Below are 57671 nucleotides of genomic sequence, written 5' to 3'. Positions count from 1 at the left end.
AAGTTATGCCACTACGTGCTGAAGGGGTTGGTCAGGCGATTGCGCTACGTCTGCACAAAGATTTTTTTTCATGTCCTGCAGCAAAAGAGACACCGCTTTTGATGTGGTTTAATAATGGCCAGTCTGTCCCTTTTGCAATTGAAAAATGCGGTAAAAATTTTCATAAGTTCGGCACAAATCCGACAGAAAGTATTAAACTTTCTGGTACGCTGGCAGTAGGCGCTCTGCCGGTTTTGATTTCAGAGGGAAAACGGGCCGTTCGTTTATATTTTGATTCTAATCATAAGTCAGAAGAAATACTTTTATGGTATCAGAAGGTTTCTTCCGCTAAAACAGATCCGGCGCTGCTTGCAAATATTCAGGGATGGTACATTCAGGCCACAGCCTTAAATCAAGATAGTCTTGATAATGTTGAGTGGGGAAAAGCGCCTGTTGAGGTGACCAATTTTTTTCCTTTTGCGTAACGGATAGAAAGGAAGAGAATGTTTATAAAACAAACCATATTTTGCTTTCTGATATTGTTTTTATGGATGCAACAGGCGCATGCCCAAATGGTACTGTCGTCTCCTTGGGATTTTGGAAAGCGTCAGGTTCAGGGACTTTCTATTCCTTTTTTGAGCTGGCGTGGACAAGACAACACGATAAAAGCAAGTGTTCAGATTTATAGAGCGCCGCCTTCTGTTATTAAAGAAGGGGATGGGATGGTTATCGCTCTGACACAAGGGACATTTCAATGTGATGGTGTGCCTTTAACTGTTGCTATGATGGATGGAAAATTATTTGAATTTCCAACAGATACCGCCTGTAAACAGGGAGTTATAGAGCTGCACTCTACGCAGGAGCAAGCAAAAGAAATTTGGCAGGAAATCCAAAAAGGGTCATTGCCTTCCGGTATTCGGCAAAATAGCCATTATCTTGTTTTGCAATCAACAGAGACACAGGGACTGTCTGCTTTCCAGAATGAAAATAAGCTAAATATTGCTGAAACAGAAAATCCAAATCAGGAAAAGATTTTTTCTTCAAAATGGGTATTTCGTGCAACAAAAGTGAAAAGCGGTAGCTTCCCGACATTGGCCTATGAGGCGATTACAGAAACAAGTCGTGTCGTTGTTCAAATTTTCAGAATGCCGCAATCCTTATCCCAAAATCCCGGCGATATTATGATTGTGATGGTACCTGAAAGTGAATCTTTCAAATGTAGTGGGGAAACTTTGAGAGTTACGATGTCAGATCATAGTTTTTTTGATCTAAAGACAACAGGGAAATGTGTGCAGGGAATGGTAGAGGCGCACTCCACAGAGGCGCAGGAACCGGAACTTTGGAAAAAAATTCAATCGGGTATTTTGCCGCAAAATATAGGGACTGGGGAAAAAGCTTATTTCAAGCTTTTAGCAAAGGAGGATGGAAGTTTATGGCATTTTCAACAGAGCAATCAGCAGGAAAATGCGGTCAGTAGATGAGTTTTAAAAAATATTCATTTGCATTAATTCCCAGTATTCTTCTCGTTTTTCCTTTTGTTTCAATGGCAGAGAGTTGTCCAAATTTTTTCTTAGGTGGCTTGAAGCCTAAAACACCACAAGAGGCTATTTTGCTGTGTAATGAGGAATTTGCAGTTGGCTATAATCTTGACTTTCATGATCCGCTTTGGAGTGCGGAACACTTAACCAGATCAGAAATTGAAAAAGCACGTGCCTTGCATGGGCGTGCCAATTTTCATGAGGATCACCGCATCCCTACCTATGAAGAGGCGCATCTTAATGATTATCGTAAGTCAGGCTGGGTGAGGGGACATCTTACGCCAAGTGGTGATATGCCCGACTGGAAAAGTCGTTATGAGACCTATGCTTTGACAAATGTCATGCCGCAAAATGGGAAAATGAATTCAGGTCCGTGGGAGCATATTGAACAGGAAACACGCTCTGATGCTGTTAAAGATGGTGAGGTTTATGTCGTGACAGGCTCCGCCTTTTTACATTCAATGGGTGAGATCGGTGCTGGAAAGGTTAAAATTGCTTCGGCAATGTGGAAGGCTATTTATTTACCTGAAGAGAAAGAGGCTTGGGTTCTGATGTGTGAAAATGGTGAAAAATCTTTTTGCCGCAGGATGAATTTGTCACAGATGATAAAATTAACGGGTATTGAGCCGTTTCCAGCACTTTTTATTGAAAAATTAAAGATGAAAAAGGCAGAAAAGCCAAACTTCTAAATATCTGTGATTTTTCTTTTTATAAAATTAAGTTATTAGATGTTTCATGTGGGGGAGAGGATATTCTTAATGCAAGCAACGGGACACCAGAATGAGTTCAGATAAAGTTAAATACTTAACGATCAGTTGGGATGAATTTCATAGAGATGCACGAACACTTTCTGAAAGACTTATGAAAGCGTATCCAAATAAATTCAAAGGTCTCATTGCAATTACCCGGGGTGGCTTGATTCCAGCAGCTATTTTAGCAAGAGAATTGGGATGTCGTGTCGTTGATACGATTTCTGTTGCCACCTATACCCATGAGGCAGGAACACGTGGTGAGCCAAAAGTTTTAAAAGCACCTGTCGATTGTGGTGACGGAGAAGGCTGGCTTTTGGTGGATGATCTCGTTGATTCAGGGGTTACTGCAAAATTTGTACGCGATATGCTTCCGAAGGCTGCTTTTGCATGTCTGTATGCAAAACCGGATGGCAAAGATTTAACCGATTATTTTATTCGTGAAGTGCCTCAGGATACATGGATTTTATTTCCTTGGGACACAGCGCCGTCTTTTGCGCCACCGCTTTCAAGAGATGAATAAAAAACATTAAAAGCCGAAAAAATAACTTGCGAGTATGTCGAAGAAAGACTAAAAGGGAGAGGAATTCGGGGCGTAGCGCAGCCTGGTAGCGCATCTGCTTTGGGAGCAGAGGGCCGGAGGTTCGAATCCTCTCGCCCCGACCATTCTTTAAAAGAAGATTCCTTTTTAGGAATCTTTTTGTTTTTCTAGCGCAGGATTTTTATCTTGGCTTTTGAGCGCCCTTAGCTCAGCAGGATAGAGCAACAGCCTTCTAAGCTGTGGGTCGGTGGTTCGAATCCACCAGGGCGCACCATTCCATCTTTCTAAAAATTTAAAATCTCTTTTCCTCTTTAGAAGAAATTCTTTTTTGTAGAATTTTTTATTTTTTAAAAGAAAAACGCTTGCGAGTATGTCGAAGAAAGACTAAAAGGGAGAGGAATTCGGGGCGTAGCGCAGCCTGGTAGCGCATCTGCTTTGGGAGCAGAGGGCCGGAGGTTCGAATCCTCTCGCCCCGACCATTCTTTAAAAGAAGATTCCTTTTTAGGAATCTTTTTGTTTTTCTAGCGCAGGATTTTTGTCTTGGCTTTTGAGCGCCCTTAGCTCAGCAGGATAGAGCAACAGCCTTCTAAGCTGTGGGTCGGTGGTTCGAATCCACCAGGGCGCACCATTCCATCTTTCTAAAAATTTAAAATATCTATCTCCTTTAGCTTATTTTTCCGGCACTACATGCCAAATAGGTTTTAGGGGAGCCAAACGTTCCTTTAACGATCGTATTAGGAAACATTGCGATTTTTGCCTGTGTGGTTGTTTCGTTATGCTTGGAATCATTGCTCTCGCTATCATTTTCCCTTGCATGGCCGAAAATATCCCAAATAGAGGATTTGCTATAGGCTTTATTATAAAGATAGTCTTTTGGTGATATTGTATAAAAAAGAGAAAGTGCTGGCGGTGTAATGTTATAACGTGCAATTTCTGAAATTGGAGGCTGTTTTAGATTGGAAAAAAAGCAGCTATATGGCACCCAAGTCTGTATTTTGCCGTTAGGGGAATGTGCTTTGCGCACGTCTATTTCAGCATAATATCCTTTCCATGGTTTTCCTGCTGTAATGAAAGATTTTTCTGCAAGCGTTTGAATATTAAAAGAGAGGTTTCCGCTGTCTGGTAGAGAGGTTCCAATCAAGTGAGGTGTGGCCTCTTGCCATTCGGCTCCAGGAGGAAGATTTTTTGTTTCTGGCATCAATGTGCTGCAGGATGAGGCAAAAAAAGCTGAAACAAGACTGATGGAAAAAACTTTACAGAATAATTTCATGAAATATCCGTCAAAAAGGGCTGAAAAGGGAAAATATTTGCCTCTCTATCGTAAAGGAAACAATAAAAATTAGTAAGTTTCCTTTTGATTATTCATTTTTTTGAACTTTTTAACAAAGAACGTCTTTTCCCTTTGAGGCTAAAAGGGCACTGTATGAAGAAATCAAAAAACTCGGTTATTTTGACCGTCATGGATAGTGGAGAATTTTAGAATGTATTGCCGGAAGACAAAACAGGGGAAATTTTTTCATTTTTCTTTCTTATTTTCCTCTTTGTCAGCGGGTTTTTTACTGCTTTCTTGTACCGTTTTTCCTGCGTCTGCCTCCCAAAATCATCTAAAGGAATCAGAAAAATCCGGTATTTTTCCACATCACCAATCAAATCTTTCGCCTTTTGGCATTGAAGAAAATAAGTCTGGTCTTTTAACTGTTCGCAAGAATAAAGTTGTTATTTGTGTTCAGGCGGTAAATGCGAATGTTTTTCGTGTTCGTATTGGACGAAACGGTCAACTGCCACCAGATGAATCATGGGCTGTTCCTGCTGATATACGTAAAAATCTCTTTGCGGCGCAAACAGATAAAACAAAGCTCAGTTTAAAGATTCCAGGTGGTATTCTATCGATAAATTCAAAAACAGGGGCGGTTGATATCCGCCCAGTAAAAGATGCGCCAGCTATTCTCGATCAAGGCAAGCCGTTTGAAAATGAGAAGGATGGTTTTCGACTGGTAAAAAATCTGGATAAAGATGCGCATATTTTTGGTTTAGGGGATAAAAATGCCCCCTTGGATCAACGTGGTTATGTGCATCAAAACTGGAATACTGATCCTTATTTCTTTCAAGAACGCCAAGAACCGCTTTACAAAGATATTCCCTTTTTTATGATTTTTGAGCATGGAAAAGCTTCAGGAATCTTTATGGATAATACTTTTCGCAGTGTGTTTGATTTTGGTGTTAGCAATCTTAATGAGATGCGCTTTGGTGCTGATGGCGGGTTTATTGATTATTATGTGATGATGGGGCCAACGCCTGCGGATGTTATTCGGCAATATAGTGACTTAACAGGTAAAGCCGCATTACCTCCAAAATGGGCTTTTGGCTATCATCAATCCCGTTACTCTTATGGGGATGAAAATAAAGTAAAATCAATCGTTCGAAGATTTCAAAAGGATCATATTCCAGCGGACGCTATTTGGCTTGATATTGATTTTCAGGATCAAAAACGTCCTTTTACCGTGAACCGTAAGGCCTTTCCTGATTTCGAGAAAATGGTTTCTGATCTCAAAAAAGAAGGCATTCAAACGGTTGCCATTACAGATTTGCATGTCGCAAAACTTTCTAGTGCGCATTATATGCCTTATGACAAAGGACATATGTTAGATGTTTTTGCCCATAATCCAGATGGGAGTGAATATGTCGGAAAAGTTTGGCCGGGAGATTCTGTTTTCCCAGATTTTACAGATGCAAAAGCCCGTAAGTATTGGGGGGATTTATATACAGAATCTCATTTGAAAGAGGTTGCAGGCTTTTGGAATGATATGAATGAGCCATCTGTTTTCAATGGGCCAGGTGGCACAATGCCTCTGGATATTGTGCACCAGATTTCAAGTGATGATATGACCCCTCGTAAGGCCTCCCATGCAGAAATTCATAATGTTTTCGGTATGGAAAATGCGCGGGCGACGCATGATGGCGTTTTGAGATTACACCCGACAGAGCGCCCTTTTGTGATGACACGGGCAAGTTATGCTGGTGGGCAGCGTTATAGCGTAACGTGGACAGGCGATAATTCCTCCACATGGAATAGTTTACGTCTCAGTACACCTGTTCAGATTAGTTTAGGTCTTTCGGGCTTTCCTTTTGTTGGTGCAAATATTGGCGGCTTTACAGGTTCCCCAAGTCCGGAACTGTTAACAGAATGGATCGAGCTCGGCATGTTTACCCCAATTGCGGATAATCATTCAGATAGCCCAACACGTGATCAGGAGCCTTGGGTTGATGGAAAAAAACAGGAAAATATCCGAAAACGTTATATTCAGGAACGTTATCGCCTGATGCCATATATTTATACGTTAGCGGAAAATGCTTCCCAAACAGGGGAGCCGATGATGCGAGCATTATTTTATCAATATCCCGACGCTTCCGCAGATGGTTACCCGCTAGATCGTTTAGCCCCAGGTGAATTTATGTTTGGACCTGATCTGCTTGTTGCAAAAAGACCTTTTGTCGAACAGGTTGATAATTGGAATGTGATTTTGCCACCTGGAGAATGGTTTGATTATTGGACAAATAAAAAAGTAACCAATACGCAGGAAGCTTCAGGATTTGCTAATAGTGGTATTTCGATTGCACTTAAGGGAAATAATATTCCTCATAAGTTGAAAGAAATTCCTAAATTAGATCATTTGCCTGTTTATGTTCGTGCTGGTTCTGTTATTCCGCATCAGCCACTCGTGATGAATACAGCGCAGAAACCTTCAGGGCCGTTGGAACTTTCAGTTTATGCCGCTCCTAGATTATCCGGTTCGGTTTATGATGATGACGGACATACATTTGCTTTTGAACAGGGAGAATATTTTAAACAGAATTTCTCTGGTAATATCTCTGGCTCAAATGGAAAGGGGACGTTGACTTTAGAAGCGCCAACAGGTCATCGTGCACCATGGTGGCAAGAAATGGCCATTACCATTTATGGGATTTCAAAACCAAAGATGGTAACCCTAAATGATGCGAAAGTTAAATTTAGCTACCAGCCAGCTCAGAAAAGTTTGACGCTGAAAATAAAACGAACAGAGAAAGAAGCGGTTTTACGCTGGACACCTAACAATAAATAAGAAATTTTTATTTATTTCATTTTGTTGAGAATAATGAGCTGAAAATAGCTTATTATTCTCAATATTTATTTTTGAGATTAAGGAATTTAAGAATGACAGACCCTATTTGCCCAAAATGTGCTTGTGAACACGCTTATCCTGATGGATCTGGATTATGGATTTGTCCTGAATGTTCTCATGAGTGGAATCCGGAGATGTCTGCTTCTGAGGAGGATGATAATCTTATTAAAGATTCCGTTGGAAATGTTTTAAATGATGGTGATACCGTAACGGTTATCAAAGATCTTAAAATTAAAGGCTCTTCACAGGTTATTAAAGGCGGCACAAAAGTAAAAAATATTCGTTTAGCGGATGGCGGAAATGGCCATGATATTGCTTGTAAAATTCCGGGTATTGGCAATATGGATCTTAAGTCTGAATTTGTTCGTAAGGCATAAAAGGCTTTTAAAAGATGATCGCAAAATTTATCCTTCTTCCAGCAATTCTCCTCTCTCATATCGCTGGGGGAGAATTTACCGCTATTTATGATATTCCCGGCCCGCATTGGTTTAACAGTTCTCAAAGCTGTCAGTCTGTGGCGGAGGCCGGAAATCAAAATTTGCGTTCAGGGAAAGGGGTTGCACTCCATATTACGAGCGTTCAAAGCTATTTCTCTTGTAAACAGGTTAATCTGGATAAAAGCGATCAAAATATAGTCCAATAAAATAAGAAATAGAGATTAATCTCTATTTCTTATGTGTTATTGATTTAAGGGAAAGTGTTTAAAAAGAGACTTTCCCTTTTTTATGCGTCTATCTCTGCAAGTAAAGTTTTTGCTGCAAGCTGTCCAAGGGCATTGGAAGCTAAAGGACTATCACCTGTTAAAAGGTTACGGTCACGATGCACTTTTCCAGTAATATCCTTATTGAGAATTTTGAGGCCAAGTGCTTCTAGTTTCTCAGCGGCAAGCCATGGTGTTGGGGAAGGAAGATAGCCAATTTCAGGTAAAGTTTCTGCATCATATGAATCAGGAAAAACGCAGATTTCATATCCTTTAAATGGAAATTCATTTTCAGATTGTGTAGAAGATGCCGCTAACAAAGCAGCAGGTCCATGACAGAGTGAAATGATAAAATGCTGTTCTTTTTGAGCCCAATGCAGAATTTTAGAAACATCTTTATTGGTAGGAATATCGTTTAAAACGCCATGTCCACCAGGAATAAAGATGGCAATATAGGGAGAATTCTCTTGAAGAGAATTTTGGGCAACATCTCGTAAATCAAGTGGATTTTCGAGTTTAGAGCGATATTTTTCAAAAGTCTCCGCAATGGCTTTGTCTTCTTGTGGGAAGGCCCATCTTTCAAGCTTTACGAGATCACCAGAAGGCGTTGCAATGTCAAATTCAAATCCTGCAAGATTAAGATGATGCATGGGTAAAAGCATCTCAACAGGATGATTGCCTGTTGAGAAATATTTACCATCTTTCATTTTAAGATAACGTTCTTGCGTTGCGATCATCAAAATTTTCTTTTTTCCACGATAGATATGAGGATGATCTATTGCACTAAAATCTGTTTTAGAAGCGGTAAATTGCGACAACGAAAAAGGAGAGGGAAAGAAAGCATTATGTTCGGCTTTGTCCGGTATTGGTGATTTACTTGGAGCATTTTTTTGCGAAGACATTTTAAAACTTCCTTTTCACATTGAAGATATTTGAGGTTTTTCTTCTTTCTTTTAGGTCGGTTCTTTTTAAAGAAATGCAAGGAGTGTTTGAAATTATCAAAAAAAATCCTCTGCCAAGGCAGAGGATTTTTGTGCAAATAAATCTAAAAATTTAGATTATTTTGCCATGAAGCCTTTAACAGCTTCCCAATGCAGAGGATTCTCGAAAGAAATTGGTGCATCTTTGGAAGCCACGCATTCTAGGAAATGACCACCTTTAACTTCGACTTTAGAGCCGAGAGAGAAAGGAAATGGGCTACCATAATAGCAACCATGTGGGTTCATTGGAAAGCCATGTGCAAAAGCGTGATGAAAGAAAGCATGCTTTTCTTGCTCGTGATGGCAACCGACTTTTGGCGCAACTTCATGGTCGCCGTCATTGAGGGCTCTATCACTGGAAGAAGCATTTGCAATGCCAGCAAAGGCGAGAGGAGCTGCAAGAAGGAAAGCACCTGCAACAGAAAGAATTTTGAATGATTTAGACAAAGGAAACCTCTTTATAAAAACAAAAACCTCAATAGAGAGATTTTCTAAAGTAGTTGATCTTAAAGGGAATCATATGCCTGATTTCTCCTTTATTCAAGAGAGGAAGATTGCCTCTTTTTTGAGTTATAAAAAAGAGAAATTTTCTGTTAAAACGAATGTTATTTTTAATATCGGAAAGATAGATGTTTCAAAATTTAGAAAAAATAATGCATTCTCGTCGTTCCGTTCGTGATTTTGATACGACCTTTCAGCTAGAGACAGAGGCGTTGAATCAGTTGCTTAATTTAGCACGCTACGCACCGACAGCTTTTAACTTGCAAAATGAACGTTTTTTAATCGTAAAAGATCCAGAGAAACGCAAAAAAATTAGAGAAGCAGCTTGTGATCAAAAACAAGTCACAGAATCTTCTGCGCTAATTGTTGTCTGTGCAGATCTTCAATTTTGGCAAAAGCCAGATGCTGTTTTTCAAAATGCGCCTAAAGATTTTCAAGATCTTTATATTAAGAAGCTTATCCCTGATTCTTATCAAGACAAGCCGCAAATGCAACGGGATGAAGGGTTTCGCTCGGCCTCAATGGCCGCTTATGGCGTGATGCTGGCAGCAACGGCTTCTGGGCTTGCAACATGTCCAATGACGGGATTTGATTTTGAGAAGGTTGGAAAAATTATCAATCTCCCGGAGAAATATGCAATCATTATGATGATTGCAATTGGCAAACCGGCATCATCTCCGCAATTACGCTTAACACAGTTACCTTTGCAGGAAATGGTTAAAATAGATCATTTTTAAAACATTATTCTAAGAAAATTATGAAAATGGGGAATGATTTTCCCCATTTCTTTATTCTGCATCGTCTTCTGGAATAGAACTCCGTGTGACCAAGAGCTGGCTAATACGGAAACCATCCACGGCAACGACCTCGAATCGGAAGCCAGCGGCTTCGATGCGGTCTGTTTTTCGGGCGGTACGACGTAATTTATGCGTGACAAATCCACCAATTGTTTCAAAAAGCTCTGTTGCCTCTGGCAAATTAATACCGAGAACCTTTGAGACATCGCCTGTTGGAGCACCGCCTTCAACAAGCCAAGAATTTTCATTTCTTTGGATGATAACTTGTTCTTCAAAAGGATTCGCTAAGCCTTGTGTTAGAGCACCAAGGATATCCTTATAGGTAATGATACCGACAACAAGTCCATATTCATTAATAATCAGGGCGAAACCTGTATTATTTTTTTCAAACTGGGCTAAAGCCTCCCACAGATTTAAAGTGTCAGGCAGTGAAAGAACATCTCTCCGAATGGCTTCAAGACCATATCTTCCCTTTTCTTGTTTTGCTGCCGTTTCATCTACAACAGCAGCTAAGACATCTTCGGAGCGAATAGAGCCAATAACTTTATCAACCCCTCCGGAACAAAGCGGATAACGGGAATAGGGATGGTTCTGAACCAGAGGACGCTGGCTTTCCAAACTTTTTTGAACATCTAAGTAAATGATTTCATCACGTGGTGTCATCGCTGAAGGGACGGAGCGATATTGCAGTGCTAGAACATTTTGAATCATTTGATGTTCATCTGTTGAAAGGGCACCGGCATTAACGCCTTCGATAAGAATAGCTTTGAGATCTTCTGGTGTAACTTGATGGGTTGCCGTTGCTGGAATTTTAAAAACACGCAAGAGCCAATCGGAAAGATATGAGAAGACAATGACAAACGGATATAATGCAATCAAAGCCCAGGCAGGAAACCATCCGACAGAGAGCGCAACTTTGTCAGGAATATTCATTGCAATACGTTTGGGGAGAAGGTCCGCAAAGAGAACAAATAGAGCCGTAACAAAAATAAAGGCAGTAACACCCCCAATTTGATTACTTAAAACAGGCTTAAGACCAAGACTCATCAATCCCTCAGCAAGAGAAGGACCGATCATGGCATCCCCAATAATACCACCTAAAACACCGACTGCATTTAAGCAAATTTGCAGAACAGTGAGCACTTTACCGCTGTTTTGGCGAAGTTTTAAGAAATTGATTGCTTTAATATTCCCGGCTTGCGCTAAGGATTTTAAATGGACGGTATTTGCCGCAGCAAAAGAAATTTCAGACAAGGCAATAAGAATTGAAAGTCCAATGAGGGCAATCATTGCAAATAAACCTGTAAGACCCAGAGCAAGAGGATTACTTAAAAAAGCGTTCATAGGAGTTTTCTTCCATATTCCTAAAGAGACTCATGAATGAGTCTTTGTTTCTAGAAGCGTCAAATCTTCTGTTTTCAAAAAAATTAGCCATTCCTCTTCAGATAGAAGTTTAATGCCAAGTTTGCGGGCTTTTGTTTCTTTTGATCCCGCTTTTTCTCCTAAAATAACGAGACTAGTTTTAGATGTCACGCTATCGGAAACACGAGCGCCTAAACGCTGTGCTGTATTTTTCGCTTCACTTCGTGTCATTGTTTGAAGAGAACCCGTGAAAACAATTGATTTACCAGATAAAGCACCAAGATCAGATTGCGCCTCTTCACTTGTAATTTCAATGGCATTTTCAAGCCCCTGAAGAACAGAGTGATTATGCGCTTCTGAAAAGAATTCAATCAGGGCCTCTGCATTAAGCGGGCCAATACCTAGAATAGATTGAAGTTCCTGATGCTCTGGTGCTGTACTATCGACAGCTTTCAGCATCGATTTTTTCCAATTTTCATAGGTCTCATAATGTCCCGCTAAGATAGCGGCATTATGTTGACCGATTTGACGAATACCAAGCGCATAAATAAAGCGTTTCAAAGGGATCTTACGTCGATCATTTATGGCTATGAGTAATTTTTCAACAGATTGTTTTCCCCAGCCTTCAAGCGCAGAGATTTCGTCTTTTTTGGCCTCTAAATGGAAAATATCGTCTGGCTTTGCAAGATAGCCAAGTTTAAAAAATAACTTAATGGATTGTTCGCCAAGTCCATCAATATTAAAGGCATCACGTGAAACAAAATGAACCAGTCGGCCTTCTGCCTGTGCTTGGCAGGTGAGGCCGCCCATGCAGCGCCAAACGGATTCTCCTTCTTCTCGCTGGGTATGAGCCTGACAAATAGGACAAGTTCTTGGAAATTCAAAGGGATTGGAACGTATTTCAGGTTTTGCTGTTTTGTTTTCAATCCGAGAAAGAATTTGTGGAATGACATCACCGGCACGCTGAATTAAAACAAGATCTCCATCACGGACATCAAGGCGTTTAATTTCATCTTCATTATGGAGTGTTGCCCGGCTGACGATAACACCGCCGACATTAACAGGTTCTAAATTCGCAACAGGTGTCAGGGCGCCCGTTCGTCCCACTTGGATCTCAATATTTTTTATTCTCGTGACGGATTGTTCAGCCGGGAATTTCCAAGCGGTTGCCCAGCGCGGCACTCTACCTGAAAAGCCTAATCTTTTTTGAAGTTGAAGGTCATTGATCTTAAAAACAATACCGTCAATATCGTAATCTAAATCAGGGCGCATGTCCGAGAGATCTTTAACATAATCCTCGGCTTCTTTAGGATTTGTTAAGATTTTAGAAAGGGGATTTGTTAAAAAACCCCAAGCTTGCAATTTTGTAAGCAGTTCTGCCTGTGTTGAAATATTGGCTTTTTCTTGTCCTTCTCCGAGAGCATAGGCGAAAAGAGAAAGAGGGCGAGAAGCTGTTATTGCAGGATCAAGCTGGCGCAAAGAGCCTGCGGCAGCATTTCTCGTATTGGCAAAAATATTTTTCTTGAGATCTTTTTGTCGGTCATTTAAGTGAAGAAAATCAGATTTCTTCATATAAATTTCCCCCCTTATTTCTAAAAAGTCAGGAGCTGGCGCAAGAAGTTTTTCAGGCGCAACTTTTGATACACGGATATTGGCTGTGACATCCTCTCCCGTTGTTCCGTCTCCACGTGTTGCCGCACGGGTAAGAAGACCTTTTTCATAAGTGATACTGATCGACAGACCATCCATTTTTGGCTCAGCTACAAGGCTTAAATTAGCTATATCATCAGAGCTTAAATCAAGAAAACGCTGTGCACGTTCTGTAAATTCTAAAAATTCTCCTGCATTAAAGACATTTCCGAGGGAAAGCATTTGCACTTTATGGATATGTTTTGGAAATCTGCTTTGCGGTGCAGCACCAATGTGATCGGTAACAGCATCTTTTGTTTTTAATGCAGGGTATTTTTCTTCTAAAGCAACAAGCTCCCTGCGTTTTTTGTCATATTCTGCATCAGAAACTTCCGGTGCATCTTCCTGATAGTATTTTTGATTCCAACGATGAATTTTTTCTTCAAGGTTTTGATATTGCTGTACAATGAAGGGATCAGGTTTTTTATAGGTCATGATGATTGAGATCCGCTTAGGAGACTTTTTGCCGCTTCACGGGCAGAGGTGGTAATTGTTGCCCCCGCTAGCATGCGGGCAATTTCTTCTAGCCTTTCTTCTGAGGAAAGAGGGGAAATTTCTGTTATGGTTGAACCATATTTTGGTGTTTTGGTGATGCGATAGTGAAAATCCCCGCAAGCGGCAACTTGTGGACTATGCGTTACAGCCAATGTTTGTCTTTTTTGACCGATACGATACAAACGGCTCCCAATGGCTGCTGCTGTTGGACCGCCAGCACCAGAATCAACCTCATCAAAAATGAGACATCCTGTTGATTCCTTTTCGGCAAGGGTTACATGTAACGCCAATAATAATCTTGAAAGCTCACCGCCAGAAGCCCCTTTTCCAAGTGGTGCTGCGGGAAGACCAGGGTTAGGAGCGACCGTAAAAACAATAGAATCTTTGCCGTGAGAACCCCATTTTTTTGGTTGTAATGCAGAGAGTTTAACCTCAAAAAAGGCGCTTTCAAGTTTGAGCGCAGGCAGTTCTTTATTAACGGTTTTCGTTAGGGAAATTGCACTTTTGAGGCGTGATTCTGTAAGTCTATCTGCTGATTGATGATATTTCTTTTCACAGAGGAGAAGTTCTTCTTCTAAATTTTTCTGATAAGTTTGCGCATTTTCAATCGCAGAGAGTTTTTGCTGCAGTTCCTCAAGAAAATTAGCTAAATTTTCAACATTGATATTATGTTTTCGCGCCTCTGCCCTCAAGGCAAATAATCTTTCTTCCGTTTCTTCGAGAAGATGGGTATCTGTTGTTAAATCATTCCCAAGAAAATTTAAAAGATTTTCGGCCTCGGCAAGTGCATTGTCAGCCTCTTCCAAAGCTGTCAAAATTTCAGAAGATTTGACTTCCCAAGTATTTTCTGAAAGTTCCGGTGCCGCTTCGGCCTCTTTTATATCTGCGACAGGGCTTAAACGTTCTAAAATGCGCATAGCATTTCTTACTGCCGCGGAGGCACCTTGAGATTTTCCGCTGCCACGTAACTCACGCTCTGCTTGTGAAACCGCCTCAGCACGTTTGTTTTGATTTTGAAGGGAGAGGCGAAGTGCTGTGAGTTCCTTTTCCTCTTCTGGTTGAGGAGAAAGACGTTCAAGGCTTTCAATTGTATGCTCTAACCATTCTTTTTCACGTGTGATTTTCTCAATTTCATTAAGATGATTGTTGCGTTTTTCTAAAATAGTTTGCCACGCATCCCATGTCATTCGGACATTTTTTTTAAGTTTTTCATGATCGCTATAGAGATCAAGAAGTTCAAGATGAACAGAGGGATCCATTAAACGGATTTGGGCATGTTGTGCTTGAATTTCCATTAAAGAAGAGGTTATCTCTTTTAAAAGCGTAAGGCTGACAGGCTGGTCTGCAATAAAAGAACGAGAGCGTCCATCTCTTTCGAGAATACGGCGTATCGTGAGAAAGCAATCTTCATCTGAATCTATTGAAATTCCATGCTCTTCTAATTTCTGCCAAACAGGATGCTGTTTGGGGATTTCAAAAGCGCCGGAAATTGTGCCTTGGTCCGCTTTAGGACGAATAAGAGAGGCACTGCCACGCGCGCCGAGTAAAAGCGAAAGCGTCTCTAACAGAATAGATTTTCCAGCACCCGTTTCACCTGTCAGGACGGTTAAACCTTTCTTAAAAGAAAGATCCAAGGATTCAATAAGTAAAATATTACGGACAGAAAGAGAGGAAAGCATTCTTTAGATTTTAACTGTTCTTAGAGGGGAATGACTAGCTTTTAATTTGATTTTTTTTGTTTCTTTGATTCATTGGATTTTAAAAGATTTTCATGTGCTGTTTTTTCATCTGGAGAAATCATTTGATCCCATGAATTTGCAGCGGCAGAAGAAGTCATTGGTTCTGTTGGTATTTCTGAAGAAGATGGCTCTTCTGGTGGTGAGGGTAGATTTTCATATTGTTGCTTTTGCCCAGTGGCGGGAGGCGGTGCAGGGGGCGGTGGCAAATTTTCGTATTGTGGATTTTCATTTGTCGGCGCAGGTGGAAGATTTTCTAAAGATTGCGTCTGAACATTTGGTGTCGCCGTAATGGGTTCCATTGGCATGAAAGGAACAGGCGTTTGATTAAGAGAATTTTTTGGCTGTGTGCTTGATTTTACAGGTTCCTCTTGTTTTTTAGGTGTTCCCTCTGTGTGTGTATTTTCTGTCATTGGGGAGGTTTGTTTGGGTTTGATCTCCTGTGCTGCTGTTGGCACAAGTTTATTTTCAGGGTGCGGCGCAAGACGTTTTCCGGCGTTTTTCTTTGTTCGTTCTTTGGGTTTTGGTTTATGCGCAGCGTCCCAAGCAATATTATGCGCTTCCTCAGGAGATCCTGGTGGTGGCGGTGCAAGATCGAAGAACCAGTCAAGACCATCAGAAAGTCCACCGCCAAGGATGGTAAATAAGCCACCGGAAGGTGAGAAGCTTTCAGAGACGGATTGTGTTCCCGGAAGATTGAGCGGTGGGCGTTGCCCTGTCATCTTATTCCCGCTACTGGCAAGCGGAGAGAGGCTAGTGGCAGCAATACTTTCAGAAACCTGCAGTCCTGATCCTTGTCCTGTATTCACATGTCGTGAAGAATCTGTCGGTGGGAGAAGATCTTTCCGATGTTTTAAGTGGTCATAAGCGTCTTTATACCAGACACTTCCCGGGTAATTATAACCAAGAACAGCCCCAGCCATTTGTGCTTCTCCGAGGAGACCTAAATTAAGATTAATTTCAACCAAACGTTCGAGGGCTTCTGGCACATGGTTTGTTGTTTGGAAGTCTTGTACAACCCTTTGATAACGCCCAAGAGCCGCCTGATATTGTTTTTGATGCTGATAATAACGTCCGACCATGAGCTCTTTTCCGGCTAAATGGTCTCGGCAGAGGTCAATTTTTAACTGTGCGTCTCGTGCATAAGAGGTTTCTGGGAAACGGGTGACAACTTCTTGAAGGGCCTCCATCGCTTCTGCTGTTCCAAGCTGATCTCGACTGACAGGCGCAATTTGCTCATAATAGCAAAGAGCACGTAAATAAAACGCATAAGCGGCATCAGGGCTAGTCGGGTGAAGCTGTAGGTAACGTTCTAGCTGTTGAACCGATTGTGGGTAGTCTCCATGCAAATAATAGGCATAACCTTCCATAAGTTCTGCATTCGCAACATATCCAGAATAAGGATATTCTTTTTGAAGTTGTTCAAATTGCGTACTGGCGAGTTTATATCGTCCGCCCCGGAGCGCATCAATCCCGTAATTGTAGAGCGCTTCTGCATCTAAATGATGGGTTGCAAATCTCTCTCGCGCTTCATCTTTTTCCTCTCCAGCACAGCCCACTAAACCCATACTGAAAGTTGTTAAAAGAAAAAGAGCGCAAGGAAAGTGTTTTTTTTGAAAGAAAAAAACATTATCCTTGAGAGCATTTTTTTTCATCACAACAGGATTAGTCTCTTAAATATTGTTGGAAGAGATAAAAGAGGGATCTTCTATAATTTCATAATTTAAGGTATCAGCAAAGGTTTTTTGAAGAAGCATACGGTTAAGATTATGGCCGCTTTTATGCCCTTTGAAAGCTCCTAAAAGGGGGAGACCTGCGCAATAAAGGTCTCCGATAGCATCAAGAAGTTTGTGACGTGCAAATTCATTTTCATAGCGCTTTCCTTCAGGGTTAATGATTTTGTCATTATCAACCACTAAGGCATTGGCAAGGTTTCCACCCTTAATGAGCCCCATTTTTCGAAGTTGTTCCAACTGGTCGGCAGTAACAAAGGTTCTCGCTGGAGCAATTTCTTTTTCAAAAAAATCAGGATTTAAAAAACATGACATTTCTTGCTTACCAATAGCCGGGGCAGGAAAATCAATTGAAATATGAAATGACGGTGTATCGGAAGGAAAAAGAGAAGCTGTTGCATCGTTATGAGATACTTCAACTTTCTTTAGGATTTTAATCCATTTTCTTTTTGCCATTTGTTTTTTGCGGCCGATCTTTTGGAGAAGATGTATAAAAAAATCAGCACATCCATCCTGAATAGGAATTTCACCCCCGCAAACATGAATATCGATATTGTCGATTTCAAAAGCACATAAAGCAGACAAAAAATGCTCTGTTGTGGAAATACGTGCTTCTGGATAAGCGGGTGGTGCAATAATTGTCGCTAAATTACCGGGCAATAAACATTCTGGATTCAGGGAGAAAAATCCAGCCTGAGGAAAATCCTCATTATAGAAGCGTATACCGCCATTTTCTCTCCCGGGAAAAAGAGAAACCTTGCACTCTTTTCCAGAATGCAGGGAGACCCCCTCAAAGAAGAAATCCTCTTCAATGGTGGCTTGAAGAGGGGAGGGAGGGACAAAAGAGCTGGCTAAACGCATATATTCAGATAATTTTCTAAGGAACAGTTTAAAATATTGGCAACAACAAAAAAAGAAAAGTTACTTCAGGTAATCAGGTGTTTTTGGCCCCGCTCCATCTGGGGTTTTGACATCATCAATGTCCCGACGTGGACGTTGAGGTAATGCCGTATTATCAGTTTTTACCGGATGGGGAGCTACAGATACTTGCTGTCTGGGTTTTTTAAAGAAGTTACCAAATCCGCCAAAAAGTCCGCCGGAACTCTTCGATTCAACTTTTGGAGGTTGTGGAATAGGCATCGGTGGTGCAGCGGGTTTGGGCTGTGGAGAGGGATGATTCGGGTATGTCGTTCCCTTTGGCGGTTGTGGTGGATAAGGCGGTCCGCTTGGGCGCAATGGTGGGTACGATGGGGGAGGATTTGTCGTTACTTCCGGTTTTACAGGTGCAGGAAGTTCAGCAGCATCTAATCCTGTCGCAATAATTGAAATTTCAACGCAACCTTCTTCGACATCATCAGTTTCAAAAATACCATTAATAAAACTTCCTTGGAGCTCACCCTTGAGAGCCTCCTGGATATGTTGCATGGCTTTGGTATTTTCTTTCATACGCAAATCCCCTTTGCGGGATCTGATATGGATAAGTAATTTTTGTGCGCCTTGAATATTGCTGCGTTCAAGGAGCGGATTGTTAATCGCACGGTTTGCCGCCAGAATGGCACGCTCTTCTGTTGGATCGTCTGGCGTGCTTCGACCAGTTCCGATAAGTCCCATACCGCCTTGTTCTAAGGTGGTCTGTAAGTCTCTAAAGTCAACATTGATTCGTCCAACAGATTGGCGAATTTCCGTAACATTGCGGACGCCATCTAAAAGAACCCGATTAGACATTTCAAAGCCTTCTTCCATTGTCAGGTCACGGTCAGGCTCAATGCTTTCTAAATTCTCATTTGGAACAACAATTAAGGTATCAATATTTTCACGAAGGCGTTTAATACCTGCATCTGCCATTTTTGCTTTTTGAGGGCCTTCCCAAGCAAAAGGCTTTGTCACAATGGCAACGGTTAGAATATTAAGTTTTCGTGCAATCTCGGCAATGACAGGTGTTGCGCCTGTTCCTGTACCGCCCCCCATACCAGCAGTTAAGAAAAGAAGGTCAACCCCTTTAAGGCGTTGTGCAATTTCATCTTCAACTTCACGTGAGGCAAGTTCTCCGACCTCAGGCTTTCCACCGGCACCGAGGCCGCGTGTTTCATGCGGCCCAAGCTGAATATGATCTCGCACGGTTGATTTGAGAAGAACCTGCATATCCGTATTGGCGAGAATAAATTCTGCGCCTTGCACACCTTGCTCCATCATGAAGTTGACGGAGTTTCCACCACCACCGCCAACGCCCATAACCATAATACGCGCAGCATCCGGCTGGATTTTGCTATTTGGATTATTACTGTCGTTGTCAGCACCGATGGGAGGAGATATAAGCTCAAGACACATGGTTGAAACTCTTGGTCAAAAAAACTGAAAAAAATACAGATTTACTCTGCTTAAAACATATTGGCCTATTCTGCATTTTGAATAAAGCGAAGAATTCGTTCCATTGGCCCATCATCACGCTGTATCCCCTGCAATCCGATATGGCCAAAATTACGATCTGCGCCTACTCTCCATGTTAATAAGCCGACAGCACAAGCAAAAGAAGGCGCAAATCCAAGCATTTTAGCTGGGATGCCTTTCGCATTGTCAGGCCGTCCAAGGCGGCAAGGTGCATTAAAAATAGCACTTACCTCATTGTCGATTCCTTCGAGTAAGGACCCCCCCCCTGTTAGCACTATTCGCTTCCAAGGGGGAGGGGCATTTTTTTTAATAATGCCCGGAAGAGCAGAAATATCTTGAAAAACCAAAGAAAGAATTTTGCGTATATGCGTCGAAATGAGCGAAGAAATCTCAGAACGCTGAACACGGTTATTATTTTTATTAGAACCTTCTGGGAGAGAAATTTCTGTTTCATCCTCCAATCCAAATCGTGGACAGCCATAGCGTGTCTTTAATTTCTCAGCCGTTTCGACTTTAATACCGAATTCAATCATTAGAAGACGTGTAATATAATTGCCACCCCATTTAACTTGGCCGATACCATGTGGCTTATTCCGTAAGAAAAAAGCCCACGATGTTGTTCCTGCGCCGAGGTCAATGACAAGGGTACCGTAATCACGTTCTTGCGGTTGTAAAACGGCAAGACCGGAAGCAAAGGCCGCTGGCAAGTAAGGGGAGGGGTAAATATTACTTTGCTCAAGATTTTTATTAAGCGTACGGAAGGGCTGATCTGAGGAGAGAACTGCCAAAAATTTTGAATCAAGAGAATAGCATGGCTGGCCAATGGGTGTCTCAATTTCTGTATGGCCATCAATGACATAGGAAATAGGAAATAGGCGCACTAAGCGATCTTTATGTTGATTGCATTTTCTTTTTGCCGCCTCAAGGAGCTGCTTAATTTCTCGGCTGGAAGCCTCCTCACCACCCAGCGTGACAGAAGAAGAGACATAATGCGAATAAGGATCACCGCAAGAGAGATTGATAGCAATCTCTTTTCTTTTTGGTGTTAAGCCAGCTTGGTTTACGGCCTCTTGGTAGGCAGATAGAATGGCTTTGCGTGCAACGGGGACATTGACAATGTCCCCGGAGGCAATACCCTCTGACTTTACCCACCCACAGCCAAGAATTTCAATTGTATCTTTTTCTTTCTCATTATGAGAGGCACGTCCTATGAGACAGGTAATTTTATTCGAGCCAATATCAATAGCGGCCTGAAACTTTCTTTTTTTCAGCAAAGCCCACTTACCTGCATTTTCAGCAGGTTTTATTTTGGACTTGGATAAAAAAGGGGAGAGAGAATCATTCATAGTTAGGCGTTATTTACTCTTTCATTCCCAGAAAAGATCCCAAAAGAAAGTAATAAGAAAGTGAATACTAATTTATCATTTTATTGATAAGTAATTATTTATTCAAGACTAAGAGATTCTTTTACAAGCTTCTGTTGCTCTGTCTTATTCGGTATGCGCAATACTAGTCGGTCAGGTAGCCGAAGATCAATAACAGAAATAGGACGTTCTGTAAGTTTTAGTTTTTTATTTGCAAAAGAGAAGCGTTGCAAGGCGGCGCTTTCTTTTGTTTCAGGAAGTTTTACGGTTTGCCCTGTTTTTAAAATCACATCCCAGCGTCGTTTACCAATACGGATGAGAGCTGTTGTTTTGTCTTTGAGATCTGGGCAGGCATTAAAGAGAGGAATAAAGTTTGTTGCGGCTAAATTAGCATCATCTCCGACAATTAATGGCATTTTCTGTAAAATACGATCAACCCGGGAATCTTGCCGTGGTGGAAGGGTTGTTCCATCTATATCGACAAGTAAAAGCTGTTTTTTGGTTTGCCATACTGCAATAGGAGAATGTTCGGAAAGCGTTACCGTAACGGTTTTGCTAAAAGGTGCCCGTTGCACAATAGCATTTTCAACAAAGGGGAGTTTTAAGAGCTTTTCACGAACAGCGGCAGCAGAAAAATTACGAATTTCACTGTCTGAATTGCTTGAAAGAGCCTCAAAAATATCGCTTTGATCTGTAAGATGGCGTCCTTGAATTCCAACCGTATCAATTTTAGGATTGATAACATCGGTTGTGCTGTGAAAATTTTCTCTTAACTGATGTAAAAGTTGGATTCCCATATTTTCAAAAGCAGGGTCTTCTAACCAGCAAATGGAAAATCCCATAGCAACGAGAAAAATAATTGCAAGCTTGCTACGCCATTGCTTCATTTATGAGAGCTCCTTGCAAGAACGATGTTCGGCATGAGAGATTTAAATCGTTTGATACGCCTTAAATATCCTGCACCTTGGGAAAATGCTCAGGGAGAGATTTTGACCGGTTTAAACAATCAGCAATCATCCATTTACATAATTCAGAGAAACTAATACCAGCAAATTTTGCTTGTTCAGGCAAGAGAGAGGTATCTGTCAGGCCCGGCTGTGTATTAATTTCAAGGATAGCAAGTGTACCTGTCTTGGGATCAAAGCGAAAATCTGTTCTTGTTGCGCCTGCGCAATTTAAGACTTGATGGGCTTTTAAGGCAAATTTAAAGGTTTTTTGACGGATATTTTCAGGAATTTGTGCAGGTAAAATATGCTGAGAGCCTCCAGGGCTATATTTGGCATCGAAGCTATAAAAGTCGCCTTCTTTCTGTGGACGAATTTCTGTGACCTCTAAGGCTTTATTGTCAAGAACGCCAACGGTTAATTCCAGTCCTGGGATGAAGGATTCCGCAAGAATGGCAGAATTATAATGCCATTCGGAGGCAATTTTTTCACGTTTTTTAGGATCGTCTTTTTGAAAAATTGAAACGCCAAAAGAAGAGCCTTCTGCAACAGGTTTAATGACATAGCCTCCCTCAAAAGGCGCTTTTTCTTTAAGTTCCTCTTGGGAAAGAAGACGACCAGGGGGAACAGGAAGGCCATTGGCAATGAGAATATCTCTACAGATTTTCTTATCAAAGCATGCCGCAGAGGCTAATACACCAGAATGTGTATAAGAAATTTTTGAAAGTTCTAGTAAACCTTGGATAACACCATTTTCGCCATCTCCACCATGAAGCGCATTGAAGATAGCAGTAGGAGCTAGTTTTTCAAGCTGATGGACAAGCGCATAAGGCGAAATATTTGCATCAATTTCCGTGATGGTGAAACCCTCTTTTGAGAGGGCACGTGAAACGGCTTTGCCACTTGAAAAGCTAATTTCTCTTTCATTGCTAGCGCCGCCCATAAGGACAACAATATGGATTGGTGGATTGAATGTCATCATTGACCTATTCTCTTAATTTCCCATTGAAGCGTAATACCTGATTTTTTCTGGACAAGATCTATGACTTCATCCCCTAAAAATTCAAGGTCTTTAGAGGTCGCTTCTCCGAGATTAATGAGAAAATTACAATGTTTTTCACTTATCATGGCATCGCCACGACGTTTGCCACGGCATCCTGACTCGTCAATGAGTTTCCAAGCGCTATGGCCTTCAGGGTTTTTAAAGGTTGAGCCGCCTGTTTTTACCTTGCTTGGTTGAGCTGTTGTACGGTGCAGCTTAATCGCTTTCATTTTTTCAGAAATGTCAGCATGATTGCCTTGAGGGGCGTGTAAACGCATTCGTGTCACAATAGCCCCTTGTGGCAATTCGGAGTGCCGGTAAGAAAGATGGATTTCATGTGGATAGAGAATAGCACATTTACCGCTAGGTAGAAGAACCTCTACCCAGTCAAGAATATGAGACATTTCACTTCCCGATGCCCCTGCATTCATAGCAATGGCACCACCAAGACTTCCGGGAATTCCAGACAGAAATTCTAATCCGGATCTATTTTCTGCCGCTGCCGCACTTGCAAGCGTCATATCAAGACAGGCTGCACCGACAATAACCCCGTCTTTGTCAAACGAGTAATTTCGAAAATCGCCTCCTAAACGGATAACGGTTTCCTTAACCCCTGAATCCCGGACGAGGGTATTGGAAAGCGCCCCGACAATTAAAGTATTTTCAGGAGAATTCTTAAGAAAATTTTGAAGGTCTTCAAGTGTATCTGGGATAAAAACTTTTTCAGCATGTCCGCCAGTACCAAACCAGCTCCGTTTTCCTAAAGGAAAATTTTCATAGATTTTACCGCTCATCAGAATGGTTTCCTATTTAGAAGAAAAGTTTTTTAGTTGTTCCGGGAGGTCATGCGCCCATTTTGTGATTGTCCCAGCCCCTAAGCACATGACATAATCACCTTCTTTTGCGGTTTTATAGATAAGGGAAGGTAATTCTTCTTCCGAGGAGAAGGGGATCGCATGGCGGTGTCCTTGAATTTTAAGCGCCTCAATAAGATCATCTTTTTCAGCGCCTTTAATCGGTTTTTCCCCTGCGGCATAAACATCGCTAATCATCACGATATCAGATTTCATGAGGCATGCGCAGAAATCATTAAATAATTCTTTGATACGGGAATAACGATGTGGTTGCATAACGGTAATAATGCGTCTAGCCCCTGCCTGTCGTGCAGCTTCGAGAACAGCTTGGATTTCAATTGGATGATGGGCATAGTCATCAATAATTTCGGCACCGTTCCAGTTGCCGACACGTGTAAAGCGACGCTGAACCCCTTTAAACTTTTCAAAAGATTTTTGAAGGACTGTCGGTGGGATATCCATTTCCATCGCAACGGAAACCGCAGCCAATGCATTAAGCACATTATGACGGCCAAACATATTGAGATGGAAGGGGCCGATTTGCTGTGGCTTTGACCCATCACGGCGTTTGACAACAACATCAAAAATACTGCCATGCGTATCTGCTTTGACATTGATGCCCTGAATATCGGCATTCGGGCTAAAGCCATAGGTGAGAATACGATGGTTTGAAAGGCGTGGAATCATCTTTAAAACATTTGGATGATCAATGCAGAGCACAGCGAAACCGTAAAAAGGCAGGTTGGAGACAAACTGATCATAACCAGCTTCCATCGCCTCGGCAGTTCCCCAATGATCCAAATGTTCCGGGTCCATATTGGTCACGACGGCGACAACGGCGGGTAAACGTAGAAAAGAGCCATCGCTCTCATCGGCTTCAGCAACCATCCAGTCGCCTTTTCCCATTCTTGTATTGGTGCCGTAAGCCTCGATGATTCCGCCATTAATAACGGTTGGATCTAGTTTTCCTTCTTCCAGTACAGCAGCAATAAGACTGGTTGTTGTCGTTTTTCCATGCGTTCCACCGATGGCAATCGACCAGCGAAGGCGCATTAATTCAGCAAGCATTTCTGCACGTTTTACGATAGGGAGCAGACGCTGACGGGCCTCTTTTATTTCTGGATTTTCAGCAGGGATAGCTGTTGAGACAATAACGACATCCGCTTTTGTCACATGTTCTTTTTGATGTCCTATAAAGACCGGGACGCCTAATTTTTTAAGACGTTCTGTATTGGCATTTTCTTTTTGATCGCTTCCTTGAACCTGGTATCCAAGCAAATGAAAGGCCTCTGCAATACCAGACATGCCGATCCCGCCAATCCCCACAAAATGTAGAATTCCAACAGAAAAGGGAAGGGAGGGACGCCCAAATGGCTGTGGTGAGATTGCGTTTTTAGAAGAAGAAAAAATAGAAGTCATGTAAGCTCGGATGTGGTTGATGGCTCAGAAATTTTTGAAAGGATGAAATCAGCAAATCTTTGTGTGGCTTGCGGTTGTGATAGATGATGCAAGGCGTGAGAGGTTTGTGTGAGAATCTCTGTGCTTTCTAAAATATCTTGTAGTAATTGTGTGAGCTTTTCAGGATTTTCCGTCAATTTTTTTTGAGAAATAATCCATCCAGCCTCTCTACAAGATAAAAATTCGGCATTGCGTGTTTGTTCATCTGCCGCAGCTGCTGGTAGGGGAATAAAAATTGCAGGGCGTTCTGCTGCAATGATTTCGGCGACAGTTGCTCCACCTGCACGTCCAATTATTAAATGCGCCTCTTTGACTTGATCAATCATATCATCAAAAAAAGGAGAGATTTTTTTTACCGTAATCCCTAAAGAAGTATAAAGTTGCGTCAGCTCTAAAAGATATTCATCACCAGCTTGCTGGCTGATAGATATCCTTTTTCTGAGAGTTTCCGGTAAAAGAGAAAGCGCCTGTGGAATGAGGGTGGAAAAGGCCGCGGCTCCTAAAGATCCACCGACAATAAGAAGATGAATTTTCTCGTTTAAGCTTGGCGCATGATAGGGAGCTGTATAAGGAATTTCCTCAATTTCATGGCGGATAGGCATTCCAACAAATTGCGTGTGCCTTTCTTCTGGGAAACCTTTTGTTTGCGGAAAAGAAAGGCAAATTGTTGCGCCTAAGCGTGATAGGAGACGATTTGCCGTTCCTGCAATGGCATTCCCCTCATGAATAATCCGTAATGTTTTCCTAAGAAAAGGCAATTTTGTTGCCAGTAATGGCGGCAGGGAAGGATATCCTCCAAAGCCAATGACGACTTTAGGTTTTAAGCGCCAAAGGATAAAAGCAGCTTGTATTAAACCTAAAAATAGTCGGAAAGCCCCTTGCAAACGTGTCCAAAGATTTTTACCAACAATGCCACCGGATTTAATGACGTAGAAAGTCCAGCCTGATTTATTTGTCTCTTCGAATTTTTGTCTGGCACGCTCATCTATCATAAAGACAGGGTTAAAACCTTTTTCCTCAAGCGCTTTCCCTAAACTCATTGCCGGGAAAAGATGTCCGCCAGTGCCACCAGCAGCGAGGATAATATTTGGAGCAGATTTGTTCACGGTAACTTACTCTCAGATGAATGTCCTGAAAAAGCGTCAACGGCAATGGTTCTTCTGGCAAGAGAAAGTAGCATGCCTAGGGTTAGTCCTACCGAAAGAATGGAGCTTCCGCCATAGGAAATAAAGGGCAATGTCATCCCTTTTGTTGGAATAAGATTAACGGTGGATGCCATGTTGACACAAGCTTGAAACCCAAATCCAGAGACAAGTCCCGCAGAGGCAAGGATTTCCCACTTGCAGTTCTTTTTAATGAGAGAGAGTAAAGTTCGGATAACTAAAATTGCGAAAAGAGCGATAATAATGAGGCAGAGAATCAGTCCAAACTCTTCACCAGCAACAGCAAAAATAAAATCAGCATGGGCATCTGGAAGTAGATTTTTGACTTCGCCTTCACCAGGTCCCATTCCCCAAATGCCGCCATTTCGAATAGCCCGTAAGGACATATCAACCTGATAATGATCGCCGTTGTGCGGATGAAGAAAACGTTCAACGCGTGAATGAACATGTGGCAGGAATGTATAGGCTAAAAAGAAGCCAAAGCCAGCAATTGCCCCCATAAGGGCGCAGAAAGCAAGTGAAATACCATCAATAAAGAATTCTACAGCTAAAATACCCGCAATAACGCTCAACATTCCAATATCTGGTTGTAAGACGAGAAGGCAAGCAATGATAAGAAAGAGACTAATAGAAAGTCCCCAATATTTCCATTGTGTTTTGAGGGAAGCATCCGGCGCACAGAGGCTTAAAATCCAGCCCGTTGTGACGGCAAAACAGGGCTTGAGAAACTCGGAAGGCTGAATAGACATCACAGGCAGGCTAATCCATCTTCTAGCTCCTTTAATATCCATACCGTGAACGAGCGTGTAAGCCGTGGCTAAAATTCCCAAAACCGTTCCAACAAAAGCGAGTTTTAGAATGATACGCTGGGGTAAAAGGGCAACGCTGAGCATTAAAATCCAGCCGGCAAGCAAAAAACCGGTTTGTTTAATGATAAAAATATGCGGAGGTGCACCAATGCGGATTGCAACGGCTGGACTCGCAGCAAGCATGAGAACATAGCCAAAGCATGTAATGACAAAGATACAGGCAAGAGACCAGTAATCAATTTCCCTTGTCCACCAATTTTGAAAGTATTTTGTCAGTTTATTCATCTGTTAGACATTGTCCTTTTGTGTGGACTCAGACTTAGAGGCAATGTTAGCGCAACAGGCCGCAAAAGCATGGCCTCTTTCTTCAAAATTTCTGAATTGATCCTGACTTGCACAAGCTGGAGAAAGTAGAACAACCCCTTTTCCAGCTTCTTTGGCTTGAGCATAAGCCGCTTTTGTTGCGTCTTCTAGAGAGTTGCAAAGGCTATAAGGTATTTTTGCTTTGGCAAGTGTTTTTGAAAGTCGTGCCGCATCTTTACCGATAACAAAAGCATGCTGTATGTGCGAGGCAACTTTTTCGATACCTTCAATACCATTGGCTTTTGCAATACCGCCCATAATCCAAAAAATATCATCCCATGCCGTGAGTGCAGGAAGGGCCGCTTCAAAATTTGTCGCTTTACTATCATTGACGAAAGAAATTTTTCCAACATGTCCAATCATTTGAAGACGGTGGGGTAGATTTCTGAAACTTTGAACGCCATTGGCAATGGCTTCGTCTGAAATGCCAAAAAATTTGGCGATAAAGAGGCATAAAGCGAGGTTGTGATAGTTATGCTGGCCAGGTAAATGCGGTGCAAGAGGCATTTTACTTGCCGGAAAGGCCTGTGCAAATTCACAACGGATGGATCTATCCTGAAGAAGAGAGACTTCATCCAGACTCCATGCTTCTTTTTCCCCAAAAACAGCAAGACCTGACGGCGTAAGATTATTAAAAATATTTCGTTTTGCTTTGAGGTAACCTTGAAGATCATAGTGGCGATCAAGATGATCTGGTGAAAAAGTTGTCCATGCAGCGACATCTGGCTGAAAAGATTGAAGCCGTTCCAGCATATAGGAGGACATTTCGATCACATAGATTCCTGTATCGCCAAAAAGAGGTAGAGCAAAGACGGATTTTCCGATATTTCCACCAGCAATAACTTCTTTATTTTCTTGACTTAAAAGATGGGCTGTTAAAGCTGTACAGGTGGATTTCCCATTTGTTCCTGTAATCCCAATAAAATGAGCCTTAGAGCCAGATTTTCGAACCGCTTGGTAAAAAAGCTCCACATCGGAAATGATGGGAATATTATTTTTATTGGCAAGTAAAGCGATAGGATGCGGGCTTGGATATGTATGCGGAACACCAGGTGAAAGAATGAGTGCCTTGGCATTGGAAGGAAAGGCAGTGATAGGAGAAAGAAATAATTGTGAAAATTCAGATCCAGAGAGTGCTTCCTCCCATTCTTTGGGTTTGAAATTTTCGGAATCATCCCATGCAAAAACAGTGGCCCCCATTGAAAGCAAGGCTTTAACGGTGTGTGTGCCGCTATTTCCTAAACCATAAACAATATATGTTTCGCCTAAAAAGAGCGTTTCAGGAAAAGCAGTACCCATAAAAAATCCTTTTAAAAATCCCTTGTCCTTAGCGAAGTTTTAAAGTCGCAAGGCCTAAAAGTCCCAAGATAAGAGCAATAATCCAAAAACGAACAACAATTTTTGGCTCTTCCCAACCTTTTTTCTCAAAATGATGGTGAAGGGGGGCCATAAGGAAAATACGTTTTCCTGTTCGTTTAAACCAAAAAACTTGCAAAATGACGGAAAGCGTTTCAATAACAAAAATTCCTCCGACAAGACAAAGAACAAGTTCATTTTTAACAGCAACAGCAACACTCCCTAACGCAGCGCCGAGCGCAAGCGAGCCTGTATCGCCCATAAAAATTTCAGCTGGAGGGGCATTATACCATAAAAATCCGAGACATGCCCCAATCAAGGCTGCGCAAAACACCGTCAATTCACCTGTTCCGGGAATAAAGGGAATTTCAAGATAATTGGCAAATATATGATTGCCGATCATGTAGGCAATAATCGCAAAAACAAGGCAAGCAATAATGGTAGGAACAGTGGCTAAGCCATCAAGTCCATCTGTTAAATTGACGGCGTTTCCAAATCCCGCAATGAAAACCATTGCAAAAATAGGAAAGAAGGTGCCTAGGGGAATAATGACATCTTTTAAAAAGGGAATAGCTACGCCATTGCGGATTTCTGGTGGCGTTAAAAGTTCAATCCAAACGGAGACGATCCCAGCAATAGTGAATTCGCAGAAAAGACGAACCCGTCCAGGAACGCCATTTGAATTTTTTTTAGCAACTTTTAAAAAATCATCCCAAAAGCCGATGAGTCCAAAAGTAAGGAAAGCGGTCATTGTTGCCCACAGAAATCCATTGTGAAGATTTCCCCACAAAAGAATACTCAGAGGCGCTGAAAAGAGGATAAGCAATCCTCCCATTGTTGGTGTTCCTGCCTTTTCTGTAAGATGTCGGGCAGGGCCAACCTCTCTGATGGGCTGTCCGCCCAGTCTTCGTAAGGCTCGAATGAAATAAGGTCCTGTTAAGAGGGCAATCAACAATGCGGTTAGGCAAGCTGCTCCTGCACGGAAAGTAATATAGTGGAAGAGATTTGCGAGGCCAGCATGATGGGGGAAAAAGGATTGAATGAGTTCGTAGATCATGACTGTGTTTTCTCTGTTGCTGTTTGATTCTGAGAGAAGTTATTTTTTAAAGCCTGAACAACTTTATCCACTCTCATGCTGTGACTTCCTTTAGCGAGAAGATAATCCCCATCTTGCAAATATTTTTGAATAGGTTGGATTAATGCTTCGGAAGTAGGGGCATAGCCGCCTTGAAGTTCAGGAGGGAGTTTTTCAAAAATAGCCTTCATTGCCGTTCCACAGCAAAAAAGAACGATTTTTTCTGCAACGAGAAGAGGGAGTAAAGAGGCATGTTCTTCTTGAGAAAAATCGCCTAACTCCAACATATCTCCTAAAATTACAATTCTGCGAGAGGATTTTTGAAGAAACAGCGTTTTTAAGGCCGCTCTAACACTCGCAGGAGAGGCATTATGTGTCTCGTCAATGAGTGTGATATTTTTTTTCAGCAGATGTTTTTCACCCCGTCCATAGCCTGGCTTGAATTGTTGAATGGCTTTTAACGCTTTCGAAGGCTCAAGGTTAAGCGCAAGGACAGAAGCTATTGCGATTGCGGCATCTTCTAAAAGATGTTCTCCGGGCGCCGAAAGCTGTAAGGAAAAAGATTGATTTTGATATTCTAAAAGACAAGAGCTTTCTTCAGAAGTTAGGGTTGCCTTTTCAATCCTCAAATTATTTTTTAGATTTTTTCCAACGGTAAAAATTTTAACATTTTTAGGAATTTCTTGCGCAATAATGTTATTAATAATCTCTGGAAAATCTGCATGAAGAGCAGTACCTGAAGCCGGAAGGGTTCGGAATAAAGTTGCCTTTTCCTTTGCGATTTCGATTTCACCGCCCATATTGCCAGCATGCGCTTTGTTAATCGCTGTAATAATGCCAATTTTAGGCTGAATCATTTTTGCGAGAGGCAAAATTTCGCCCTCATGATTCATACCGACTTCCAATACGGCAAATGTCGCATCTTTTGGAATAGCAATGAGGCTTAAAGGAACACCAAGATGGTTATTAAGCGATTTTTTTGAAACAAATGTTTTGCCATAAGGGGATAAGGCTTTGAAAAGCATATCTTTTGTGGTGGTTTTTCCGACACTTCCCGTTACAGCAAGAACATGTCCTGTAAAATTTTCCCGTGCAAAAGAGGCCATTTTAGTGAGTGCTTGAATGCAATCTTTCACAAGAAGAATTTTCTCATGAGATAAAAGATTATTTTCTTTTAAGAATTTTTGATTGTCAGCCATGATGCAAGAGGCACCTGCCTCAAGAGCTTTTTCAATAAAAAGATGTGCATCTTTTCGACCGCCTTGGAGCGCAATGAAAAGATCTCCTTTTTTCAGCTCTAAACTATTAATAGCGATACCTGTTACGGCAACATCTGTTTTGAGCTTTCCACCTGTCGCTTTTTCTAATTGTTCACGGTTCCAGAGAAGAGACATTAAAAAGCTCCTTGGGTAAGTTTACCGAGTTGCTGTGCAAGGAGAAAATCATCAAAAGGAAGGATTTTTCCTTGAATTTCTTGTCCTTTTTCGTGACCTTTTCCAGCAATCAATAAAATATCCCCCTCTTGGAGTTGCTTTAGGGCATAGGCGATCGCTTCTTTACGATCTGCAATTTCAATGGCTTTTTTGCAACCGTTAAGGACTTCTTTTCGGATAAGGTCAGGATCTTCAAATCGTGGATTATCATCTGTAACGATGACAAAATCAGCCAGATTGGCTGCCTGTCCCATCAAAGGGCGCTTGCCTTTATCACGATTACCGCCTGCACCAAAAACGATAAAAAGCTTACCTTTTGGTTTTAAATGAGGACGGAGAGATTCAACAATGCGTTCAATAGCATCTGGGGTGTGGGCGTAATCAATATAAACATTTGCGCCATTTTGTGTTTTTCCGGCAAACTGGGCACGTCCAGGAATGGGTTTTAGCTGTGGTAGAAGTTTCAAGAGGTGATAAATTTCTGATTCATCAGCTGTATTTGGGCAGGCAAGAGCTATCGCTAAGAGAGCATTTTGCGCTTGAAAAATCCCGGGAATAGGGAGATGCACCGAAATGGATTTTTGCCCTTGAAAAGAAATCGTAAGCAATTGGCCGTCTGGCAAAGGGCTAGTTTCTATTAAATTTAAGAAATTTCCGTTTTTTCCAACCGTACGTAAGGGGGCATGGGTCTCGTCCGCAATTTTTCTCAAGGCTTCAATGACTGTTGTGCCACAGGCAGTAGCAGCCACAATAGGGGCATTTTTTTGTCGAAGTTCTTTGAAAAGCGTTAATTTTGCAGTGAGGTAGTTTTCTTCTGTTTTATGGTAATCAAGATGATCTCGACTAAAGCTCGTAAAGCCAACAGCTTCAAAAAAAAGTCCCTTAAGACGGTTTTGAACAAGACCGTGCGAAGAGGCCTCAAGTGCAACATGGTTAACACCGGTTTCTTTTAATTGATGGAGATATTTTGCCAAAAATACTGGAGGGGGAGTTGTATGGGAAGCCTCAATATCACCTGTTGTCGCACGAATACCTAATGTACCGATTGAAGCTGCTTCTTTTTCTTGAAGCGCCCAGATTTGTCGTAAAAAATCGGCAGTGCTTGTTTTGCCATTTGTTCCTGTAATGGCAATAAGATGATCGGGAAGAGGTGTTGCCAATTTATAGGCACAAAGACTTAAGAGCGTTGTTGCATTTTCGACATGAATAATAGGAATTGAAATCTCTAAAAGAGAGAAAATCTCTTTTTCGCTCACGATGGCGACAGCGCCTTTGGCAATGGCCTCTTTTACAAAATTTGCCCCCTCTAACCGGGTTCCACTAAGCGCAAAGAAAAGCGTTCCAGCAATGACTTCACGGCTGTCACTGGAAATGGAAGTAATTTCCAATGTTTTAGAATTTTCTGGAATAAGATGGTTTGGAAGGAGCGAGGAGAGTTTCATAGCAACTTTATTGGGTTAAAAATGATGTGATTTCTTAAGAGATTCCATTTCAAGACGTAATTCCCCGGGGTCATAGTCAGGGCCAAGTGCTCGAACCCCCGCAGGGATAGCCGGTTGCATTGGCATGGAAAGACTTTCTTCGATTTGTTCTGCATCTGCAAAATTTGGATAAATTCCCAACATAGGTGCGACACGCAGGACAATTTTAGAAAAAATTGGGGCGGCAATCCAACCGGCGGTTTGAAAACCGTAGGTAGAGGCGTTTCCCTTAGGCGCATCAAGCATAACATAGACAGCATATTTAGGGTTATTCATTGGGAAAACACCGGCAAAAGCGGTGATATTGGTATGTTTCATATAATGACCGTGCGCATCAATTTTTTCGGCAGTGCCTGTTTTACCGCCGGGATAATAGCCCAATGCTTCTGCTTTGCGGCCTGTTCCATGCGTAATATCTAAGCGCAAAATTTTGCGCAACTGCTGAGAGGTCGTTTCAGACATGATACGAATAGGTTTCGCTGGGTTAATTCTGTTTTTTGCAGGAATCAGTGTAGGTGTAACGAGGAGACCGCCATTTGCAAGCGTTGCAACCCCACGAAGAATGGATAAAGGCGGCTCAGCAATGCCGTGCCCAAAGCCAATGGTTAAGACCGTTGTCGTTTTCCATTGTGATGCTGCAGGATAAAGTGGACGTGCTGCTTCTGGAAGTTCAATCGGCACACGATCAAGAAAACCAATTTTTTTAAACCATTCTTCTTGTTTAACCTCCCCAATATCAAGGGCAATATGCGCAGCTCCCAGATTTGAAGAGTAGGCCAGCACTTCAGGAAAAGAAAGGTAAGGCGCAAAATGATCTGTACTAAGATCGGAAATTTTAAAGCGTCCAATATGGATAGGGCTGGTTGAAAAACGATCCCACAGATGAATCTTACCTGACTGAAGCGCCATTGCCGCTGTTTGGAGTTTTAGTGTTGACCCCGGCTCATAGGCACCTGTGACGGCACGATTAAAACGTGCATCCATTGAGGCTTTATTGAGCTGGTTACCATCAAAGTCAGGTGCACTTACAAGCGCAATGATTTCTCCCGTGTGAATATCCATGACAATGGCACAGCCGCCCTGCGCATTGAAATTATTGACAGCATCAATAAGCGTAGAGCGAACAATTTCTTGAACACGCACGTCAATGGAAAGATTTAAAGGGGTTCGATCGCTTGAAAGACGGTCATCAAAATATTTTTCAATGCCGGAAATGCCATGTTCATCAATGTCAACACCTCCGACAACATGGGCGGCAACATGACCAAGCGGATAATGTCTTTTTTCACTATTTTCAAAGTAAAGACCAGGAATACCAAGATTATTAACTTGGATTTCTTCTTTAGGCGTTAAATTTCGTGCAATATAAGCAAATTTTTTATTATGTTCGAGATGATAAATTGTTTTTTTTATATCAATATTGGGTAAGATTTTTTTAAGCTGGTTAACAACATGGTGAATTTCAATGAGTTCATCTGGATGCGCATAAAGACTGACGACAGGAAGGGAGACGGCAAGTGTTTGTCCGTTCCTGTCTGTAATGGGAGCTCTTTGAACATGCGGAATATGCAATGTTGGCGTGCCTGTACTTGAACCCTCATCAGGCGTGAGAGAGGTCTCTAGGGCAACACTTGGTGGTAGCGGATAAAAAAGTGAAATCCATGCCGTTTTAAACGACAATGCCAAAAACAAAACCAAAAAGATAAAAGAGGCCAGAAGAAGGCGACTTTTCTCTATATCAAGAGGAGAAGAAGAGGCTTTCTTTTGTCTCATAATTCACTTGGCATTTGTGCAGAGGGACTTTGCTGAAATGCCGTTAAAAGTTTATCATAAGAATCATCTAGAGAGTGAGGAGAAGCTTGTGCAACAGGAAGGGAACGAATATGTTTTTGTGTATCATTCTTTTCCAAATCATTAATGGCAGATTCTAACCCACCATCTTCTGCGTGTGAGACGACGGAAGCCGGTAATGGGGCAATATTATTGTGTGCAAGAGAAATATTTTCAGCTTGAACATTTGAAGATGTGACATTATCGTGTCTGTTGTCTGCTAACATCGTAGGATGATCGGATTTTATTTTTGAATAAGTCTCAGGCAGTCGAGAGGAAGCCTGATCCAATTGCGCAAATTGCACCGTTTCCGTTGGGCGAAGGCTAGGTAAGAAACGCTTAGAAAGATCTTCTAAACGCTCAGGCTGATTTAAAATACCCCATTCCATTTTTAAGCGTGCCGTATGCTCATTCGCAGCAAGCATTTCTTTTTGGACTTGGGTAATATGGTACTGGATGAGCTTAGCCTGTTGCTTGGTCTGATAGAGATTCCAAAGCGAAAATAAGCAAATAGCGCTTGTAAGACCGGTTAGCCAGTAGCGAACTTTGCTCATGATCTGGCTCCTCTTAAAGAGGTTGAAAGTTTTTTCAAGACACGCAAGTGTGCGCTTCGTGCGCGTGGGTTAAGTTTGGTTTCTTCTTCAGAAGGGGAAATAGGATATCCTGAAGGAACGGCCCAGATTGAAGATTTTGCAGAGGCGTCTTTGGTCGGCACATAACGAGATTGTCCCTTTGTCGGAGAAACAAGGTGGCTAAATGCTTTTTTGACTAAGCGATCTTCCAAAGAATGGAAGCTTACGATGGCAAGGACACCGTCAGGTGCCAACATCGTAGGCGCATCTTCTAAAACACGCTGAATTTCATTCAGCTCATCGTTAACGGCAATTCGCAATGCTTGAAAACTACGTGTTGCAGGATCTTTTTTATTCTTAGAAGGGGGCACGCAAGAGCGGATAATATCTGCAAGCATCGCCGTATCTTTGATGGGGGCTTCAAGACGCATTTGAATAATTTTGCGAGCAATGCGTCTCGCACAACGTTCCTCACCATAATAATAGAAAATATCTGCCAAATCCTCTTCAGAGGCTTTATTCACGATATCTTCGGCACTCTGTGCATTATTACCCATTCGCATATCGAGAGGGCCATTTTCTTTAAAGGAAAAGCCACGTTCAGCCGTATCAATTTGAAAAGAGGAAAGACCAAGGTCAAGCATAATGGCATCGAAGCCATAGCATTTCTCTTCTTTTAACCAAGGTAGGTCTGCACAATATTCCTTCATGGCACTGAAAGTCCCTTCAATGGCTTCAAAGCGATTGGGGAATTCTTTTTTAAAGTTTTCAGCACGAAGAATAGCCGTATGATCACGGTCAATAGCAACGAGCTTACTTGTCGGGAAGTGATTAAGAACTGCACGACTATACCCGCCGCCGCCAAAAGTGCCATCGAGATAGAGAGCATTTTCTTTTTTAGGAAGCGCTGTAATGACCTCGTTTAAAAGAACGGGAATATGGCCTGTTTTCATATTTTGTACCGTCATTTTAAACCGCCCTTTCTTCTGAAGTTTTGCGATTACGGAGGGTGAGAGTCTTGGCTCTTAAATGCGCTTCTTTTTGACGTTTAAGCGCCTCTTCGGGATGCCAAATCTGAAAAATGCGTCCTAGTCCCATGAAGGTGACTTCTTTTTCTAAATTTGCATGACGTTGGAGGGATTCCGGAATAATAATACGACCTTCTTTGTCGCTATCTAAAGGATAGGCCTCAGCATAAAGGCTTGTAGAAAGATCTTCATGCTCTTCGGAGAAGGGATCATAATTAGCCAATGGAGTCATCTGAGAAAAGAAACGTTCTGAAGTCCATGCCTCAATACAAGAATGGAGATGGGAAGGGCGTAAAATCATGAGAGACTGACCTGAAATAGCATGTTGTTTTAAGACAGCACGAAAGGATGCAGGAATTGATATCCGCCCTTTTGCGTCAAAACGATTACAATGCGTTCCAAGAAACATGCTTTTTGAGAGCCTCGTTAGCCCATGCCCAGGCAACCATTGCCTAGTGCCCCACCTTTTTATGGGATAACATGGGATTTTATGGGAAGTCAAACCACTAATAGGCTATAAACGGCAGGTAACAGCTAAAAATACACCTTATATAAAAGGGGTGTTTAAAATCAGGCATAAAAAAACCGCTACGATGAGCGGTCAAAAAATTTAGTGTTGTAAAAAAGAATCATTTTTTAAAAAAAGAGTCAGATAGTCTATAAGCCGGGTTTTGTCCGTTCGTAAAGAACGAAGCGACTATTCATCTTGGAGCAATATTGCTATTGCCCTCACGCGACCAACCCGAAAGAGGGGCAGGAATACCCCCGACCTCTCATCAAAAGATGGAGATCTATCTTTCCTATTAGGTCTTGCACCCGACGGGGTTTACCCTGCCAACTCTGTTACCAGAGTTGCGTTGCGCTCTTACCGCACCGTTTCACCCTTATCTGTATAGTAATAAATAATAAACAGACGGTCTATTTTCTGTGGCACTATCCCTAGAGTTGCCTCTGCCGGCCGTTAACCGGCGTCGTATTCCTGTGGAGCCCGGACTTTCCTCTATAAAGTGAAATAAATTCCATTTTACAGCAGCCGCTCAACTATCTGACTTCCCCCTCTTATTTAGAGAAAAAAAGAGATTTTACAAGCAAAAAATTAAGCGCTAACTCTTTTTAAGAGGGGAAATAATTTACGATGAGAGACCTAAGTCTTGTTTACCTCTGAAAAGCGAGGAATAGAACTGCCAGCGGGGTAGTAAAGTAGTTCCGGCACATTCTTTTCCCAAGATTTAAGAATAGGCTCAATCCATTTCCAAGCGGCATCAACTTCCTGACGATGAACAAAGAGGCTTTGGTCGCCTCTTGCAATTGCCATCAAAAGAGTTTCATAGGAGCTTGGGGTACGCACACCAGCAGGTGGAGAGTAGCTTCCTTCTAGGAGAAGGGGTCTAAGGCCATCTGTATTTTGTGAAAAGCCGATAGAGCGAACATTTAGCTCGAGGGTAATATCATTGGTGTCTTGTAAATCAAGCTTCATTTCGTTGGCTGGCGCATTTGGAAAAAGCGCAACATCGTTATGAAAAGTGATTTTTATATCGGTTCTCTTCTCATTCATTCTTTTGCCTGTTTTGAGGCAAAAACTTGTCCCTTTCCAGCGAGGTAAATCCAATTTTACACGAATGGCAGCAAAAGTTTCCGTTTGACTCTCTCTACCAAGCTCGGTGGCATAAGAGGGGGCTGCACGACCTTCAGCCGTTCCCTCAATATATTGTCCACGAATGGAGTTTGTTTTGATCTCCTCTTCCGTAAGGGGAATAAGCGATTTAAAAATAGAAATTTTCTCATTACGAATATCATCGCCACTTAAGGATTTTGGACGGTCAATGGTGCAGAGAGATAAAACCTGAAGCAAATGGTTTTGGATCATATCACGTGCGGCACCAGACGTGTCATAATAAGAGGCACGGGATTCTAGGCCGACTGTCTCACTGGCTGTGATCTCGATATTTTTGATATATTTACTTGACCAGATGGCATCAATCAGCGGATTAGAAAAGCGGAATTGCAAAATATTCTGTGTAGATTCCTTGCCAAGATAATGGTCGATGCGGAAAATTTTGTCTTCATCAAAATATTTACCAACGGCCTCATTAATGGCATTTGCACTTTTACCGTCTCTTCCAATGGGCTTTTCCATCACGGCACGGCTATTCGCAGAAATGAGTTTGTGAAGGGAAAGATTTTCACTAATAGGTTCGAAAAGGGAAGGTGCTGTAGAGAAATAGAAAATACGGTTTTTCTCAAAGCTAGTATCTGAGAGCCGATCAGCAAGGGATTCCCATCCTTTGTGATCGGAATGGATAATGTCAATGCCGGTGTAATAGAGAATTTTTAAGAAATGTTCGATTGTTTGCGGATTACGTGCAGACGCAGGATAGAATTTTAAAAGCGCTTTTTTAGCTTCTTCCCGATATTGTGCAGTCGTCATTTCCATGCGAGAGGTGGCAATAATCCTAGAATGTTCAGGGATATCATTGTCTTGGAACTGACGGAAAAGTGCAGGAAGAAGTTTTCGAAGGGCAAGATCTCCAGTGCCACCAAAAATGACAAGGTCGAAGGGGGCGACATGGGAAAACGGAGGCATAAGCAAATTCCAAATTCTAAATGTGGAAGATGAATAGAAGGCAAACCTTCTTTTCTGAAATGTTTAAGGCTTTTTTTAAATGTTATAGTTTGCTCTAATTAAGGTAACAAATAACGCATAATTCTGCTAATAAGAAGCAGAATTTTATACGGGTTGGAGTTAAGAATTATGGACGTATTAAATAACAGCGAAAATCAGGGCTCAGATGTTGGAGGTGTCGCTGCAGATCGCCTGCGTTCAATTATTGAGCGTGTTGAACGTCTTGAGGAGGAAAAAAAATCTCTTTCAGAAGATATTAAAGATATTTTTTCTGAAGCAAAATCAGAAGGATTTGATGTTAAGGTGATTCGAACCATTATCCGCATGCGCAAACAACCGCCTGCGGAAGTTGAAGAGCAGGAAAATCTTCTTGATTTATATCGCCATGCCCTGGGAATGTAATGACCTCTTTTTCAAAAAAGGGGGATTTATTCCCCCTGTTTCTCATCGTCATTTAAATCTGAGTTTAATTTTTCCTGCGCTTTGAAGTCATCGACTTTGCTTTGCAGTTTATAAAGAAGAGGCTGGACATTTAGACCTGTTGCCGCAGAAATTGTATAAATTTCTTGTCCTGTCTCTTCTTCAAGTTCTTTTTTAATCTCTTCGAGCTCTTCTTCTAAAATTGAATCACATTTATTGAGGGCAATAATCTCTTCTTTTTGCGCAAGATTTTGAGCATAAGCCTCAAGCTCATGGCGAATAAGTTTCCAGCTTTCCAGCGGATTTGGCTCTGTCACATCAATAAGGTGAACTAAAATAGCGCAGCGTTCCACATGGCCAAGGAAGCGATCGCCAAGACCGTTGCCTTCACTGGCACCTTCAATAAGACCAGGAATGTCCGCCATCACAAAACTTTGATTCATATCTGTACGAACAAGTCCTAATTGCGGATGAAGGGTAGTAAAGGGATAATTCGCAATTTTCGGCTTTGCCCGAGAAGAGGCAGAGAGGAGAGTAGATTTTCCGGCATTTGGCAGACCAACTAAGCCGACATCGGCTAAGAGTTTAAGGCGTAACCAAACCCATTTTTCTTCACCAGGATAACCTTTATCTGCCCTACGGGGAGCACGGTTGGTACTGGATTTGAAATGCGCATTTCCATGTCCGCCATCACCGCCACGGCAAAGGAAGAGTGTTTGACCTTCCTCTGTCAAATCAGCAATGAGGGTTTCCCTGTCTTCTTCCAAAATTTGTGTGCCAACAGGTACTTTAATAATGACATCCTCAGCCGCCTTTCCTGTGCGGTCAGAGCCTGCGCCATTACCGCCTTTTCTGGCTTTAAAATGCTGAGTGTATCGGAAATCAATCAGGGTGTTGAGATTAGCGACAGCTTTGAAAATAATGTCACCGCCACGACCGCCATTGCCGCCATCAGGGCCACCATATTCGATATATTTTTCACGACGGAAGCCGACAACACCATCTCCGCCATCGCCAGAACGGACATAAATTTTAGCTTGATCCAAGAATTTCATGGGAAATTTTCCAGATAGAAGTTCGTTTTGGGGAAAGGGAGAATAAAAAAGCCGGCCTCTAACATATAGCTAGGGGAGACCGGCTTTAGAATGCTTTTCAGGAAAGCTTAGGCAGCGCCTGCAATAACAGAAGCGTGCACTTTACCTTCTTTTTTGCGTTGGAAAGCAACTTGGCCATCGACCAAAGCAAAAAGAGTGTGGTCTTTACCAACACCAACATTTTTACCGGCAGCAATTTTTGTGCCACGCTGACGAACGATGATGTTGCCAGCAACAACAACCTGACCGCCGAATTTCTTAACGCCTAGTCGTTTACCCGCACTATCGCGTCCGTTACGACTGGAACCACCTGCTTTTTTTTGTGCCATGAGGGGAACTCCTTAAAAGATGCTAAATGAATTAGCCTAAATTGATGTCTTTGATTCTCAACACAGTTGTGTGCTGACGATGACCGTTTTTGCGGCGGCTATTTTGACGGCGGCGCTTTTTGAAAACGATGATTTTCTTTAAACGGTCTTGGCCTAGAATTTCTGCGGTAACGCTAGCGGATTCAATAACAGGGGCGCCAATTTTTAGGTCTGATCCTTCGCCTGCCATAAGCACGTCTTTTAATGTGACGGTGCTGCCAGCTTCACCTTCGATTTTTTCGATTTTAACAACATCACCAGGCTGAACGCGATATTGTTTTCCACCTGTGCGGATCACAGCAAACATAATATTTCCTTAAAAATTAAGGGAAAGAAAACCGCCGAAATTAAGGCAATCAACTTCCTTCTTTTGATTATTGGCCAAATCTATCAAGACAGATTCAGCGATATTTAGTTGGGACTTTATTTTTTTTTCGTAAAAAGGTCAAGATTATACTAAAATCTTTTGCTTTCTTTTAAACGGAAAGGTAAGAAGGAAAAACAAAGACCCTCATTGCGGAGAGGTGCCAGAGCGGTCGAATGGGGCGGTCTCGAAAACCGTTGTGCCCCTTTGGGGTACCGAGGGTTCGAATCCCTCCCTCTCCGCCAATTTCCATATAAAATTTCTTGCTTTGAGGCCTCGTAACCCTCGAGACTTTGCTGTGAGCTCCTGTTTATAAGTTATGCGGTATCAATTTATGTTGTTTTTTATTGGTTTTATGCCCGTTAACAGCGTTGACACAGGTTGTCCCATCCATTTCTTGTGGTTGGGAGTGTGTCTGAATAAAAAACCTCTCGAGGAAATAGGGTATTCGGTATAAGTTTCGCTGTTACGAGACTCCTGACCTTCCAATTATGGGGGAAGATCGCATTTTCATGCTGGGGGATAAATGGTAAATAAGAATATAGTAAAAAATAAGCATATTCATTTGGAGTAGGATAAGAATGCCCAGAGTCAGCTTATGGAAATTGTTGAATCTTTTAAAAAACCGACAAGAAGTTATCTCCTTGAGCAGCTTTTTCTGCGGGAATAGATTGAACGGCTCAATAAATTGCGTTTTATTCTAAAAAATCGTGCAATCGAATTTATTGAGACCTCCAAAAGTAGCATTCTTATTTTAGACGTAGAGTCGTGACAGGTTAGTCTATTTCTCCCTCTTACATAGATAAGAAGAAATCAAAATAATCTTTAGAATATTGCGCCTGACTTTCTTTCGATAATAGGATTTTAGAAGCACATTGGTTCCCATTTAAAAAAGCATTTTCTCGTGCAAGAGGGGTTCTGCTGAGCCCATCATTTTCGGAATTCTCTAAGCCTTTTAGAATTTCTTTTTGCCTATCTGAGAGAGTGGATGAAGGACTTATTTTTCCAAGACATTTAAGTTCAATCATATCAACATCCTTGTGGGCAATTTTTTCGAAGTTTTTAGGGAGTTCGTTTGGGGCATTTTTCAGAAGGGATAGGATAAAAACGTTGTATCCTAGTGCATATATCTGGCATCTATTTAGATTTAGAATGGAGTTATAAGAGAGAACATCTACACTCTGAAAAAGAGATAAGGTCATAAAAAGAGATAAGGTCATAGGATGTATCTCAGGTGTTCTGAGCGAGATTTTCTCTAGCTCTGCTTCCTTTTCTTTTTTATCCTTACATCCTAATAGGGGTGAGGTAATGAGGGTAAGGCTAAATATAAGAATAATATATTTTTTCATATGTATTAACTCTTGCTAATGCTTAACTTCGTGTAAAGTATTCACTTCGAAACATACTCTATGAATATACATTCTGTGATGGGAAGCCCTCTCCATGAAATCCATTAAAAAATCTGCCAAATTATCGCATGTGCTTTATGATATTCGAGGGCCGATTATGGATAGGGCCAAGCAGATGGAGGATGAGGGACAGCGTCTCATTAAGCTCAATATCGGCAATCTTGCGCCATTTGGCTTTGAAGTGCCTGAGGAAATCCAGCGGGATATGATTTTAAATCTTCCAAATTCCGCAGGTTATTCGGACAGCAAGGGGATTTTTGCGGCTCGTAAAGCCGTGATGCATTATGCCCAGCAGAAAAACATCCAAAATGTCACTTTAGACGATATTTATTTGGGCAATGGCGCATCTGATCTGATTTCGATTGCGACAAATGCGCTTTTAGATGAGGGGGATGAACTTCTTATTCCCATGCCGGATTATCCTTTATGGACAGCGGTGACGAGCTTATCAGGCGGTAAGCCTGTCCATTATCTCTGTGATGAAGAAAAGGGCTGGATACCGGATTTAAAAGATATACGCTCTAAAATTACCTCTCATACAAAAGGGATTGTCGTTATTAATCCCAATAATCCGACAGGGGTTTTATATCCAAAAGAAGTCCTTGAAGTCCTCATCGAGATTGCAAGAGAATTTAATCTCGTACTTTTTGCTGATGAGGTTTATGACAAGGTACTTTATGAGGGGGCAGAACATTTAGCGCTTGCATCGCTTTCAACCGATGTTTTGACCTTAACATTTAACTCCCTTTCTAAAAGCTATCGTGCCTGTGGGTATCGTGCAGGCTGGATGATCGTTTCGGGCAATAAGAAACAAGCAACGGATTATATTGAGGGGCTAAATATGCTTTCCAATATGCGTCTTTGCGCAAATGTGCCGGGGCAGTGGGCGATTCAAACCGCTTTAGGCGGCTATCAAAGTATCAATGATTTGGTTGCTGAAGGGGGACGTTTACGTCGTCAACGTGATCTCGCCTATGAATTGATTACAGCCATACCAGGTGTTTCCTGCGTAAAGCCGCAAGCGGCGCTTTATATGTTTCCAAAACTTGATCCGGAGATATATCCGATTGAAGATGATCGAAAATTTTTTCTAAAGCTTTTAGAGGAAACACGTGTCATGTTGGTTCAGGGAACAGGATTTAACTGGCATCAGCCGGATCATTTTCGCATTGTCTTCTTACCGCATGAGGCGGATCTTCGAGATGCGATTGGACGGATAGCCCGTTTCTTGGAAAATTATCGCAATCAATATGCCAGGAAAAAGGCCATTCCTTCAAAAAAATAGGTGGTTTTAATGTCAGACAAAAAAGCACTTCTTGTTGTTGATATGCAAAATGATTTTATGCCGAGTGGTACTTTGCCAGTGCCAAAGGCAGATCAAATTATTCCATTCATCAATCAAGCTCTAAACTCGCCTGAATATGATTTTAAAGTTGCTTCAAAAGATGCACATCCGCAAAATCATATTTCTTTTCAAGAACATGGCGGAAAATGGAAGTCTCATTGTGTTAAGGGGACAAAAGGTGCTGAATTCTCACAAGGATTAGAGAATGATAAATTTGATTTTGTGATTGAAAAAGGCTCTCTGGTGACAGAGGAGGGATATTCTGCCTTTTATAATGCACCAAACCAACCAACAAAACTTTTGTCTTTCTTAAAAGAAAATCATCTGACGGCGCTTTATATTTGTGGGGTTGCCTTAGAGGTTTGCGTTAAGGCGACGATTGAAGATGCTTTACATCATGGTTTTAAGGTTTTTGTGCTGAGAGATATGATTAAAGCGATAGAGGCAGATAAAGCCTGTCACATTTACAAAAATTTAGCGGCAAAAGGCGCAGTTATTTTATGAAAAAATATTTCTTTTTATCCTTATTTGCGGCTGGAGCTTGCTTTCAAATTCCTGTTGCAACGGCACAAAATGTTCAAAATGATTGGCAGAATATTACAGAAAAAACACCCTCTGGAGATCTTTGTGGATTAGAGACAAAGGGATTGCCGTTTACCTTTTCGTTGTATCAGGGGCAAGGGTTATTTTTGCTTCGTTTGACAGATCCGAGCTGGGGCATGGGGGGTGATATGTCACCGCAGGTCACGTTAAAGATTGGTGATTATCAAAATAGTTTTTTGTTTAAATCGCATCACTTAACAACCATAGAGAGCATTATTCCAGCGTTGGAAATGGCGAAAATAGAGGCTGCCTTGGGAAATGCCAAAACAGCCTCATTTTCTTTTAACGGCTTAGAGCCAAATATTTTTTCTCTTGAAAAAATTGGCGATAAAGTCTCTGCCTTTCAAAATTGTGCCTTGGGATTATCCAAAGGCACCGTTAGCATGCTGAATGGCAACGCCGCACTCTCTTAAAAGATTAAAACATTTCTCGATTGGGTCGATGATATTCTCATTTTCACGTCGGAACCCTTGGCTATTGGTTACTTCACCTTTTTCACCAAAATCGAGATGTGTATTTTCTATCGGAGATTTTGGAAAGAGGGAACGTAGCTTTTTTAGGAGATTAGGAATATCCAGCAACAGGGTCATTTCTGTCACTGTTTCACGTGTAAACCCATCTTGTGGCCCGAAATAAGGAACTTGCGTTCCTAAGATCCAAATTTTCTTAATCAAAGCAATACGAATAGCATGAATGATTTTCTCTTCTTTTTGCATATGTGGAATCTTAGAGCAGGCGCTATCTAAAGAAATATAATCTCTTTGTAAGCGTCTGAAGGTCGCAGAAGCATCTTTCCACACATTAAGCTCTTCTAAACCGCTGGCAATAGCGAGATAGCGATTGCGTAAATGGCGGTCATTTTGAGAATGTTCCGCATAGGCGAGCCAGAGTCCCGGATCTAAAAGCGCTGTAATGCCTCTTAGAACATCAAGATCAGAATGGGCTAAGGCCTGTTCTGCAAAATCAATGAGTAAACGAAACCGAGGAGAGGTTAATTGAAAGGCCTGAAAAGCCTCTGGATGGCGTTGTGCCGCAGCGCCTAATCCGTGAATAATATTTGCCCACCAACCAAGCTGTAAAAGAATAGCATTATTTGGAATAGCTCTTAATTGTCGAGGAGAGCTTATTTTGGGTGATCTTCCAGAAGATTGGCGTGAAGCAGCACGAGAGCCTGTCGCATCAATAAGAGAGCTGCCAAATGTTCCTAAAAGTGCAGCATATCCTGGATCTTGAATAAGGTCGGCCATACTTCGGGCAATGGTTGCAAAGAAATCACCAATGATTGTGCCGTTTCGCTCAATTGGATCAATAATCTCTTGAGGATCTTTCTTAAGCGAAGGATAGGCAAAATGAACAATCGTTGAGACAGCATTGACAGAGAGTAATTCTGAGCCAAAGAGCAAATAGCCATCTGCGCCCTGAAAGGCATTTTCTGTCCGAATATGTAAATTCTTTTCCTGCCATTTCTTTTTAAGGGACGGGGGAGAAAAATAACTGAGACGGTCATGGAGTGATTTTGGATGTGCGCCACGACCAATACTTTCCCCATGCGTATCGAAAAAGACCAGCTCTGTCTCTTGAAGCGCATATTCTTCTAAAAGCTCAGCGGCACGTAATTTTAGACGTGTCGTGAGAGGGGTTGCGGCGAGTTGTCCAACGTAACGTCCGGAATCGGAGTAGCCAAACTGCAGGCAGAGTTTACCGTTAGTTTGGATATAATTACGCCAATGGGGAGAGTTAAACGCTTCTTCTAAAATAGCGCCGCCATTTTCTAAGGCTGTTTCAGTTTCGAAGAGCGGAGATATTTCAATTTTACGGTCATCAATGCCAAAGAAACGTGCGAGCCATAAAGCCGCCAACAAGGTATAGCCGCTTTCTGTTTCCGCAATAAGGAAACGAATAGGGGAATCCTGATCAATATGTTTGAGAATTTGCGCCATTGTCATCATCATTCTAGCGGCAACACTGGGTTCCCCAAGAATAGAGCCAAGATTGACAGGAACAGGTGAAAGGTTACTGAGCGCATTGTTTAGATGGTCAATGAGAACACGGCGATGCGAAGGGATCGCCGGATCATCTGAGAGGCCAAGACGTGTGCGAGCAATATTATAAAGCTGGGCGGCGTTAATACGGGCTTGCATGAGGCCAAGCCCTAAACCGTGGGAAAGAAAAGACGCTTTCCAGCTTTGAAGTTTTTCTTTTTCCGCTTGAGGCAAGGCTTTTGAAAGAACCTCAAAGAAAGGGGTAAGTTCTTTGGCTTTTCGTAAGCTTTTTGCACTGACAAAAGTTAAGGCTTTAGAAAATTCTTGAATTTCCTCAATGGAAGGGGTTTCGCCTTTATTACCTTTTGGGCAGGCTGAAATTTGCGCATCTAATGCTGTCAAAGCATCTTGTAAACGCTGTATAAAATCTTCTTTTTCTTTATTTTCTGTAGAAAGAGAGGAAATTTGTTTTAATAAACGTTCAATTTGCGCCTTTTTAAGAAGAAGGCGATAGCTAAGGGCATCCCACCAGCCAATATCGTTGCGTCCGTCAATGTCAAATCCTACCCATGTTGCAAAAAGTAACGGAGAGGGTAAAAATTCTTTTTGTATAGAGGTTTTTTGATCTGCTTTGCGGATGAGGGCAAGATTTAATGAATCTAATGCATCTCTTCCCCGTGAGATTGCCGTTAAAGAAAGCCTTTCTTCCTCAGGAAGTGTTGGCGGTGCATCCCGGCGATCGCTCTTTCTCTTGATAGGCTCTAAAGAAGGTGTTTCTGCCATCGCAGCAAGCTCTTCGTAAACATCATCTTTGAGTGCAAAGGTTGGATGTGCTGTAAAAACGGCAGAAACCCTTGCGGTTTCGAGCTGTTTTAGAGAGTGTGTATTTTGGAGCAGGAAGTCAGCGGTCTCTTCGAGGAGGCGGTGCGTCTCCGTCTGCGTATTGTTTTTATTTTTACTGTAAGAACGCAGTTTCTGCGCACGGATTTTCTTTTGCTGATCTCTAAAATCTCGGATAAGCGCCTCAATCTTAGAGGTTCCGTCAGGAGATTGCAGACTTTCAAAAGAAATGTCGCACGCTTCTGTGAAGGTCGCACTGTTAAGGAGTGCTTGTTTAAGATCAGGTAAGGTCATAGTCTCTTTAGTTAAAATAAAAGATTAACAGACAAGGTTGCATTTAGATTTAACGTTTAATGCGATAAGATTTTAGCAGATTTTTTTATTTTTGGCACCTTAATCATTTCTCGCCACTGTGTTTTTTCTCAGAAGGTGCGTGTAAATGTAGGTAAAGGCAGTATTTTGTTTAAGCAGAAACCAACTCCGAATTTCTTTGCGAATTTTTTACTTATTCTCCTATTTGCTTTTTCTATTCTTACTTTGTGTTTGCCGGTACCGCAGACGGAAATAGGAAATATTTTACTGAAAATTGTTCAAGGAGGATGCCTGGGTGGCTTAGGGGGAGCTCTTGCGGATTGGTACGCCGTGACAGCTCTTTTTAAAAAGCCTTTTGGTCTTCCTTTGCCGCATACAAATATTATTGCCCGTAATAAAGATAAGATTGCTGATAAGATTGCCCATTTTGTGGTTGTGGAATTTCTTAATGAGGCGGAAATGATTGCGCTGCTTCAGAAATTAGAGATCGGGAAAAGGGTTAATCAGAAGATTTTTCAAATGCTTTTTTCTAAGAAGAAAACAGGAGAAGCTTTTGATCTTAAGGGGCAAAAGGCGAGTATTGCTCTGGCAAAAGCCTATCTTTTAGAAGATGTTCTTTTGAGCGCAGAAAATATTTCTTTATTAGGGCGATTGTTACGGATGAATCTTGAAAAACATGAAGATAAGATCATTTCTTACGTTGAGCAGCGTGTAAAAGAACAAGGTGGTTCATTCTTGGGGTGGGCTGTTGGCAATTCAATTGGCCGCCGTGTTGTTGGCGCTTTGGAGGGGGAGCTTAAAAAGATAGACTTAAATGATCCTGTTTTTTTAGAAAAATGGTCTCAATATAAGCAGCGTTTTTTAAAATCTTTTCAAGAGAGAAAACAGGAGAAGGGAGAAGGATTAAGGGCTGCACCTTCAGTTTGGGAAAAGAAAAAAGCGTCTTTGGAAGAGATTTTTATAGAATGTTCTGAAATGGTCTCGTTTGAGAGCATGATTGAAACTTATCTTTCTGACTATATGACTCGGCATTTGCCGGAGATACGAAACCATTCTTTTATATTTTTGCAATCTGTTATGAAAAAATGGGGCGGCGTTGAAATTTCAAAACGTTTAGAGCAAGCTGTCGGCAGTGACTTAGCCTATATTCGTGTAAATGGTGCTTTGGTCGGATTCCTTACCTCAGCCTTTATTGAAGGAGGTATTCTTGCGTTTAAAATGCTTTTTTAAGGGCAAGGACATTTAACCTTCTCTATTTCCTTGTACATATAGGACTAAAATAGTATTTTATTAATAACGTTGGAAAATAAAGAAATTTATTTTGTTTTATGGTAAGAGCGTAGCCACGCTTATAGATAGAGCTACAACTTAATATATTTATGGAACACTTTAGATAATGTTAAGACCTTCTAAACTTGTCGATTATGCTGCTGTTATTTTGGTAATTTTGGCTAAGCGGGGAAAAATGGCAACAGGAGCGGAATTGGCAGCAGATGCATCAATTTCTCTTCCAACAACAGCAAAATTACTCAAGGCTCTTGCATCAGCTGGATTAATAGAATCTCGACGAGGGGCCTGCGGTGGCTATCTTCTCTCTACGCCATTAAAAAATATTTCCGTAAAAGATGTGATTAAAATTATTGATGGTCCAATCAATCTGGTTTCTTGCTGTCGTGACGGAGAATGTCCGCGCGATCAGGCATGTCCTTTGGTTGGTTGTTGGGATGGTCTGAATCAAAGAATGCTTAAATTATTTTCAGAAGTAAGTATTGAGGAACTCGCAAGCCATTCTTGCATCGATACAAAGGGGGAAGAGTTATGAGTACAGCATCTTCATTTACCGCTCAAAGTGAATCCTACGAATGGGGATTTGAAACTGAAATCGAAACAGATTATGCCCCCAAAGGTCTTAATGAAGACACTATTCGGTTTATCTCTAAAGGGAAGCAAGAACCAGAATGGATGCTTGAATGGCGCTTGAAGGCTTTTCGTCTTTGGCAAACGATGAAAGAGCCGCATTGGGCACGTCTTAAATATAAACCTGTTGATTACCAAGATATTCACTATTTTGCGAAGCCAAAGACAAAAGAAGGGCCAAAATCTTTAGATGAGGTTGACCCGGAACTTTTACGCACTTATGAAAAATTGGGTATTCCGCTTAGAGAGCAGGAAATTTTAGCAGGTGTTGAGGGGGGGGATAAACGTCCACGTGTTGCTGTTGATGCTGTTTTTGACAGTGTTTCTGTTGCGACAACCTTTCAAAAAGAGCTGAAAAAAGCAGGGGTGATTTTTTGTCCAATTTCGAAAGCTATTCAGGAGTATCCCGACTTAATAAAGCAGTATCTTGGGAAGGTTGTGCCGCAGGGGGATAATTTCTTTAGTGCGCTCAACTCCGCTGTTTTTACAGATGGTTCCTTCGTTTACGTGCCGAAGGGCGTAAGATGCCCTATGGAGCTTTCAACTTACTTCCGTATCAATGCAAAAAATACAGGGCAGTTTGAACGGACTTTGATTATTGCAGATGCAGGAGCGCAGGTTTCTTATTTAGAAGGTTGTACGGCACCTCAAAGAGATGAAAATCAGCTTCATGCTGCGGTGGTTGAACTGATTGCGCATGATGATGCTTTTATTAAATATTCAACAGTTCAGAATTGGTATCCCGGTGATGAGAATGGCAAGGGTGGCATTTATAATTTTGTAACCAAACGTGGTTTGGCCAAAGGAAAACGCTCTCGTATTTCTTGGACACAAGTGGAGACAGGTTCTGCCATTACGTGGAAATATCCTTCTTGCATTTTAGCAGGAGAGGAAAGCCGTGGAGACTTCCATTCAGTTGCAGTAACAAATCGTTATCAACAGGCGGATACCGGCACAAAAATGATTCATTTAGGCCCAAGAAGCCGCTCAACCATTATTGCAAAAACAATTTCTGCTGGGCATTCTGACAGTACTTATCGTGGGCGTGTTCGTATGGATCGCCGTGCGGACGGTGCCAGAAACTTTACGCAGTGTGACTCTTTACTTGTTGGGTCGAATTGTGGTGCGCACACTATTCCTTATATCGAAGGGCGCAATCAAAAAGCGCAAGTTGAGCATGAGGCAACAACCTCTAAAATTTCCGATGAGCAGTTATTTTATTGTCGGGCAAGAGGTTTCTCTGAGGAAGAGGCAATTGGTTTAATTGTTAATGGCTTCTGCCGAGAAGTTCTCCAGGAGTTGCCAATGGAATTCGCTGTTGAAGCTCAGAAATTATTACAGCTAAGTTTAGAAGGAAGCGTTGGATGAGCGATGAAATGATAAATAAATCGGTATTTCCCGCAAAAGGAGAGTTGGTTCTTAAGGATCTGCAAGTCTCCTTTAAAGATGATAGTGATGATGATCAAAAAACACGTGAAATTTTACATGGTATTGATTTGCATGTGCCAGCAGGTGAAGTTCATGTGCTTATGGGGCCAAACGGTTCTGGAAAATCAACGCTTTCTAATGTGCTTTCTGGAAATCCACGTTATGAAATTACGGGAGGGAAAGCCTCTTTGGGCGGCATAGATCTTTTAGATTTACCACCGGAAAAACGTGTCGCTGCAGGTTTGTTTATGGCTTTTCAGGCTCCTATTGAACTGCCTGGGGTGAGTAATGCGTCTTTTCTACGAGCGGCGGTGAGTGCGGTTCGTAAAGAGCGTGGTTTAGCAGAGATCTCCCCCGTTGATTTTTTAAAGCTCGTGCGTAAAGAGATGAAAGATCTCGGAATGTCTCAAGAAATGCTTAAGCGTGGTGTGAACGCTGATTTTTCAGGTGGAGAGAAAAAACGTAACGAAGTTTTACAGATGCGTTTACTTCAACCAAGCTTTGCTATTCTAGATGAGACGGATAGCGGTCTTGATGTTGATGCGCTTCGAATTATTGCTGATGGCATTAATAAATTAAAGGCACCTGATTTTTCTGCGCTTATCGTGACGCATCATCATGCTTTATTGGAATATACCCAACCGACAAAGGTTCATGTTCTCGTAAAAGGGAAAATTGTACAGTCGGGTGGTATGGAATTGGCAGAGTATATCCAGAAAGAGGGCTATAAAGCCTTTTTGGAAGGTCGATAATGAATGATTTTTCAGAAAATTGGCAGCAACTACGTTTAAGAGCTGGTGACCGAGCCGATCTTTTGGGAAATGCTTGGCCAACAAAAAAGCAAGAAGCCTATCATTATGCTTCTCTATCTTCCTTAGATAAAACAAAGTGGAAAAAAGCACCTTCTTTGAGTGAAAAGGATCTTAAAGAAAAAATAACGGCCTTATCTCTTCCTGAGGTTAATAATCGTTTGGTTTTTTCAAATGGATATTTTATGCCTAGCCTTTCTTTTTTAGGAGATGGTGGAAATTGGCAGATCAAGAAAAATGTCCTTGAAGAAGGGTGTGAAAAACTTTCTTTTGAAGAGCGTTTAAATCTTTCTTTAGGGGAGGAGAAAATTTCTCTAAAAATCCCCTTCCTTAAAGCCAGTCAGTCCCTACAGATTCTCTTTTTAAATGAAGGGGAAAATATTTCTCTTCATTCAGCAGTGGATTTTGAAGTTTCTGAAAATCAGAAAATTTCTGTTTTTGAAGTACATGCAGGAGAAGGGCATTTTTTAGAAAATAATCTCATTCATGTAAAATCCTCAAAATCTTCACATATTTCTTGGGTAAAAGCCCAGTTTTCTGGATCAAAAACAGCCTCTCTTTCCCATACATATTTTGATTTGGCGGAGGGCGCAAAGGCAAGTTGGACGCTTCTCGCAAAGGGAAATCTTTTTGAGAGAGAAGTCTTTCGGGCTGTTTTAGCTGATGAGAATGCTGTTTTGGAGGCGAATGGTTTACAGCTTGTAGGAAAAGATCAGCTTGCCGATTTCAATATTTCCGTTGCACATGAGGCAAATCACACCTTTTCCCAGCAATCTTTTAAAGCGCTTGCTATTGAAAATGGTCATGCCATTTTTCAAGGAAAATCGGCCATTTCTAAGCGTGGGAATAAAAGTGAAGCCCATCAAAAATCAGATGCGCTTTTACTCTCAGATAGAGCTATTTTTGATGTTAAGCCGGAGCTTGAAATTTTTGCAGATGATGTGAAATGTACGCATGGTGCAACTGTTGGCGCCCTTGAAGAGCAGGATATTTTTTATCTTCGTGCAAGGGGAATTGCTTTAGATGAGGCAAAGCGTCTTCTTTTGTTCTCTTTTGTGAAAGATATTTTAGACCATATTTCGGACGAAAATATCCATCTTTGGGTGCAGGATTATGTCTTTCCTTTTTTAGATTTTGAAAAAGAGGAAATATTTCATATAGAACAGGAAGGAAAGCACTGATGACATCTAGATTTTCAACTGAATCTATTGAGCATGTTCAAAAGATACGCCAACATTTTCCTATTCTTTCCCAGCAGGTTAATAACCATCCTTTTGTTTTTCTAGATAGTGCCGCCTCAGCGCAAAAGCCAGAAATGGTTTTGGATATTATTGAGGAGATGGGAAAGCATTGCTATGCAAATATCCATCGTGGCCTCTATCAAATGAGCGAGCGTACCAGTGCGGCTTTTGAAGCTGTGCGAGGACAGGTTGCGAATTTTATTGGCCGAGATGATCCTCGTGAGATCGTTTTTACCCGAAATAGTACTGAAGCTTTTAATCTGCTAGCGCATACTTTTGGCGAAACAATTCCTTTAGGAAAAGCCATCGTGATCAGCGAACTGGAGCATCATGCCAATATCGTCCCATGGTTGATGTTGCGTGATCGAAGGAAAATTGAAATTCGTGTTGCTCCCATCACGGATGATGGCGATATTGATATGGAAGCTTATGCAAAGCTTTTCGAGGATGGAAAAGTTGCGCTGGCTTCTATAACGCATATGTCCAATGTCTTAGGAACTGCAACACCGGCCCGCCAATTAGCAGATATTGCGCATAAAGCAGGCGCAAAAATTTGTTTTGATGTTTCTCAGTCTATTGTACATAGCAATCTAAATGTTGAAGAGATTGGTGCGGATTTCATCACTTTTACAGGTCACAAGCTCTATGGTCCAACAGGTGTTGGTGTCCTTTGGGGAAAATATGACATTCTGCAATCGCTGCCACCTTTTATGGGAGGCGGTGACATGATTAAGAATGTCAGTTTTGAAAAGGCGACTTGGGCAGATGCCCCTCATCGTTTTGAAGCTGGAACACCTGCTATTTTAGAAGTGATTGCACTAGGCGCTGCTTTACGTTTTGTCTCTCAAGATGAAATGAAACATCGTTTTACTTTTGAAAAAAAATTAACATCTTATGCGATAGATATTTTAAAAAATATCGAAGGCGTGCGGATTTTAGGGGCACCTAAAGAAAGAGGCCCTGTGATTTCTTTCTTGATGGAAGGGGCACATCCACACGATATTGCTCTTTTACTAGATCAGTCAGGCATTGCTGTTAGAGCAGGGCAACATTGTGCAGAACCATTAATGCACCGTCTTGGTATTCATGGCAGTGTCCGGGCAAGTTTCGGTGCCTATACGCTTCCAGAAGAAATTGATGTTTTTGCGGATTCCTTGGTAAAAATAAGGAAAATTTTAACTTGAACACTCAATATGATGATTCTGAAGAATCTCCTAATCCCTCATCTTCCCATTATGTGGATGAGGAAGCGGTTATTGAGGCTATTTCAGAGGTTTACGATCCTGAAATTCCTGTAAATGTTTATGATTTAGGTTTGATTTATGCGATTGACTTGCATGATGATGGACGTGTGATTGTAGAAATGTCTTTAACAGCGCCTAATTGTCCAAGCGCACAAGAACTCCCAGAAATGATAAGGGATTCTGTAGCCACTGTTAAAAATGTCACAAATGTTGAGGTTAAAGTTGTTTGGGACCCGCCTTGGGAGATGAGTCGTATGAGTGATGCTGCTAGGTTGGCATTGAATTTATTTTAAGGGATTATTGGAAATCAAATGTCAGAAAAAAACCTTTTTAATTTAACAGAATCTGCTGCGGCAAGACTTGCATATCTTTATAAGAATGAAGAGAAGGGGCGTATTCTTCGCCTTTCCGTGAATTCAAAAGGATGTTCCGGACATTCTTATCAATTAGATTTCGTTGAGGCTCCCCTCGAGGGGGATGAGGAATTTTCGAGTAATGGTGTTAAGTTTTTAGTTGATCCTGCCGCATTTTTATATGTTGCAGGAACTGTAATGGATTACCGTAAAGGCTTGTTGGAATCTGGATTTGTTTTTGAAAATCCAAATGAAAAGGGTCGTTGCGGATGTGGTAAGAGTTTCTCTGCTTAGAGCGCAGAGATTCTTAGAAAAGCCGGTAAAGTATCGTCATCTGTGCTAAAGGACTTAAAAGTCTGTTCGGCACGTAAGAAAGAAGGTGTTATTTCTTCATCCGCAAGGGTAGAAGGTAACACTTCTTTTTTGGATGGTTTTGAAGTATTTTTACGAGCTGTTTTTTTCTCTACGACAGAAGGTTTTTCAGTAATCTTTTCAGGGATTGTTTCTTTTTCAGAAGGGGACTTGGATTCTTCTTTTGAAGTGTCAGAAGAATGCTTAATAAGCTTAATTTCTTTTTCTGTAAGTTTATTAATCTCTTCTAAGAGAGGCATATCTTGTTCACAAAGAAGGCTTTTTGCCCATCCTTTTCTTCCTGCCCTTCCTGTCCGACCAATACGGTGAACATAATCTTCAGGGTTACGGGGAAGATCGTAATTGTAAACATGAGACAACTCATCAACATCAATGCCACGGGCAGCGACATCTGAGCAAATGAGAAGCGGAATATCACCATTTCTAAATTGTTCAAGCGTTTTAAAACGTAGATCCTGTGATAAATCTCCATGTAAAGCGCCAAGAGAGAAGCCATGTTTTTGCAAAAGTCTTTCCAGATTTTTGACTTCTTTTTTTTGATTACAAAAGACGAGGGCGCTGACAGGCTTATCCGTCTCTAAAAGCTGCCGCAGAAAACGTGTCTTGGCGCTTTTATTAGATAGAAGATAGGCTGTTTCCTCAATCGTTTTTGCCTTAGAGGAGGGACGTGAAACTGTAATCTCTTCCGGATTGTTCAAGAAGTTACCTGCGAGTTTCCGGATATCTGATGTCATTGTTGCCGATAAGAAAATGGTCTGACGATTTTTTGGTAAAAATCGAACAATTTTTTCAATATCGGGAATAAAGCCCATATCAAGCATACGGTCTGCTTCATCCACAATCAAAATCTTTGTTTGCGTAAGTAAAAGAGCGCCACGCTCAAAAAGGTCAAGTAAACGGCCAGGTGTGGCGACAACGATATCAACACCTTTAGAGAGCTTTTCTTTTTGAACCCCCATAGACTCGCCACCGATAAGGAGTGCATGGGAAAGGGGAAGATATTTGCCGTATTCTGTAAGATTTTTTGAAACTTGAAGGGCTAATTCACGTGTTGGCTCTAGGATAAGCGCGCGTGGCATGCGTGCACGTGCACGACCAGAAGCAAGCTGATGCAACATAGGCAAAACAAAAGCTGCTGTCTTACCTGTTCCTGTTTGTGCAATTCCTAAAACATCTCTTCCATCTAAAAAATGTGGAATTGTAATAGATTGAATAGGGGTAGGGATAGTATGCCCTAAATCATCAAGGGCTTTAAGGAGCTCAGATTTTAGCTTAAGAGCGTGAAAATTAGTCATAATGTGTAAAGGTAATGTCCTAGATTGAAACAAAAATTACTCTACATAGCCCAGGCTATAAATTGAGAAATTGTACAAATGCTCCAAATTTTAAATTAACTCTCTAAAGGCACCGGCGCATGTCGCGACAATCCCAATAAAAGCCATCAGAAGTGTGATATTACGAATGCGTACAAGAGATTTTGGCTGCATACGAAGCGCACGTTTTAATTCTCTCAAAGGAGAGAAATAAGCCCAAAGAAAGAGGCCTGTCATCAATACCCAGCACAGCATCATTATGTGATAAATCGGCGAAGGGGTAGCCCCCATATTGCATAATAAAGCAACGCCAGAAATCGCAGAAAGTGGCATGACATGCCATAATGTTCGGTAATAACGTGAATAAAGTTGAAATCTTAAGGAAAGATTATGAACACCTAATAAAGAACGATCTGTAACGAGATCAGAGCGCCAGACAGACAGCCCCCCGCCAACCCAATAGGCCATACAAAGGAGATGGATAGCTAAAACCGTGCTCCACAGCATTCCTGTGATCATATCAATAATATCTTTCTTAAATATTGCTTACAGATTTATAATAAACCTGCAAATATAACAGATTTTATTTTAGTTCTTTGAAAGATATACTCTGTTTAGAAGATAAAATGAAGACTCTAAAGAAAAGTTTATTTAGAACTGTTCGAATAAGGCTGAAACTATTTTTTCAAAAAAAATATCTTTTTGAAAAATAAGGGCTTGTCTTTTTTTTTAGGGAAGGCTATTGATTGCCTTGTTCAGTACTTCAGTACACATCAGCGGATGTGGTGAAATTGGTAGACACGCCAGATTTAGGTTCTGGTGGCGCAAGCTGTGGGGGTTCAAGTCCCTCCATCCGCACCATTCTCTTCAAGAAAAAAATATTTTCTTTGGAAAATCAAAAGATTTTTATGTCTTTTGATCTTTTTGTGCTGTGATGGCTTTTAATTTATTTCTTTCATCTTATCTATGGCTAGCGGGAATTATTACGCTCTGCTATGTTTCCGTGATAAATTTTAAAAGGGTCCAGAAGGAATTTTATTGGATATGAAAATTACACCTGTAGCTGAAAAAGAGAATCTGATTGAGAAATTTACGGTTACTATTTCAAATGAAGATTGTGAAGTTAGAGTTAAAGAATCTCTTCAGAAATATGGCGCGGACCTAAAGCTTCCAGGGTTTCGTCCAGGTAAGGTTCCTCTTTCTATTGTTAAGCAACGTTTTGGTCAGTCTGCACAGCATGAGGCTGTTGATGCTTTAATTCAAAAAGCGTGGGAAGAAATTCTTAAAGAGAATGATTTCCGTCCTGCAGGACAGCCAAAAGTGAAGTTAATTTCTTTTCCTTTCGCCGGAGAAGGTGAGGAAGCAGACGCTTCGAAAGAACTTTCTTTTGAGATTGAAGTCAGTGTTTTGCCTGAAATTAAAATTCCAGATGTTTCAGACATTAAATTAACACGTCATGTCAGTAAAATTTCTGATGATTCTGTTGAGAAAGCACTTAAAGAAGTTTCTGAGCA

The 57671-nt window shown here is 41.5% G+C and carries 53 protein-coding genes, 6 tRNA genes and 1 other RNA gene (2 of these 60 cut by a window edge); 27 read left to right on the top strand and 33 right to left on the bottom strand.

Annotated elements, in window-relative coordinates; genetic code table 11:
* The 8 genes from FAI41_00840 to FAI41_00805 form a co-directional block, all read left to right on the top strand.
* A protein-coding gene (locus FAI41_00840; GenBank protein QCE32245.1) for a hypothetical protein crosses the window boundary here: on the top strand, positions 1 to 464 show its 3' portion. It extends 334 nt beyond the left edge of the window; 464 of the gene's 798 nt are visible here — the last part of the coding sequence; its start codon lies off the left edge, out of view; the stop codon is at positions 462 to 464.
* An 18-nt stretch (positions 465 to 482) separates the two neighbouring features.
* Positions 483 to 1460 (top strand): hypothetical protein, encoded by a 978-nt coding sequence (locus FAI41_00835; GenBank protein ID QCE32244.1) that lies wholly within the window; start codon positions 483 to 485, stop codon positions 1458 to 1460.
* A complete protein-coding gene (locus FAI41_00830; protein ID QCE32243.1) occupies positions 1457 to 2206 on the top strand; it encodes a DNA/RNA non-specific endonuclease in 750 nt (249 codons plus the stop codon). The genes FAI41_00835 and FAI41_00830 overlap by 4 nt, the downstream gene beginning before the upstream one ends.
* 91 nt (positions 2207 to 2297) lie before the next feature.
* Positions 2298 to 2789, top strand: coding sequence for a xanthine phosphoribosyltransferase (locus FAI41_00825; protein QCE32242.1), 492 nt, complete (start codon positions 2298 to 2300; stop codon positions 2787 to 2789).
* Positions 2790 to 2855: 66 nt separating this feature from the next.
* Positions 2856 to 2932 (top strand) — tRNA-Pro (locus FAI41_00820).
* Between the two features lie 72 nt (positions 2933 to 3004).
* Positions 3005 to 3081 (top strand) — tRNA-Arg (locus tag FAI41_00815).
* 128 nt (positions 3082 to 3209) lie between these two features.
* Positions 3210 to 3286 (top strand) — tRNA-Pro (locus FAI41_00810).
* A gap of 72 nt (positions 3287 to 3358) precedes the next feature.
* A tRNA-Arg gene (locus FAI41_00805) sits at positions 3359 to 3435 on the top strand.
* A 36-nt stretch (positions 3436 to 3471) separates the two neighbouring features.
* Here the strand turns inward: FAI41_00805 and FAI41_00800 are convergent.
* Positions 3472 to 4077: a hypothetical protein gene (locus tag FAI41_00800; GenBank protein QCE32241.1), complete on the bottom strand. Its 606-nt coding sequence runs from the start codon at positions 4075 to 4077 to the stop codon at positions 3472 to 3474.
* 211 nt (positions 4078 to 4288) lie between these two features.
* On the opposite strand from FAI41_00800, the gene FAI41_00795 reads away from it, so the two are divergent.
* From FAI41_00795 to FAI41_00785, 3 genes are all read left to right on the top strand, one after another.
* Positions 4289 to 6907: a DUF5110 domain-containing protein gene (locus FAI41_00795; protein QCE32240.1), complete on the top strand. Its 2619-nt coding sequence runs from the start codon at positions 4289 to 4291 to the stop codon at positions 6905 to 6907.
* A gap of 92 nt (positions 6908 to 6999) precedes the next feature.
* Complete coding sequence (locus tag FAI41_00790) at positions 7000 to 7344, top strand: alkylphosphonate utilization protein (GenBank protein ID QCE32239.1); 345 nt, start codon at positions 7000 to 7002, stop codon at positions 7342 to 7344.
* Between the two features lie 14 nt (positions 7345 to 7358).
* The gene (locus tag FAI41_00785; protein QCE32238.1) at positions 7359 to 7610 is read left to right on the top strand and encodes a hypothetical protein; all 252 of its coding nucleotides are present in this window, start codon (positions 7359 to 7361) and stop codon (positions 7608 to 7610) included.
* A gap of 80 nt (positions 7611 to 7690) precedes the next feature.
* On the opposite strand, the gene hchA is transcribed toward FAI41_00785, so the two are convergent.
* Positions 7691 to 8569 (bottom strand): protein deglycase HchA, encoded by an 879-nt coding sequence (gene hchA / locus FAI41_00780; protein ID QCE32237.1) that lies wholly within the window; start codon positions 8567 to 8569, stop codon positions 7691 to 7693.
* 156 nt (positions 8570 to 8725) lie between these two features.
* A complete protein-coding gene (locus FAI41_00775) occupies positions 8726 to 9094 on the bottom strand; it encodes a hypothetical protein (protein QCE32236.1) in 369 nt (122 codons plus the stop codon).
* A gap of 206 nt (positions 9095 to 9300) precedes the next feature.
* On the opposite strand from FAI41_00775, the gene FAI41_00770 reads away from it, so the two are divergent.
* Entirely contained in the window at positions 9301 to 9885 is a 585-nt protein-coding gene (locus FAI41_00770) for a nitroreductase family protein (protein QCE33745.1), read from the top strand.
* A gap of 51 nt (positions 9886 to 9936) precedes the next feature.
* Here FAI41_00770 and FAI41_00765 read toward each other — a convergent pair whose 3' ends face one another.
* From FAI41_00765 to zwf, 23 genes are all read right to left on the bottom strand, one after another.
* Positions 9937 to 11289 carry an HlyC/CorC family transporter gene (locus FAI41_00765; protein ID QCE32235.1) on the bottom strand — a complete coding sequence of 451 codons (1353 nt, stop codon included), beginning with the start codon at positions 11287 to 11289 and terminating at the stop codon, positions 9937 to 9939.
* A gap of 30 nt (positions 11290 to 11319) precedes the next feature.
* Positions 11320 to 13431: an NAD-dependent DNA ligase LigA gene (gene ligA, locus FAI41_00760; GenBank protein ID QCE32234.1), complete on the bottom strand. Its 2112-nt coding sequence runs from the start codon at positions 13429 to 13431 to the stop codon at positions 11320 to 11322.
* Positions 13428 to 15170, bottom strand: coding sequence for a DNA repair protein RecN (gene recN, locus FAI41_00755; protein QCE32233.1), 1743 nt, complete (start codon positions 15168 to 15170; stop codon positions 13428 to 13430). Before recN ends, ligA begins: the two co-directional genes overlap by 4 nt.
* 41 nt (positions 15171 to 15211) lie before the next feature.
* Entirely contained in the window at positions 15212 to 16882 is a 1671-nt protein-coding gene (locus tag FAI41_00750; GenBank protein QCE33744.1) for an outer membrane protein assembly factor BamD, read from the bottom strand.
* A gap of 18 nt (positions 16883 to 16900) precedes the next feature.
* Positions 16901 to 17821 (bottom strand): UDP-3-O-[3-hydroxymyristoyl] N-acetylglucosamine deacetylase, encoded by a 921-nt coding sequence (lpxC, locus tag FAI41_00745; protein ID QCE32232.1) that lies wholly within the window; start codon positions 17819 to 17821, stop codon positions 16901 to 16903.
* 60 nt (positions 17822 to 17881) lie between these two features.
* Positions 17882 to 19288, bottom strand: a complete 1407-nt coding sequence (gene ftsZ, locus FAI41_00740) for a cell division protein FtsZ (GenBank protein QCE32231.1) — start codon at positions 19286 to 19288, stop codon at positions 17882 to 17884.
* 65 nt (positions 19289 to 19353) lie between these two features.
* Entirely contained in the window at positions 19354 to 20694 is a 1341-nt protein-coding gene (gene ftsA / locus FAI41_00735; protein QCE32230.1) for a cell division protein FtsA, read from the bottom strand.
* Between the two features lie 98 nt (positions 20695 to 20792).
* Positions 20793 to 21599 carry an FtsQ-type POTRA domain-containing protein gene (locus FAI41_00730; protein ID QCE32229.1) on the bottom strand — a complete coding sequence of 269 codons (807 nt, stop codon included), beginning with the start codon at positions 21597 to 21599 and terminating at the stop codon, positions 20793 to 20795.
* A gap of 61 nt (positions 21600 to 21660) precedes the next feature.
* A complete protein-coding gene (locus FAI41_00725; GenBank protein QCE33743.1) occupies positions 21661 to 22617 on the bottom strand; it encodes a D-alanine--D-alanine ligase in 957 nt (318 codons plus the stop codon).
* A 17-nt stretch (positions 22618 to 22634) separates the two neighbouring features.
* A complete protein-coding gene (gene murB / locus FAI41_00720) occupies positions 22635 to 23492 on the bottom strand; it encodes a UDP-N-acetylmuramate dehydrogenase (GenBank protein QCE32228.1) in 858 nt (285 codons plus the stop codon).
* A gap of 12 nt (positions 23493 to 23504) precedes the next feature.
* A complete protein-coding gene (locus FAI41_00715; protein ID QCE32227.1) occupies positions 23505 to 24971 on the bottom strand; it encodes a UDP-N-acetylmuramate--L-alanine ligase in 1467 nt (488 codons plus the stop codon).
* Positions 24968 to 26116 carry an undecaprenyldiphospho-muramoylpentapeptide beta-N-acetylglucosaminyltransferase gene (gene murG, locus FAI41_00710; GenBank protein ID QCE32226.1) on the bottom strand — a complete coding sequence of 383 codons (1149 nt, stop codon included), beginning with the start codon at positions 26114 to 26116 and terminating at the stop codon, positions 24968 to 24970. Before murG ends, FAI41_00715 begins: the two co-directional genes overlap by 4 nt.
* Complete coding sequence (locus tag FAI41_00705; GenBank protein QCE32225.1) at positions 26113 to 27267, bottom strand: cell division protein FtsW; 1155 nt, start codon at positions 27265 to 27267, stop codon at positions 26113 to 26115. The genes murG and FAI41_00705 overlap by 4 nt, the downstream gene beginning before the upstream one ends.
* 3 nt (positions 27268 to 27270) lie before the next feature.
* Positions 27271 to 28644, bottom strand: coding sequence for a UDP-N-acetylmuramoyl-L-alanine--D-glutamate ligase (gene murD, locus FAI41_00700; protein QCE32224.1), 1374 nt, complete (start codon positions 28642 to 28644; stop codon positions 27271 to 27273).
* Between the two features lie 28 nt (positions 28645 to 28672).
* On the bottom strand, positions 28673 to 29758 hold the full coding sequence (locus tag FAI41_00695; GenBank protein QCE32223.1) for a phospho-N-acetylmuramoyl-pentapeptide-transferase: 1086 nt from the start codon (positions 29756 to 29758) through the stop codon (positions 28673 to 28675).
* The gene (locus FAI41_00690; GenBank protein ID QCE32222.1) at positions 29755 to 31170 is read right to left on the bottom strand and encodes a UDP-N-acetylmuramoyl-tripeptide--D-alanyl-D-alanine ligase; all 1416 of its coding nucleotides are present in this window, start codon (positions 31168 to 31170) and stop codon (positions 29755 to 29757) included. The genes FAI41_00695 and FAI41_00690 overlap by 4 nt, the downstream gene beginning before the upstream one ends.
* Positions 31170 to 32651 (bottom strand): UDP-N-acetylmuramoyl-L-alanyl-D-glutamate--2,6-diaminopimelate ligase, encoded by a 1482-nt coding sequence (locus tag FAI41_00685; protein QCE32221.1) that lies wholly within the window; start codon positions 32649 to 32651, stop codon positions 31170 to 31172. The genes FAI41_00690 and FAI41_00685 overlap by 1 nt, the downstream gene beginning before the upstream one ends.
* A 15-nt stretch (positions 32652 to 32666) precedes the next feature.
* Complete coding sequence (locus FAI41_00680; protein QCE32220.1) at positions 32667 to 34463, bottom strand: penicillin-binding protein 2; 1797 nt, start codon at positions 34461 to 34463, stop codon at positions 32667 to 32669.
* Positions 34460 to 35074, bottom strand: coding sequence for a hypothetical protein (locus FAI41_00675; GenBank protein QCE32219.1), 615 nt, complete (start codon positions 35072 to 35074; stop codon positions 34460 to 34462). The genes FAI41_00680 and FAI41_00675 overlap by 4 nt, the downstream gene beginning before the upstream one ends.
* The gene (rsmH, locus tag FAI41_00670; protein ID QCE32218.1) at positions 35071 to 36060 is read right to left on the bottom strand and encodes a 16S rRNA (cytosine(1402)-N(4))-methyltransferase RsmH; all 990 of its coding nucleotides are present in this window, start codon (positions 36058 to 36060) and stop codon (positions 35071 to 35073) included. The genes FAI41_00675 and rsmH overlap by 4 nt, the downstream gene beginning before the upstream one ends.
* A 1-nt stretch (position 36061) precedes the next feature.
* The gene (gene mraZ, locus FAI41_00665; protein ID QCE32217.1) at positions 36062 to 36529 is read right to left on the bottom strand and encodes a division/cell wall cluster transcriptional repressor MraZ; all 468 of its coding nucleotides are present in this window, start codon (positions 36527 to 36529) and stop codon (positions 36062 to 36064) included.
* Between the two features lie 235 nt (positions 36530 to 36764).
* An RNA gene (gene rnpB, locus FAI41_00660) (RNase P RNA component class A) lies at positions 36765 to 37169 on the bottom strand.
* A 95-nt stretch (positions 37170 to 37264) separates the two neighbouring features.
* Complete coding sequence (zwf, locus tag FAI41_00655) at positions 37265 to 38704, bottom strand: glucose-6-phosphate dehydrogenase (GenBank protein QCE32216.1); 1440 nt, start codon at positions 38702 to 38704, stop codon at positions 37265 to 37267.
* A 168-nt stretch (positions 38705 to 38872) separates the two neighbouring features.
* Between zwf and FAI41_00650 the strand changes: the two genes are divergently transcribed.
* Positions 38873 to 39145: a DUF2312 domain-containing protein gene (locus FAI41_00650; protein ID QCE32215.1), complete on the top strand. Its 273-nt coding sequence runs from the start codon at positions 38873 to 38875 to the stop codon at positions 39143 to 39145.
* Between the two features lie 26 nt (positions 39146 to 39171).
* Here the strand turns inward: FAI41_00650 and obgE are convergent, their stop codons facing one another.
* The 3 genes from obgE to rplU all read right to left on the bottom strand — a co-directional run bounded on the left by obgE (position 39172) and on the right by rplU (position 40932).
* Complete coding sequence (gene obgE / locus FAI41_00645) at positions 39172 to 40218, bottom strand: GTPase ObgE (GenBank protein ID QCE32214.1); 1047 nt, start codon at positions 40216 to 40218, stop codon at positions 39172 to 39174.
* Between the two features lie 107 nt (positions 40219 to 40325).
* Positions 40326 to 40586 carry a 50S ribosomal protein L27 gene (locus FAI41_00640; protein ID QCE32213.1) on the bottom strand — a complete coding sequence of 87 codons (261 nt, stop codon included), beginning with the start codon at positions 40584 to 40586 and terminating at the stop codon, positions 40326 to 40328.
* Positions 40587 to 40617: 31 nt separating this feature from the next.
* Complete coding sequence (gene rplU, locus FAI41_00635) at positions 40618 to 40932, bottom strand: 50S ribosomal protein L21 (protein QCE32212.1); 315 nt, start codon at positions 40930 to 40932, stop codon at positions 40618 to 40620.
* Positions 40933 to 41143: 211 nt separating this feature from the next.
* Between rplU and FAI41_00630 the strand changes: the two genes are divergently transcribed.
* Positions 41144 to 41234: transfer RNA gene (locus tag FAI41_00630), tRNA-Ser, on the top strand.
* A 549-nt stretch (positions 41235 to 41783) separates the two neighbouring features.
* Here FAI41_00630 and FAI41_00625 read toward each other — a convergent pair.
* Positions 41784 to 42017 (bottom strand): hypothetical protein, encoded by a 234-nt coding sequence (locus FAI41_00625; GenBank protein ID QCE32211.1) that lies wholly within the window; start codon positions 42015 to 42017, stop codon positions 41784 to 41786.
* Between the two features lie 415 nt (positions 42018 to 42432).
* Here FAI41_00625 and FAI41_00620 point away from each other — a divergent pair, with 415 nt between their 5' ends.
* Genes FAI41_00620 through FAI41_00610 form a run of 3 tightly spaced genes read left to right on the top strand, consistent with a single transcriptional unit; the run spans position 42433 to position 44759 of the window.
* Positions 42433 to 43683: a pyridoxal phosphate-dependent aminotransferase gene (locus FAI41_00620; protein QCE32210.1), complete on the top strand. Its 1251-nt coding sequence runs from the start codon at positions 42433 to 42435 to the stop codon at positions 43681 to 43683.
* A 9-nt stretch (positions 43684 to 43692) separates the two neighbouring features.
* Positions 43693 to 44247 (top strand): isochorismatase family protein, encoded by a 555-nt coding sequence (locus FAI41_00615; protein QCE32209.1) that lies wholly within the window; start codon positions 43693 to 43695, stop codon positions 44245 to 44247.
* The gene (locus FAI41_00610; protein QCE32208.1) at positions 44244 to 44759 is read left to right on the top strand and encodes a hypothetical protein; all 516 of its coding nucleotides are present in this window, start codon (positions 44244 to 44246) and stop codon (positions 44757 to 44759) included. Before FAI41_00615 ends, FAI41_00610 begins: the two co-directional genes overlap by 4 nt.
* Here the strand turns inward: FAI41_00610 and FAI41_00605 are convergent.
* On the bottom strand, positions 44709 to 47462 hold the full coding sequence (locus FAI41_00605) for a phosphoenolpyruvate carboxylase (GenBank protein ID QCE32207.1): 2754 nt from the start codon (positions 47460 to 47462) through the stop codon (positions 44709 to 44711). The two genes, FAI41_00610 and FAI41_00605, sit on opposite strands and share 51 nt — an antisense overlap.
* 165 nt (positions 47463 to 47627) lie before the next feature.
* On the opposite strand from FAI41_00605, the gene FAI41_00600 reads away from it, so the two are divergent.
* The 8 genes from FAI41_00600 to FAI41_00565 all read left to right on the top strand — a co-directional run bounded on the left by FAI41_00600 (position 47628) and on the right by FAI41_00565 (position 54766).
* Positions 47628 to 48710, top strand: a complete 1083-nt coding sequence (locus FAI41_00600) for a DUF445 family protein (GenBank protein ID QCE32206.1) — start codon at positions 47628 to 47630, stop codon at positions 48708 to 48710.
* A 166-nt stretch (positions 48711 to 48876) separates the two neighbouring features.
* Positions 48877 to 49302: an Rrf2 family transcriptional regulator gene (locus tag FAI41_00595; GenBank protein ID QCE32205.1), complete on the top strand. Its 426-nt coding sequence runs from the start codon at positions 48877 to 48879 to the stop codon at positions 49300 to 49302.
* The gene (gene sufB, locus FAI41_00590) at positions 49299 to 50765 is read left to right on the top strand and encodes a Fe-S cluster assembly protein SufB (protein QCE32204.1); all 1467 of its coding nucleotides are present in this window, start codon (positions 49299 to 49301) and stop codon (positions 50763 to 50765) included. The genes FAI41_00595 and sufB overlap by 4 nt, the downstream gene beginning before the upstream one ends.
* A gap of 8 nt (positions 50766 to 50773) precedes the next feature.
* Entirely contained in the window at positions 50774 to 51577 is an 804-nt protein-coding gene (sufC, locus tag FAI41_00585) for a Fe-S cluster assembly ATPase SufC (GenBank protein ID QCE33742.1), read from the top strand.
* Positions 51577 to 52815 (top strand): SufD family Fe-S cluster assembly protein, encoded by a 1239-nt coding sequence (locus FAI41_00580; protein QCE32203.1) that lies wholly within the window; start codon positions 51577 to 51579, stop codon positions 52813 to 52815. Before sufC ends, FAI41_00580 begins: the two co-directional genes overlap by 1 nt.
* Positions 52815 to 54059 carry a cysteine desulfurase gene (locus FAI41_00575; GenBank protein ID QCE32202.1) on the top strand — a complete coding sequence of 415 codons (1245 nt, stop codon included), beginning with the start codon at positions 52815 to 52817 and terminating at the stop codon, positions 54057 to 54059. Before FAI41_00580 ends, FAI41_00575 begins: the two co-directional genes overlap by 1 nt.
* A complete protein-coding gene (locus FAI41_00570; GenBank protein QCE32201.1) occupies positions 54056 to 54412 on the top strand; it encodes an SUF system Fe-S cluster assembly protein in 357 nt (118 codons plus the stop codon). The genes FAI41_00575 and FAI41_00570 overlap by 4 nt, the downstream gene beginning before the upstream one ends.
* An 18-nt stretch (positions 54413 to 54430) precedes the next feature.
* On the top strand, positions 54431 to 54766 hold the full coding sequence (locus tag FAI41_00565) for an iron-sulfur cluster assembly accessory protein (GenBank protein QCE32200.1): 336 nt from the start codon (positions 54431 to 54433) through the stop codon (positions 54764 to 54766).
* Here FAI41_00565 and FAI41_00560 read toward each other — a convergent pair.
* A complete protein-coding gene (locus tag FAI41_00560) occupies positions 54763 to 56139 on the bottom strand; it encodes a DEAD/DEAH box helicase (protein QCE32199.1) in 1377 nt (458 codons plus the stop codon). The two genes, FAI41_00565 and FAI41_00560, sit on opposite strands and share 4 nt — an antisense overlap.
* A 90-nt stretch (positions 56140 to 56229) precedes the next feature.
* On the bottom strand, positions 56230 to 56676 hold the full coding sequence (locus FAI41_00555) for a hypothetical protein (protein QCE32198.1): 447 nt from the start codon (positions 56674 to 56676) through the stop codon (positions 56230 to 56232).
* A gap of 257 nt (positions 56677 to 56933) precedes the next feature.
* On the opposite strand from FAI41_00555, the gene FAI41_00550 reads away from it, so the two are divergent.
* Both FAI41_00550 and FAI41_00545 read left to right on the top strand, forming a co-directional pair.
* Positions 56934 to 57018: transfer RNA gene (locus FAI41_00550), tRNA-Leu, on the top strand.
* 183 nt (positions 57019 to 57201) lie between these two features.
* A protein-coding gene (locus tag FAI41_00545) for a trigger factor (protein QCE32197.1) crosses the window boundary here: on the top strand, positions 57202 to 57671 show its beginning. Its footprint extends 916 nt past the window's final position; the window shows 470 of its 1386 coding nt (coding positions 1-470); it begins with the start codon at positions 57202 to 57204; its stop codon lies off the right edge, out of view.

The sequence above is a fragment of the Acetobacteraceae bacterium genome (genome assembly GCA_004843165.1).
GTDB lineage: Bacteria > Pseudomonadota > Alphaproteobacteria > Acetobacterales > Acetobacteraceae.
This window is presented reverse-complemented; position numbering and strand designations above follow the sequence as displayed.

Bases quoted from the DNA above. Each gene is read 5' to 3' on its own strand.
- FAI41_00615 (QCE32209.1), top strand. From the start codon at position 43,693: ATGTCAGACAAAAAAGCACTTCTTGTTGTTGATATGCAAAATGATTTT.
- FAI41_00715 (QCE32227.1), bottom strand. From the start codon at position 24,971: ATGACTTCTATTTTTTCTTCTTCTAAAAACGCAATCTCACCACAGCCA.
- hchA (QCE32237.1), bottom strand. From the start codon at position 8,569: ATGTCTTCGCAAAAAAATGCTCCAAGTAAATCACCAATACCGGACAAA.
- FAI41_00800 (QCE32241.1), bottom strand. From the start codon at position 4,077: ATGAAATTATTCTGTAAAGTTTTTTCCATCAGTCTTGTTTCAGCTTTT.
- FAI41_00620 (QCE32210.1), top strand. From the start codon at position 42,433: ATGAAATCCATTAAAAAATCTGCCAAATTATCGCATGTGCTTTATGAT.
- ligA (QCE32234.1), bottom strand. From the start codon at position 13,431: ATGACCTATAAAAAACCTGATCCCTTCATTGTACAGCAATATCAAAAC.
- murB (QCE32228.1), bottom strand. From the start codon at position 23,492: ATGAGCGGTAAAATCTATGAAAATTTTCCTTTAGGAAAACGGAGCTGG.
- FAI41_00560 (QCE32199.1), bottom strand. From the start codon at position 56,139: ATGACTAATTTTCACGCTCTTAAGCTAAAATCTGAGCTCCTTAAAGCC.
- FAI41_00730 (QCE32229.1), bottom strand. From the start codon at position 21,599: ATGAAGCAATGGCGTAGCAAGCTTGCAATTATTTTTCTCGTTGCTATG.
- FAI41_00625 (QCE32211.1), bottom strand. From the start codon at position 42,017: ATGATTGAACTTAAATGTCTTGGAAAAATAAGTCCTTCATCCACTCTC.
- FAI41_00835 (QCE32244.1), top strand. From the start codon at position 483: ATGTTTATAAAACAAACCATATTTTGCTTTCTGATATTGTTTTTATGG.
- FAI41_00770 (QCE33745.1), top strand. From the start codon at position 9,301: ATGCATTCTCGTCGTTCCGTTCGTGATTTTGATACGACCTTTCAGCTA.
- FAI41_00765 (QCE32235.1), bottom strand. From the start codon at position 11,289: ATGAACGCTTTTTTAAGTAATCCTCTTGCTCTGGGTCTTACAGGTTTA.
- FAI41_00610 (QCE32208.1), top strand. From the start codon at position 44,244: ATGAAAAAATATTTCTTTTTATCCTTATTTGCGGCTGGAGCTTGCTTT.
- FAI41_00565 (QCE32200.1), top strand. From the start codon at position 54,431: ATGTCAGAAAAAAACCTTTTTAATTTAACAGAATCTGCTGCGGCAAGA.
- FAI41_00750 (QCE33744.1), bottom strand. From the start codon at position 16,882: ATGAAAAAAAATGCTCTCAAGGATAATGTTTTTTTCTTTCAAAAAAAA.
- mraZ (QCE32217.1), bottom strand. From the start codon at position 36,529: ATGTTTCTTGGAACGCATTGTAATCGTTTTGACGCAAAAGGGCGGATA.
- sufC (QCE33742.1), top strand. From the start codon at position 50,774: ATGATAAATAAATCGGTATTTCCCGCAAAAGGAGAGTTGGTTCTTAAG.
- FAI41_00825 (QCE32242.1), top strand. From the start codon at position 2,298: ATGAGTTCAGATAAAGTTAAATACTTAACGATCAGTTGGGATGAATTT.
- FAI41_00580 (QCE32203.1), top strand. From the start codon at position 51,577: ATGAATGATTTTTCAGAAAATTGGCAGCAACTACGTTTAAGAGCTGGT.
- recN (QCE32233.1), bottom strand. From the start codon at position 15,170: ATGCTTTCCTCTCTTTCTGTCCGTAATATTTTACTTATTGAATCCTTG.
- FAI41_00695 (QCE32223.1), bottom strand. From the start codon at position 29,758: ATGATCTACGAACTCATTCAATCCTTTTTCCCCCATCATGCTGGCCTC.
- FAI41_00675 (QCE32219.1), bottom strand. From the start codon at position 35,074: ATGAGCAAAGTTCGCTACTGGCTAACCGGTCTTACAAGCGCTATTTGC.
- rplU (QCE32212.1), bottom strand. From the start codon at position 40,932: ATGTTTGCTGTGATCCGCACAGGTGGAAAACAATATCGCGTTCAGCCT.
- murD (QCE32224.1), bottom strand. From the start codon at position 28,644: ATGGGTACTGCTTTTCCTGAAACGCTCTTTTTAGGCGAAACATATATT.
- lpxC (QCE32232.1), bottom strand. From the start codon at position 17,821: ATGCGTTTAGCCAGCTCTTTTGTCCCTCCCTCCCCTCTTCAAGCCACC.
- ftsZ (QCE32231.1), bottom strand. From the start codon at position 19,288: ATGTGTCTTGAGCTTATATCTCCTCCCATCGGTGCTGACAACGACAGT.
- FAI41_00680 (QCE32220.1), bottom strand. From the start codon at position 34,463: ATGAGACAAAAGAAAGCCTCTTCTTCTCCTCTTGATATAGAGAAAAGT.
- FAI41_00605 (QCE32207.1), bottom strand. From the start codon at position 47,462: ATGACCTTACCTGATCTTAAACAAGCACTCCTTAACAGTGCGACCTTC.
- obgE (QCE32214.1), bottom strand. From the start codon at position 40,218: ATGAAATTCTTGGATCAAGCTAAAATTTATGTCCGTTCTGGCGATGGC.
- FAI41_00685 (QCE32221.1), bottom strand. From the start codon at position 32,651: ATGAAACTCTCCTCGCTCCTTCCAAACCATCTTATTCCAGAAAATTCT.
- FAI41_00640 (QCE32213.1), bottom strand. From the start codon at position 40,586: ATGGCACAAAAAAAAGCAGGTGGTTCCAGTCGTAACGGACGCGATAGT.
- FAI41_00705 (QCE32225.1), bottom strand. From the start codon at position 27,267: ATGAATAAACTGACAAAATACTTTCAAAATTGGTGGACAAGGGAAATT.
- FAI41_00790 (QCE32239.1), top strand. From the start codon at position 7,000: ATGACAGACCCTATTTGCCCAAAATGTGCTTGTGAACACGCTTATCCT.
- ftsA (QCE32230.1), bottom strand. From the start codon at position 20,694: ATGAATGATTCTCTCTCCCCTTTTTTATCCAAGTCCAAAATAAAACCT.
- FAI41_00575 (QCE32202.1), top strand. From the start codon at position 52,815: ATGACATCTAGATTTTCAACTGAATCTATTGAGCATGTTCAAAAGATA.
- FAI41_00830 (QCE32243.1), top strand. From the start codon at position 1,457: ATGAGTTTTAAAAAATATTCATTTGCATTAATTCCCAGTATTCTTCTC.
- rsmH (QCE32218.1), bottom strand. From the start codon at position 36,060: ATGACGGTACAAAATATGAAAACAGGCCATATTCCCGTTCTTTTAAAC.
- FAI41_00795 (QCE32240.1), top strand. From the start codon at position 4,289: ATGTATTGCCGGAAGACAAAACAGGGGAAATTTTTTCATTTTTCTTTC.
- sufB (QCE32204.1), top strand. From the start codon at position 49,299: ATGAGTACAGCATCTTCATTTACCGCTCAAAGTGAATCCTACGAATGG.
- zwf (QCE32216.1), bottom strand. From the start codon at position 38,704: ATGCCTCCGTTTTCCCATGTCGCCCCCTTCGACCTTGTCATTTTTGGT.
- FAI41_00650 (QCE32215.1), top strand. From the start codon at position 38,873: ATGGACGTATTAAATAACAGCGAAAATCAGGGCTCAGATGTTGGAGGT.
- FAI41_00595 (QCE32205.1), top strand. From the start codon at position 48,877: ATGTTAAGACCTTCTAAACTTGTCGATTATGCTGCTGTTATTTTGGTA.
- FAI41_00785 (QCE32238.1), top strand. From the start codon at position 7,359: ATGATCGCAAAATTTATCCTTCTTCCAGCAATTCTCCTCTCTCATATC.
- FAI41_00555 (QCE32198.1), bottom strand. From the start codon at position 56,676: ATGATCACAGGAATGCTGTGGAGCACGGTTTTAGCTATCCATCTCCTT.
- FAI41_00690 (QCE32222.1), bottom strand. From the start codon at position 31,170: ATGTCTCTTCTCTGGAACCGTGAACAATTAGAAAAAGCGACAGGTGGA.